The organism is Bacillus sp. OV166, from assembly GCF_900177675.1.
Lineage (GTDB): Bacteria > Bacillota > Bacilli > Bacillales > Cytobacillaceae > Neobacillus.
In genome coordinates this window covers 362,016-419,686 of sequence record NZ_FXWM01000001.1, presented here as the reverse complement: position 1 = coordinate 419,686, position 57,671 = coordinate 362,016, and the positions used below count along the sequence as shown (strand labels likewise).

Sequence of the window (57,671 nt, the reverse complement as noted above, 5' to 3'; positions counted from 1 at the left end):
ACGTTTGATATAAGATTTTAGTTCTTCGTTGTTTAAGTCAGTGCCTTTAATTGGAAGACCGTTCCGATCTTTATATCTTTCCGGGTTTACTTTGATTTTTGCTTTGCTTAGATCATAGTCTCCTTTTACTTCACCAGCATAATCACAGTCAATTTCATCTCCAAAGATGACTCCAACGTAGTTTAAATCAGCACCTTGAATTGTATGGATACACCCTATTTCCTCTACACTATTTTCTTGATTAATCCAACCTTTTGTTTTTGAGTTCCATTTAAATTCATCACCTGTAATAGGATCTGTGATATCGTGTAGATTTTCATCATTTTTCGTTGCCCATTCCCAAGAGTATCCTGCAACAACGCGGCATAGATCATGTTTTTCGTTTAATGCATTTATAGTATTGTACAAGTCCGAAATGGAATCCATCACTTTAAAATCATAGCCTTTTAGTAATCCTTTTTCATAGACAGCCACATCGTTTGCAATCTGTAAATATTTTCGTAACCATGCTAAATATTGGTCCCCAGACTTCAAACGAAACTGTTTGCGTAAAATGTGCTTTTTATAATCTGCTGTCAGTTGTTTAAAGTGATCGGTATCTATATCCGCTGGACGAATAGTTTGATACTGATCATACACAACTGTTAAATGATAGGCATAATCTGAAATCAATTCTAACTCAGTTGTATGACCATCTGCTGTAATCAAATGTTTCAAATCCCGAGCTTGCTTACCGAAATATTGCTTTAGACGGTGCGCTTCATCAACAAAGACATATTTATATTTATCACCTTTCCCTTTTGCCTTTTTAACGAATTGTGAAGGTGATAGCACTGTAATGCCATGTAAACCAACTTTTCTAATTAAGTCTTTATATGAACTTAATGAATGGTTTTGAGGAATAACAAGTGCCACATCTTCACGATCCAGACCATCACGATCCTTTCCAGTTTCTTGGTCATAAACGAGCGCATATAGGATATTCGTCAATACTATTGTTTTACCTGTACCTGGATCTCCAGTAATTAAGTGTCGGCTTTCTGATGTAGTAATCATCGCATCTAAGATGTCTTGACAAACTTCAATTTGATTAGCAGAGAGCACCTTAAATGGTGAATATTTATAGATAAATTTGTTATGAATCTCCTCTAACCGCTCGCTAGCAACTCCTTCGGCAATGAGCTTATCCCAAATTTTCACGAACATGTTATTCACATCTTCAATTCCGTTATAAGAATGAATATTCTGTCCTTTAATTTTATTGAGCAGATTGAACTTACTATCAGCCAATAAATAATCAATTAAAAGGGTTTCAATGTGTTTAATAGAGCTTGCATTAAATAATTGACTTTTAATAATAATGATTTCATTAAATGTTTTACTTGTATCTCTTAAGTGTGAAGAAAACCGACCATGAAAGTCTGTAGTTTCACCCACATATAGATTCTTGTTATCACGCTGAATGTAAACAACTGGTATGGAATCAATATCAAAGTCTATAAAGTCATTTTTTTCAATCTCTTTACGTGTTTTCTTAACTAATTCAAATGAATATAATGCTGATGGAAATAGAGACATTTTTGCCCCCCTAAAATTCATTATATTTTTTGTTATTACCGAAGGATTTTTCCACTGGATATTTTTCCGCGTTCATTTGTAATTTAGAATAAACCACCTCTTCTAAATTGATATCCAACCTATCACACAGAAGAAGTAAATAAATCATTACATCAGCTATTTCTTCCTTTATTCCCTGGAATTTAGCTTCAGTGGCTTCCTCGCTGGACTTCCATTGGAAATTTTCAAGCAACTCCCCCGCTTCAAGATTCAACGAAATCGCTAAATCCTTTGCATTATGAAACTTTCCCCAATCTCTTTCGTCGCGAAATTTTATAACAGCCTCTTTCAAACTATCCACACTTTATTGCTCCTTTCTTTTTAGACTCAGCCCTCAATACCATACATTTTTCGTAGTTCTTTGAAACCTATTTCAACACCAATGGCTTCTAATTTTTCACGTCGGTCATAAAATAACTTTCTTAACATGTTCTCTTTTTCTTCATCTGTACCATGATGGATTTGACGATGACATGTAGGGCATAACGCAAGTAGCTGCGCAGTTCTATCTAAACTTACCTTAAACTCACCCTGATACTTCATCGGCACCAGGTGATGCACCTCTAAGTATCTTTTTCCGGTAACTTTCGAAGTAAATGAAGTATGTGATTCATCGTATGCACACTTATATTCGGATAAACGAAGAGCCTTTGCTGCAACCTGAGCATCTCTTGGCCAACGTTCCTTTCCTGACTTATCAAAAACAGGATCTGGCTTTGGCATCGGATTATCCTCTGTATCTTCTTCTTCAGTCGAAGTCCTTTCTTCTGCCTTTACCTCTAATCCAAGGGCCGATTGTATTTTATCCTGAAAATACTCTTCTTGTTCCTGATCTTCTTCTAAATACTGACCATCATCGCTTAGCAATAAGTAGTCATTAAATTGATCTACAGATCTATTGCCCATCATATATTCAATTTCTTTGTATGAAGTCAGTAATTCTTTTAGGTCACTAATAAACTCCTTTGAACTAGGTAAGTTGTTCGCATCATATAGTCGCCCATAAATATGACCATTCTCATACCCTTGCGCTAAATCCCCTCGTCCTCCTAAGGTGATTTCTGTTGCAGTCATATTAAACGGTGCAGTATTTAACTTTCTCCTGATAATGTCTGCAGTCGACTGTATTTTTTCACGCCCCAATTTAGTGCCATACTTATTCTTAAAATAAGTCCAGCCCTGGTTAAGGGATATATACACACCGCTCATATCCGCTTTAAACAAGTAAACGATGTAATAACCCCTTGTAGCTGTTGTAGTGATGTCTTTAATAAATATTGAAATCCATGGAATCTCAGCCCATTGCCCTTGCCCAACTGAACCAACTATAAAGAAACGATTCTCATCTAACCCTGCCTCTTCTACAATCATGTTCTTAATAACATTTCGTACATGGTTGCCCATTTTGTGGTTCTTAAACAACTCAGATCTTGCTACTTGATAATTATCGAGTATATATTTTAGAGCATCTCGAAAACCTAGCTCACTTTCTCTTTGGTGGGTATTCCTTTCTATCTCTTCGAATGATCGATTGAGCATTGTATCAATTGATACCCCAAAATAGTCCGCTACCTTAACTAGAAATTCACTATCTATCCTCTGGTCCCCACTCTCCATTTTCGAAAGAGATGTAAAAGGAACGTCTAGATCTTCAGCTAATTCTCTCAACGTTAGCCCCTTCGACTCTCTATACAAGCGTATAACCGATCCCACATATTCTCTAAACTCAGTCATATCAATCACCTCAACCTTATTATGATATTTATCATATCAGCAAGTTCCATAAATTTCAACATGTGTTTTTCGATTTTAGAAACGAAATTTAAACAGATAAAGTAAAAAGAGCCTTCCAGCTCGTGCTGGTTGGCTCCTCATCATGTTTCTTATATTTTTCTTTCTTCACGTATCTTCTGCTTAGAAGATCTGATAAAGCACTTACCCCGTTTTAACCCTTCTTTAAATATTTCAGTTTGCTGTGTAAGAAGCTTATTTGTAATTTCGATATTCTTATTTAAGAGTTTTTCTATTTCTACTGGGGTAAAATATACAGTTGCTTTAGGTATTCTTATTTTGATGTATTTCATTATTAATCACGTCCAAATTTTTTGCCTTAGGTCTTCCATACAGAGTAGTATTTTTTCTACACTGCTTCTATACGGCTCTGTCCATTCCTGCCAATCGTCTACACTTTGATTAACTTTACACTGTAATCGGAATAACTGCCTTATACATTCGCGGTACTCATGACAATTGTTAATTAACCAGTCACTAATAATATCTTCACCAGAATTCTCTTGCAGTTTCCCTCTCTCATCAATAAATCGTTTTTCAATTTTAGCAAGACGCAATTTTAAGCTCAACCTCCATTAGCTCCTAACTGCTCCTCTATAGCCCTAATTCTTTCATCTAACTCTCCTACTTCCATAGCTTTAATAATACTATTGGATAAAGTTGCAATAACCCTAGCACGGTCAATAGTTGGAGGTTCTTCAAGCAACAATTCATTTATTACTCTTGCTAGCATTCTTCGAACATCTTGAGGTTTTATTAGTCTAATTGTTCCTTTACTAACAGCCATATTAATTACCTCCTAACAAAAAAGTGATAATAGCAAGCCCTCCAGACATTTTTCTTATACAAAAAGTGCTCTTTATCGCTATATTCTTATACCATTTTATTTATATACTCGTTGCCAGTAATCTACATAACCTTTCGCCTTTAATAGAACATGTTTAAATGAAGAATCAACACATATTAACCTTATATTTTTAGAACTAAATCTTCCATTTATAAAAGTTTCCCTGTAAACTTCCCACCTTTCACCCATCTGCTCTATATATATAGTTCGTGACTTATTCAGCGAGCAGAAGTACAATTCACCAGGGACACCTATAATGAAACCCGAATCTTTTGCCTGATTATCTCTATATAAGGCATCAAGTATTATTCTTTTATTCTCTTTAATTTTTTCTTTTAATGAGGACGGGAGGGAGTCAATATTCATCACTCTGATATATTCTCCTTCTGCTTCCAAAATGCATCCTGTACCTTCCGCTGCCTGAATATATTTATATGCCCTCATTATATGAGTTCACTTTTCTCATAATTAGATAATGGTGGGATTTTATATTCATTATCTACATTAACGTCAACCTGGTTACGGGTATCGTGGCTTGAAACACTTTTATTCCCATTCCGCTTAACACTATCTACTACCTGATTGCTAATTGAAGTGTTCGGTGTAGATAATGACGATACTCCACCTGTTTTTTCTAACCTCAATGTTGCACCTTTTTGAGTACGTCCTATATCAAAAAACTCAATTCCTTTTGTTCTAAGCCCAGGTGCAATTCTCCTTAGGCGCTCTTTTAGCTTCCTATCGCTTGGCCAAGCCTTGCTGTATTTCGTTCTTTCATCTATATATCTACCTAATTCAGCGACGGTTTCTGCAGCTGTCCCTTCCCAACTAATTCTCGTTTGCATAAATACCTGTACCGCAACAGCGACCGGATCAGAGTCCAAACCTTGATCAATAGCTTCATTCCTATTTTGGGTATAAATAGTTAAAAACTCACCCGCTTCCCACTCTAAACCTTTTTCCGCAGCTGTTACCCACTGGGCAAAATCAGCCATTCTAGGCTTATCTTTTAGCTTTGTGCTTGGAAGTTCTTTAATTGCTTCGCTTAAAACATTTAGGAGTGCACCTAAGATACGGGCATGTGATTTTTCGAAATTTTCCCAGAAAGTTTTTTCGTCAGTGCGTTTTTCTTCTTTAATAGATGGTAAGGATATAACTATCGCGCGGTCTAACAAATCTTGCCTTTTAGCTATATCGTCAATACCGTTTAATATAACGGGTCTTATAATATTAAAAACAGCTTCTTCATCATCACTATATAACTTTCGGGTGGCAAGCCCACCACCAGTAGAAAGTTTACAAAGTGCATCACTCATCATATTCGAGAGACCCGAGAGGTTATCAAACGCAAGTACCCAAGTATTTTTCGCTGCAATTGATAAATCACGTTCTTCCTTAGGCAAATTTCTTAATGGCATTTGAGAAGGATCAACAATTGCTCTGATCACTTTTGTTGTTGTACTTTTGGCGCTACCTTGCTCTCCTTGAATATTCAGAAGTGGATATGGTATCCCTGGCCTTAATGCAGCAAGGATCCAGGCGACTATTAGCTTCCAATCGTCCTCATATTGGAAGTTAATAAATTGCTTTAATTCACCTAGGCTTCCGCCTCTTACTGGCCTAGGAAGTTCTTTTACGAGATTAGAACGTACAAATTTACAAGGTGGGTTACTTATGACTTCCCATCCATTTTCATCTACTTTGACTACTTCCCAGTTTTCGTTACAAAGATCAATGTATATAACATTATCTTTTTCAGCAATACGAGTGAAAACAGAATATTCCTTTCCTTCAAACAACGCTTTAGCATTCAGTACATTTAAAGCATCTGTCATCCCCTGACCTCCTGCAGCTTTACCATATTCCTCAAAATATTTCTTTGTTAACCATAACTTGAATCCACTTCCTTTCAATGGCCAAGTTTCATAATGATCCCTAACTTTAAAGGTGGCATAAGTTTCTTTTTCCTTTGTGTGAAACACCTCAAAACCTGTGGCTAATCTAATTAGTACCTGGGATTGGGTTTCTTTTTCCTCTTTTTTATCCTCGTTATCTTCAGCTAATTTTCGAAGATTATCATCCATGATGCCCCCCCTTTCTACGTCGTTCCAGTTCTATTCCTGCCACACTATTAACAATTGTATAAAGTTCATTCTTGTTAAGAGGGGGCATGTTCTGATCATTCCACATTTGAATGATTTTATATGTGACTAAAGGGTCAATGTATCTCCTTAATAGGTATCCAGTTATTTGGGTAGCTGCTATATTTCTCTCTCCTTCTCCAACCCCCTGAAAGAGATTAATCCAGTATGATGCCGGCCTTTTATCATGGGTTTTTCTCTCTCCTTGAATTAGATCTAGTAACCATTTGGGGATATCTACGATCCCAACATTCAGCGGGTGGTTTGACAAATCCCATTCATAAACTTGTCCTCTTTCATGAAGTGATGGAGCTACTACTATATAACCGCCATCGCCTCTAATATCAATTCCTGGTAAGAGGTTTGACCGATTCCTTATGTAACAAGTAGGTTTAAATAATATATGGCGACCACCACCACCTGTAACTGCTTCTACTGTTTTAGGTAAAGGTCTATATTCGTGTATTAATTTAATCAGTGACTCTTCTCCACCATGTCGGGGGTCAATATCTACTGCGATCAAACTACTTTGTTTACCGGTTGCGATTCCAATATTAGCTTCCGGCCATTGCACCCACCAATTTGATATTAAATTTAAGTTAATAGTCGCTTCTTTAAAACCTCTGTTAACTCTTGGATGCTTCCCAATGCTAGTACAGTTTGGGTTCTGACAAGAACAATATTTATCCATTGGTTCATAAATTGGAAAAACAGCCCATTTAAGTTTGTTAGCATAAGCTATAGCTGCTCTTCCATTTTGTGATAATGCAGAAAAATTCATTTCCTTTAAATCTCCCTTCTGCTATTACTTTTCTGATCTTCTATCCATTGAAAAAAATCTTTTTTATCAACCCGCTTTGATAAACCAATTTGAAAATTGCGTATTCCACCTACTTCTTCTCTCATTTGTAGTAGTTCATATACACGACGACGAGAAATACCCAAATAATCAGCAATATGTTGCGCCGTTAAAATATCGGGAAGTTTTTGCTCAACCATCTATGATCTCTCCTTAAAGTCAAATATTTTGCGCAGACTTTAGCTGCGCAATAATTTCTAAAATTTCTTTCTTTTTTTCCGAAGAAATTTCATTTCGTAAAAGACGATAGAAAGAATTCTCATGAATACCCAACTTCTCAGCAACCGCCCAATTTGGGATAGATCCTTTAGCTCTTCTGATATCTTCATTTCTTTGATAAAAATTCATTACTTTACCTCCTTAGTTGTTATAGGTTGGAGTTGGTGTTATAATCTTTACATTACATTTTGTTACGATATATAAATAAAAATACTAAAGATATCGTAACAATAAGTAACTATTTTTTGGAGGTGAGTTATATGGATTACTTTTATCCACTAACAGAAGCAAACACAGAGATAGACGTAGTACCTGTTGAGTTAGTTAATGTTGAGAACTTGGAAAAGGAAATAGTTGAGATTGGAGGTTTTTCTGAAGAATTCTTAACTGAAAGTATCAATAGTTGGCAAAAAGGAATGAAAATACTTGTAGATCGTGATATATCATTAGCACTAATGTTAAACACATCCAAAACAGACCCTCACCAAATTATTTTTAATACAGAAGGTCTCATGAATGAATTCGCTACCTTAAAAACTTTTAAAGACATTGAATCATTTTCAAAAAAATATGGCCTATTAGGGATAAAGCATCCTGATTTGAATCATTTATATAGCCCCCATCCAGTATCTCAATACACTAAAAAGGCGTCTTATATCTTTCATACTTACGGTTTTAGCGTTTTCGAGCCAATAGAGCTATGGCTTTGGCACATACATGAGGTTCAAAAAATTTTAAGGTTATATGATGTTATCAGGAATGAAAGTTCCGAAGAGCAGATTAGAGAGATTATTGAGATAAAAGATCCCTTTGAACATGATCCATCAGATATTTACTTTGAAAAGATTCAGATTAATAAACCGTTTAATGTTCATTGGACTACTGGAGAGAGAATTTTTATGTTGCCAGAAACAATGAGAAAACAGTCATTATTAGAAATTGGTCAATATACCTTGTCTAAAATCTTAGAGTCACGTCTAAAAGGAGGAATACAAATAAGTGTTAGCGATATTGTTCGTAACCCTCTGACTAAAAGCTTCAAAGTAGTAGAAAGCAGATACACACAATACTTGTTAGCAGCAATTTATTATGACCTATGGCAAATCATCAATGACGACAGAAATATATACAAATGCGCAAATAAAAACTGTGGGTTACCTTTCGTAAAAACAAGACGCAAGAAATATTGTTCCGCTGCATGTAAACAAGAAGCTTATAGAAATAGAAAAAAAGACGAAGAAGGACGTGACATATAATGACTTATTACTATAAACCCCGTTGCAAATGTAAAGGTAAAAAGTGTAGTTGCGGTGCTAGTTGGGCTTTTATTGAGGATATAGGTAAAGATCCTAAAACAGGAATGAGAAAACAAAAGAAGAAGGGAGGGTTTCGTACCAAAAAAGAAGCAGAAGCTGCTGCTGCTATTCTTAAAAATGAAATTAACCAAGGAATATATGTAGAAGAAACTAACTCAACATTCGAAGATTTTGCTTACGAATGGCTTTCCATATATGAAGCAAAAGGAAACGTAAAAGAAAGTACAATTCGTATCAGGAAACACGAAATAAAACGCCTTCTAGACTATTTTGCTAAATTAAAATTAAAAAGTATAACACGACGTCAATATCAAGAAGCATTAAATGACTTAAAGAAAAGAGGCTATGCTCAAAATACAATAGAAGGTGCTAATAGAACCGGTAGGATGATTTTCAAAAAAGCAGTTGAACTAGGAGTATTGAGGACAGACCCCTCTGAATTCACTCATGTACCTAAGAACCAAAAAACAGTTGAAGAAATAGAGGAAAAAAGGGATTTTCCCAAGTATCTAGAGAAAGAAGAACTTAAACATCTTCTGGACATAGCAAAAAAAATGGGATTAGACCATGACTACACTATCTTCTTATTACTAGCTTACACAGGAATGCGTACAGGGGAGCTTTGTGCTTTAAAATGGAGGGATATTAATTTAAAAGAACAAACTATTAGTATTTCTAAAACATATTACAATCCAACTAATAACAGAAAAGAGTACAAGCTACTAACACCTAAAACTAACACTTCAGTACGTATTATTGATATAGATGAAACTGTGGTCAATGAATTACTAAAGCACAAAACCATGCAAAACAAAGCGATCATGAGATATAGAGATGTTTACCATAATCAAGACTTTGTATTTGCTAGTATCGATGATGAACTACCTGGTTATCCATATTACATTAAAAAAATAGAAAATCGTATGAGAAGATTATTAAAACTTGCTGGTTTAAACACTGAACTTACTCCACACTCATTACGTCATACTCATACATCCCTACTAGCTGAAGCGGGTGTAAGCCTACCTCAGATTATGGAACGTTTAGGACATAAGGACGAAGACACTACGAAGAATGTTTATTTACATGTAACAAAAGAAATGAAAAAAGAGGCCTCCCAAAAGTTCAAAGAACTAATGGAAAACCTCTAATTCAGATCCTTATTAGAGAAAATGTTACCCTTTTGTTACCCTTAGGTAATTTCCAAAGTATATAAGGAGCTATAATCCCTTATCTCAAAGAGATTCTGGGGACATGATTACATCATGCCGCCCATTCCACCCATACCGCCCATGTCAGGCATACCCATGCCTGAGCCAGCTGGTTCTGGTTTGTCAGCAACAACTGCTTCAGTTGTTAAGAACATAGCTGCTACAGATGCAGCGTTTTGTAATGCAGAACGAGTAACTTTAGTTGGGTCAACGATACCAGCTTGAATCATGTTTACCCATTCGCCGTTCGCAGCGTTGAAACCAGTACCGATTTCTTCACGCTTTAATCGGTCAACGATAACAGATCCTTCAAGACCAGCATTGTGAGCAATTGTGCGTACAGGCTCTTCCATCGCACGTAATACGATGTTGATACCAGTTGCTACATCGCCTTCAGCTTGGATTTCAGCAACTTTGCTGTATACGTTAAGAAGGGCTACACCACCACCGGATACGATTCCTTCTTCAACCGCCGCACGAGTTGAGTTCAAAGCGTCTTCGATGCGAAGTTTGCGCTCTTTTAATTCAGTTTCAGTTGCAGCACCAACTTTGATTACTGCTACACCGCCAGCTAATTTAGCTAAGCGCTCTTGTAATTTTTCACGGTCAAATTCAGAAGTAGTTTCTTCTAATTGAACACGGATTTGGTTTACACGAGCTGCGATTTCAGCAGAATCTCCTGCACCTTCAACGATTGTTGTATTTTCTTTTGTAACAACAACTTTAGCAGCACGTCCTAGAGAGCTAATTGTAGTTGTCTTAAGTTCGCGGCCAAGTTCTTCAGTGATTACTTCCCCGCCAGTTAGTGCAGCGATATCTTCAAGCATTGCTTTACGACGATCGCCAAAGCCTGGAGCTTTAACAGCAACTGCATTGAATGTTCCGCGTAGCTTGTTAACTACTAGAGTAGAAAGTGCTTCACCTTCAACATCTTCAGCAACTAATAATAGCGGCTTACCTTGTTGAACTACTTGCTCAAGTACAGGAAGGATTTCTTGAATGCTAGCAATCTTCTTGTCAGTAATTAAGATATATGGATTTTCTAAAACAGCTTCCATTTTATCTGTGTTTGTTACCATGTATGCAGAAGTATAACCACGGTCAAATTGCATACCTTCTACTACATCCAATTCAGTTGTGAAGCCTTTAGACTCTTCAATAGTGATTACGCCGTCGTTCCCAACGCGCTCCATTGCTTCTGCAATTAATTGGCCAACTTCTTCATCAGCAGCAGAGATGGAAGCAACCTGTGCGATCGAAGCTTTGTTTTCGATTGGTTTAGAAATTGCTTTTAATTCTTCAACAGCTGCAATAACTGCTTTTTCGATCCCTTTACGGATACCCATTGGGTTTGCACCAGCAGTTACGTTCTTTAAGCCTTCGCGAATCATCGCTTGTGCTAGAACTGTTGCAGTAGTTGTACCGTCACCGGCAACATCGTTAGTTTTGCTTGCTACTTCAGCAACAAGTTTTGCACCCATGTTTTCGAATGCATCTTCTAATTCGATTTCTTTTGCGATAGTTACACCATCATTTGTGATTAGTGGTGAACCGAATTTTTTCTCAAGAACCACGTTGCGTCCTTTAGGTCCAAGAGTAACTTTTACTGCATTTGCTAGAGCATCAACACCACGAAGCATTGCGCGGCGTGCATCTTCACTAAACATAATCTCTTTAGCCATTGTTTAAAAACCTCCTCATATCTTTTAAGTTCTTTGTATTTTTTTAAGTAAAAATCTTAAGCGCCAACGACAGCAAGAATATCAGATTCGCGTAAGATTAAATATTCTGTTCCTTGGTATTTCACTTCTGTACCGCCGTATTTTGAGAAGATAATACGATCACCTACAGAAACTTCAAGTGCTACACGCTCTCCGCTTTCAAGTACGCGGCCAGTACCAACGGCAACAACTTTTCCTTCTTGAGGCTTTTCTTTCGCTGAATCCGGTAATACGATCCCGCTTGCAGTTTTTTCTTCTGATTCAACAAGCTCAATGATAATACGATCACCTAATGGTCTTAACAAATCAAACAACCTCCTCAAAAATATATGTAATTCTGACTTATTAGCACTCTCTACGAATGAGTGCTAACACAATTATTATAATAATGAATCTCAAATTTTTTTGCAAGTGTGAAGCATAAATTTTTCTAAAAAAAATAATCCGATTGACAACCTTATAAAGTATGTGAAAAACGTCATTTTCTATACCCATTTTTTTTAAAAGTCTTTCTAAATTGAAACATAGCCAGTTTTAAGAGTAGAATGAAGAATAGTATATATAAAGGCACGAGCGATTTGACTCCCTGTAAAATGGATGATTATAAATTGACTATTCGTCAAAAATATAAAATGGAATCTAAAGGAGACTAGATTATTTGAAACGGGAATATTGGATAATCATTATTGTTTACATCGCGATGCAGTTTTCTAGCCTAATCGGGATACCCCTATTTTTGTTTGGCTTTAAAAACTTTGGGATCAATCAAAGTCTTGCTGTACCTTCCTGGCTTCTAGCTAGTTTTACGATTGCCTTATTACTCATTATTTTTATATTACGGAAAGAAATGAACAACCGAGGCTTCAGCAAAAAGGGCGGTTCTTTCGGTCATTCGGTGGTATGGGCCATTTCAGGAATCTTCCTTGCTTTAGCTGCCCAGTACGCCGCCGCAATCATCGAGAACCTATTAGGCATCAATATGGGGTCTGAAAACACAAAGGATATTCTGAAGATAATTGAGGCTTTTCCCTTAGCGATCATTGTCACGAGCATCATTGGACCAATCCTAGAAGAAATCGTTTTTCGAAAAATTATTTTCGGAGCTCTTCATCAACGATTTAACTTTTTTATCTCTGCTCTTATCAGTTCAGTCATTTTTGCCGCGGCACATATGGAGTTTCAGCACATTCTGCTATATTCGGCCATGGGCTTTACGTTCGCCTTTCTTTATGTAAAAACAAAATCCATTTTCGTCCCAATATTTGCCCATGTCACAATGAACACCTTGGTGGTCTTGGTTCAGTCGGTGTACAAAGACGACATTGAGAGGCTCCAGCGAGAAGCCGAGGCGGTTCAAAACTTTATCGGAGGATTTCTATGAGACGTTCACCTTTGTTTTCCGGATTAATTTACTTTTTGCTTGGCGGGTTGTTTACTTACTTTGCCATTGATAATGTTCAAAAAAATGGCTGGGGGTTTTTCAGTTACCTCCTCGTCCTATTAGCAACCTTTGACTTTGGCTCAGGCGTAAAAATGATTATCTTTCACTTTAAATACAAAGATAAAATGAAAAAGAAATAAAACAAGGTGTCAGGCACCATGTGAATTTTTCACATGGTGCCTGACACCTTTTCATTTTGAAACCTCTTTTTTGTGAATCACCATACGCTCTTTCCCTAGGATAAATATAAATAGGAAGGCTAGACCTGCGGGTACGAGTGCCCATGTAAATGTGTGGACGATGGAACTTGAGAGTGCATCTGTAATTTTATCGAGAATTTGTGGTGGGATTAATTTTCTTGCTTCCTCCGATAATAAGGCCCGCGAATCTCCGAAACTTTGACCCTTAGGAATCGGCCCCATTCCAGCAAAAGCATTTTCCAACCCTTCTTTGAGATCACTTCGTTGGATCGTACCAAAAACGGTTATCCCGATCGTCATTCCTAAGGAACGAATAAAGTTACTAGTGGATGTTGCTGAGCCCCTTTGCTCGATTCCAAACGGATGAATCGCTGCCATACTTAACACAGAAAAAGAAAAGCCGACGCCTAAACCAATTATAATCATGTAAAGCGTCAACACCGCTCTGCTTGTTTCTGGTGTAATCGTACTCAATAACAATATGCCGCCAATCAAAATAACTCCGGAGATAAACATAATATTTCGATAGCTCATCTTCGTTGTCAAAAAACCGCCCGCTTGTGCGGTAACCACGGAGCCAAGCATCATTGGCAATAATATTAACCCTGAATTGGTGGCAGTCCCGCCATATACCCCTTGCACAAAAATCGGGATGTAAACCGTAGCTGCCATAAATGCAGCACCGTAAAATAAGCCAACGATTGTACTGCCTGCAAACAAGCGGTTTCTAAACATGGAAAAGGAAATAATCGGATCCTTTGCTTTTGTCTCCACAAATAAAAAGATCAAAAATAGAATCGCAAATCCTGCAAACAGGCTGATGATCACGGTAGAATTCCAATCATACTTTTGCCCTCCAAGTTCAAGCGCAAACATTAGACAAACTACGGCTCCGACCAATGTCACGGCCCCCGACCAATCAATTATCTGCTTTTTGTGAATTGGAGATTCCTTATAGGCGATAGTAATAAAAATGAGTGATAAGATCCCTAGTGGCATATTAATGTAGAAAATCCAATGCCAGCTGATATAGTCTGTTATATACGCACCAAGCAATGGACCAAAAATACTCGACAATCCAAAAACGGCTCCGAACAAGCCCCCCATTTTCCCGCGCTTTTCAGGGGGAAACAGGTCAAACATTATCGTAAAGGCGATTGGGACAAGAGCCCCACCGCCAATCCCCTGAATCGCACGATAAATGCTTAATTGCGTGATCGTTTCAGCAGTACCGCACAAAGCGGAACCCACCATAAATAAAATCAATCCGAAAATAAAGAATCTTTTTCGACCGTACATATCCGATAACTTACCGAAAATCGGCATCCCTGCCATCTCAGCTACCATGTAGGCAGATACGACCCAGACAAAGCTCTCCAGACCACCAAGATCACCGACAATCGTACCCATTGCGGTTACAACAATCGTATTATCCATCGAGGCCATCAAAATCCCCAACAATAACCCCGCAACAACCAATCCTAATTTGCCTTCTTTCGTCACCATCACATTTCTCCTTTATATCTTTGTCGTCGTTTTTATTGCCGCCTTCGGATCGTGTGAGAAATCATTCCGATACTCCACCACTCCTATTTGGCAGCCAGGTCCAATTTTCACCTTGTTGCCCCGAACAATATCAGCCTTGGTATTTTCAAGGTAGATATCATCCCCTTCAATGACTTTTGCACTTAGGGATCCTGCCTCTTTTCCAAAGGGGAGTAATGAGTTACTTCTTTTTTTGACGGTTATTTTTCCGCCGCCGATTTCCTCAGCAGAGCTCTGCCCAAAACGCAGACCAACCTTAATTGTATCCGCCGTCAGTAAGCCTTTGATCTCAAATCCGCCACTAGAGTCGAACGTCTCATACTCTACATCGCCATTTACTGCGATACTTCCTTTAATGTTTGCTTCATCCCCCGTAAGACTTTCGCCGACTTCCAGCAATCCGAAAATTTTTATCCTTTTTAAAAGAGCATTGCCACCGACCATCATCGTTCCCATGATCAGTGTTTCCTCTGCATCCATATTCCCTTTGATCTCTGCTTCACCAAATACTTTTACCGAGCCTGTTTTGACATTCTCGACGGCCTCACTCGTACCATAGACATGGAAAGTCGAACTCTCCACAGCATTGACAATCGTCCCTTCCCCTCGAATACTGATTTTATCGTAACGGCCGCCAGGATAGCTGCCCGAGCCATTGATAATAAGATTTTCACTCATTTTCATTTTTCTTCCCTCCTTTTAAACCTTTCTGTTCTCGGTAACAATTGCCTTTTTATCCATCGAAAGTTCCTCAGTATATTCCACTAGACCAATTTGACAATTTGGACCAATCCACACCTGGTTCCCACGAACGACTTTAGCGATCGTATTTTCAAGTTCAATTTTATCCCCTTCAATTAATTCCGTTTCAAGCTGTGGTTTAAAAAAGGCCTTAAGCAAATTACCGACTAAGGATCCCTTCGCCTTTACCGTAATCGTTTGCCCGCCGATTTCCTTCGCTTTACACTCTCCAAACATCTTTATGTCAACTTGGTCTGCATTTAGAAGTCCGCCAATCGTAAACTGCGATTCAGCTTTAAAAATTTCAGCCTCACAATCCTCACTGACCGTAAATGCCCCCTGAATTTTTATTTCCTCACATTTGACCCTGCCGCCAACCGTTGCTTTACCGGAGACCTTTAATTTTTCAGCTGATAGGTTTTTGTCGATCCTTGCTGATCCATCAATCGATATAATTTGACTCTCGATATTCCCGCTGAACCTCGCATGCCCGTTTACTTTTGTTTTTTCAGAAATGACATTTCCATTGACGATCCCGGAACCATTACAATCAAGTTCCACGCATTCTAAATCATTGTTAACCGTCCCTCGGCCATTTAATGTGACAACGCGGAACTGTCCCCCATTGGATGCACCGAAGCCATTAATAACCAAGTCTCCCCTGCTTTTCGTATCCATCATCATTCTCCTTTATAATAATTTCGCTTTAATTTCTTCCATGCACGTCATTAGCGACAAAGCGGCTACCACTTTCGTTCCGCGTTCAAAATGAAATTCTTCTGTATTAATAAGTAACAGACATGATGACATGCCAAGCTTTCTGGTAATCACCAATTCACAGCTTTTTTGCTTGATTACCCCGGCATGATCCCTTAATACCTGCAAGACCATTTTCCCTTCTTCCAGGTTAATTTCACCCGACTGAAGTAGCTTTTCTAAAATAAATACTTCGAGCATACGTGTAAAATTAAATTGAAGACTGCCCTTTTCTTGTTCTAAGTAAAAATCGACAACTGTTGTCGAAACAATGTTACGTTTCACTAATTCGTCTTTGGTGTAATTTAAATTCGTTACATTAGGTGAAAACATGTCAGCAAGTTCATCCAAGGATAAGTTTTCTTTCATCGTTTGGATTTTTTCAATTCTTTCTAAGACCTTTTCCTTTGGAAAAAAAGTTTCTTGACCCGTAAACGTTGATTTACGCACAAACCATTCTTCCGGAATGAGATCTTTTCGTTTCCATCTATATAGCTGTCCATAGGATATTCCGGCCAATTCTAACAGGTCTTTCTTTGAGATTAACTCCTCGCTCATCATAAAAACCCCTTTCTAAAAACAATGTAACATAACACTGTTACGTATGTAAAGTGCAAATCATCTTCTAAACTTGACTAATTATCTTCCCGCAAAAAAAAGAACCTTTCACTTATTTAGTGAAAAGCCCTTTAATATTAATGATTCTTCTCTTTTTCTACAGTCGGCTAATTTTGCCATTTAACTCCTGTTCTCAAATGATTTCAACTAGTTTTTTGTAGTTGGAGCTTTTTCGTGCTACTCCCGATTCAATCGCTGCAGTTGAAACAGCTGCAGCCACTCGATCCCCCACACGAGAATCCAAGGCGTTAGGAATGATATACTCCGCACGAAGCTCCTTATCCGATACAAGACTTGAAATGGCGTAAGCTGCTGCAAGTTTCATTTCCTCCGTGATGTCGGTTGCCCTTACATCGAGAGCACCACGAAAGATTCCTGGAAAGGCGAGCACATTATTTACCTGATTAGGATAATCAGAACGGCCTGTACCGACTACTGCTGCACCTGCCGCAAGCGCTTCTTCCGGATAAATTTCAGGCACTGGATTTGCCATTGCAAAAACGATTGAATCTTTATTCATGGTCCTGACCATATCTCCCGTTAAAGCCTTTGGACCTGAGACACCAATAAAAATGTCGGTGTTTTTAATCGCGTCTTGAAGGGTTCCATGTATCCTGCCTAGGTTTGTTCTCTCTGCTATTTCTGCTTGCCGGTCGTTCATCCACTCTTCGCCTGGACAAAGAATTCCCTCCAGGCTTACTAACGTAATATTCTTAAAGCCCGCTTTTAATAAAAGCTTGGCAATCGCTATCCCTGCAGAACCAGCACCATTTAGAACAACCTTAACCTTATAGATACTTTTCTTCACAATTCTCAGCGCATTTAAAAGGGCTGCTAATACAACAATCGCTGTCCCATGCTGGTCATCATGAAAGACGGGAATGGTAAGTTCCTTTTTTAAGCGTTCTTCAATTTCAAAGCATCTTGGGGCGGCAATATCCTCCAAATTGATACCACCGAATGTTGGCTCTAATGCTTTAATAATATTGACAATCTCATCGACATCTTTTGTACCCAGGCAAAGCGGATAGGCATCAATCCCTGCAAATTGTTTAAATAAAACGGCCTTCCCCTCCATAACTGGCATAGCAGCCTCAGGACCAATGTCTCCTAACCCTAGGACAGCTGTTCCATCTGTTACAACGGCTACTAAATTACCCCTTCCAGTATGCTCAAAAGAAGCCTCACTATTTTTGGCTATGATCTTGCATGGCTCAGCCACTCCTGGCGTATAGGCTAAACTTAAATCATCGGCATTGTTCATTTCTACTTTACTGATGATGCTAATCTTACCTGCCAGCCTTTTGTGGAGCAGCACTGCCTGCTCTTTTATCTTGCTTTCATTCATTCCAACCTTCTCCTTTTGTTCTAATCTAAGATCTAATAGTTAATTCAGGTGACAAGAATTCAATCCATACAATCAAAAAAGTCGGGCTGTGACAAACCGGCACAGCCCGATTTAGGAATATTAGCTTAATAATTTCAGCAAAAGAATAGCCAAAATAACAGTTGAAGCGCCCCCGATTCTTGTTGAAACTTGGGCAAATGGCATCAATGACATCCGATTGGAAGCGGAAAGAATTGCAACATCACCTGTTCCCCCTAAACCACTATGACAGCCTGTAACAATCGCGGAATCGACTGGGAACATCTTCATCAACTTACCTACAAAGTAGCCAGTAGTAATCATTGCCACTACAACAGCGGCACAAACAACCACATATCCTGGGGTTACAATTTTGACTACATCCTTAAGCGGGATATAAAGCATACCTAACCCCACCATTAATGGCCATGTTAAACTTGATGATACAAATTTATATAAGTGATAAGCCCCTTGTTCCATTTTAGCTGGCATTACTTTTATGCTCTTTACAACAGCTGCTGCAATAATCATTAACACTGGTCCAGGAATGCCTAGGAATTTATTCCCCAGTCCACCTAAGATAAAGAAACTACAGGCAATTAACAATCCTGCGCCCATAAGTGGGAAATCAACCGGCTTATCAATCGTTGATGCTTCTGTGATTCCATCGCCGCCTTTTGTCTTCACTAATACTCCATTACCTGTCAGATGTTTCTTTTTCTCCCCTAAGCGTGATAAAATCCCTGCACAAATGATCGCGACAATATTTCCAATCACCGCTGCAGGAATTAATTGCCCTACAAATGTTTCAGAAGATTTTCCGAGCACTTCTGCGTAGCCTAATGACAGCGGCAAAATTCCTTCTCCAATCCCACCACCGATAATTGGAACAACAATATAGAAAAGTGTGTGTTTCATGTCATATCCAAAAAGCAAACCTACTAGAACGCCTGCAGCAACAGATGCTATAGTTCCGACAATAAGCGGTACAAACATGCGTGTGAAGCCTTGAATCAGGACTCTGCGATTCATCCCTAGAATACTTCCTACTACTAAAGTAGAGATATATAGGTAAAGGAAATTGGATGTTTTCATCAACTGGGTAACCGCATTCATTCCAGTCGTGTTAATGACACTAAAATAGACTAATATAGACGGAATCAAGAGTGCTAAAATAGCAGGGCCGCCGATATCCTTCAAAATCGGAATCCTCATACCAAGTTCCCCTAGTAAAATACCCATGACAATAATAACGGCAAAGCCGCCAATCATATCCGCTGGAAGCAGGTTATAGACGGCAGAAAAATAGACAACAGTTGCGATCACGATATAAAGCGGAAGTGGAACTACCCCTACTTTCATACTTCCAAATTTACCTAAAAGTCCTTTTTTCTCTTCCTTTTCCCCTGGAACAACCGTAAGCGGTTGCAACTTTCTAGCTGGCTCCATATGTTCATCCCCCTAACTCTTTATGTTTCTATCATATTTCCAATTAAACCGCTTTCATAGTTTATGTAAATTTAATAAGGTTTTTGTAAATAAAAAAAGTAAGCAGTTTTAGGCTGCTTACAAAAAGTTTTTGATAAGATGTTGTTTCAATCGATTAAATTCATGCTGGTATACGGGTCTTCCCACTGTACCGTAGATTACCTTAACGTCCAGGATTCCAATTTCCTTTAAAAAATTTAAATACTTACGAACCGACACTCGAGAAATCCCGACGACCTTCACCACGTCTTCTGTTGAAAAGGGGGTATTTTTTAACTCTTGAATCGTATCCCAAATTTGCTTAAGGGTATCTTTTGTCAATCCCTTTGGTAAATCTTCGATCACGGGCTTATCCTCTCGGTGCAGAATTTGATGGTCCAAAACGTCTTGGTTAATCACTTGTTGAGTTTGAATAAACTTGGTTTGATCCTTATATGCAACTAATGCTCTACTAAAGCGTTCAAATTCAAAAGGTTTAATTAAATAATCAACGGCTCCGTACCTTAAAGCCTTTTTAATCCGCTCCATATCTGATGCGGCTGAAATTATAATCACATCGGTCTCTTTCTCATTTTCACGAAGGTAGATTAACAGCTCTAGTCCTAGTTTCCCCGGCATAAATATATCCAATAAGATAAGATCGATTTCTAGCCTTTCAATATTCTTAATCGCCTCTTCCACGGATGCGGCCATTGCCATCAAGGTAAAACCATGAATTTGCTCAAGATAGCGTTTATTAAATTCTGCTACCATTGGATCATCTTCAACAATCATTACCCGAATCATTCTGGTCCCCCTCTCCTTCATATGGTATATACACTGTAAAAACGGTCCCTTTTCCTGGCTTTGATGAAAGAATTAATTCCCCTTCCAGCTTCTTAACCGCTTGAGAAACGAGATACAGTCCTAACCCCCTATTTTCACCGTTTGTGGAGAATCCTTTGTTAAAAATTTGGTTTTGCAGTTCTTCACTTATCCCTGCCCCCGTATCTTTTACTTCGATTGTTAAAATATCATCGCCATATTCGAATTCTATTGCTATTTTTTTAACCATACAACCATTCATAGCCTCGATGGCATTATCAATTAAATTGCCAACAATGGTTATGAGTTCGTGTGTCACATCAGAAACAGCGGGCTGCGGAAGAGGCTGCTCACAGGAAACTGATAACTCTGCCCCTGATTCCCTTGCATAACTCAACTTTCCAATTAAAAAGCCAGCTAATACAGGGTCCTTTATCTTTTTTGTCACAAAGCCAATTTCGCTATTTCGATGGTCAACCGTTTCACTGATATATTCGACCACTTTTTCATAATAACCTGTATGGACCATTCCCAAAATAACATGAAGTTTATTCATAAACTCATGGGCCTGAGCCCGGAGTGCGTCAGCATATATTCTAACTCCGGTCAGTTGTTCAGCGAGCACCTGTATTTCTGTTTTATCCCGAAAAGTAGCAATCGCGCCGACTACCTTATTACCAACGATCACAGGGACTCGGTTGGTTAAAATGGTCATCCCATTTATATTCTGCTCTTCATCCAATTCAGGTTTACCAGTTTTTAATAAATCACCCAAGCGAGTAGATGACATATATTCTTCTATATTTGTCCCCATCGGGTTATCTTGCAGGCCTGCTTTATCGAACAGCTTTAAGGCCGCTCGATTGACGAGTGTGATGTTAGACTGTTGATCAACTGCCACAATTCCCTCACGCACCGATTGAAGCATCGCGCTGCGTTCCTCTAATAATTTAGCAATCGCAAATGGCTCAAGCCCAAGTAGGATTTTTTTTATATATCTGGCTAAAATCACGGCCCCGAGAACACCGATTAAGATACCAATCATCGTCCCAATATATATCCCTATTCTGCTCTTATTGACGGCCGTTTCCACATTATCAAGAGAAATCCCAACGGCTACTGCCCCGATCTGTTTCCCAGTTGCATCCTTAATCGGCGTAAAAGAACGTAAAGAAGGTCCTAGAGCTCCTTTTGAAATAGATTCATGCTCTTTCCCTTTTAGTACCGGCCCTTCATCTCCACCCTTGAATTGTTTGCCAACTTCTTTGCTATCAGGATGGGATTTACGGATCCCCCTCATATCCATCACAACAATAAAGTAAACGTTTGTCACTTTTCTCATTTCATTCGCAAACGTTTGGATTTCCTTTACATCCCGTTCTCCACTCATCGCATCAATCACAAGCGGACTATGAGCAACCATTCGCGCCACATTTCTCGCCTTCTCAGCCTGACCTTTTTCCGTCTCCTTAGCAATTCTCGAACTGATAAGTAAATCTGTTATCAAAAGTGAAAAAGTAACCACCATACACACAAAGACAATAATTACCGTCTGTAAACTCCATCTTCCCTTTCTCATATTTCCCTCCATCTTTGAGAAGGCGACAGGCACCATTCTGATTTTCACCTGATGACATACTAACCAACAGGGTAGTAAACGCAAAAAGGCTGCAAAGCATTCTTATGAAAATACATTGCAGTCTAAAAGCTTTCTTTAACTTAGGCTGGTCTGAGGATTAATTTTCAAAGTTAACCATCCTTGCGAATGATGCCTTAACTTATGAGCAAAATAGCTCCTGCGATAATAGGGGTCAGGACCATCGCACTTTTTAATACAGGCTGCGGAGCAAGGGCTGTAAACTTAGCCCCGACATAGGAGCCAATCATCGTTCCTCCTACCACTTCAACTAACAGGGTTAAATTCAGGTATCCTTCGAAATAGTAGCCGATTCCTCCTGCTAAAGCGATTGGCAAAATAACGAGCATTGTTGTACCCACTGATTGTTTAAGCGAAAGTCCCATGATGACAAGCAATCCGATTTGAATGAACGGCGCAGCACCTATCCCAAATGTACCAGACAACAATCCGGTAACCAACCCGACGACTGCCGCTTTCTTAATGAGAACCAGGTTGCCAGGTTTCACTTTTTTGTTGTTTGCCTTTATTTTTTGAACAATAAATAAGCGTACAACCAGTATTACAGCCGACAAAAATAACATCCCTGCTGTTAACCAATGCAAAGAATGGATCGGAATCAAACTGGCTAGTTTTGAACCTAAATAGGAGGCAACTGCCCCAAATCCGCCTACGATTAAACCGGTTTTAATTGAGATATTTCCTTGACGAAAATGACTGTAGGCACCTGACATGCTCGTAAACACCATCGCTGCTAGTGATGTCCCTAACGCCATATGTATTGGTACTCCAAAAATAACTGTTAAGATGGCAATAATAAAGCCGGAGCCGCCCGCCCCAACAAATCCTAATAATATCCCAAGCACAAACATCGTCAGCACAATCGCCAACTTCATCCCCTCCGATTGCAAAACCCTAGATGTCCTTCTAGGAAATGTTAAAATTAGTTACCTAAAAACGTGGTCATACCCACCGATTTAAAAAAGAAAAAAACTATCATTCATTATTGTACTAAAAATTTAAAAGGTATATCGGAATTATGCCCTAATTCCCAAAATTTGAAAGACTACCTCTAGTTTGAGATAGTCCTCCCTTAAAAGCTAGATTTTACTCGACCTAAACATGCACTGGTTGTTTTGCTTCTGCTAATGATAATAGGCGTTGTTTTATTTCCTCAACATTGACAATTTTTTGAGCTACCCCTGTTTCCATTGCAGCGTAAGCGACTGCAGCCGCTACTTGTGCTGCGACCCTAGGATCAAAAGGGTCTGGAATAACATGATCAGCATGAAGTTCTTCATCTGAAATTAATCCAGCAATTGCATATACCGCAGCAAGCTTCATTTCCTCGTTGATTTCCTTTGCACGGACATCTAAAGCACCGCGGAAAATACCTGGGAAAGCAAGCACATTATTAACCTGGTTTGGAAAATCAGATCGTCCTGTACCCACTACAAGTGCTCCTGCTTCTTTGGCCGCATCGGGCATAATTTCCGGTACAGGGTTGGCCATGGCAAAGATAATCGGGTTACGGTGCATAGAACCAACCATATCCTTTGTAACGGCCCCGGCTGCTGATACCCCCACAAACACATCTGCGTCAACGAGCGCATCGGCTAACGCTCCTTGTTTTTGCTCGCGATTTGTCATTCGCGCCATTTCATCTTTGAATCGATTCATTCCGAACGGGCGGGCTTCATAAATAATTCCTTTTGTATCACATAAAATAACATCCTTCGCGCCCATATGCAGCAGGAGCTTAACAATTGCTACTCCAGCTGAACCTGCTCCGTTTACGGCAACACGAATATCTTTAATTTTTTTATCTGCTAATTTTAATGCGTTGATTAGACCAGCGGCTGTTACAATCGCGGTTCCATGCTGGTCATCATGAAAAACAGGAATCTCGCAGGCTTTGCGGAGGCGGTCTTCAATTTCAAAGCATTGCGGCGCAGCAATATCCTCCAAGTTCACTCCGCCAAATGTTGGTTCTAGCAGCTTGACGGTTTCTACGATCTGGTCTGTGTCAGTGGTGGCCAAGCAAATGGGAAAGGCATCAACATCTGCGAACGATTTGAATAACACGGCCTTTCCTTCCATCACAGGCATCGCAGCTTTTGGTCCAATGTTTCCAAGCCCCAGGACCGCTGTCCCATTGGATACCACTGCGACAAGATTGCCCTTCGAGGTATAATCATAGACTTTATTTTCGTCTGCATAAATGTCCAAACATGGCTCTGCAACACCGGGTGAATAGGCAAGGCTTAAATCTTTTGCATTATGTACTGCCACCTTAGAATAAATCCCAACCTTGCCTTGGTGTTCCTTGTGCATTTTTAACGCTTCATCTCGTAAAATTGACATTGAATTTCCCCCACTTCCCGGTTAGTAACCGCTTGCATTTTATCTACCTACATCTTAGTGCATAAGAAAGTATTTTTATAGATTATGTAATTAAAAAAAGCAGGGATTTAATCATACAAAAGGCCTTCCACAAATTTTGTGGAAAGCCTTTTTAACTAATTATTCTTCATCTATTTCGACCGTTGGATAATGCTTTAAAAAGTAGACTAGCGATTGAAGCTCCACAGCCAAGTCAATATGATGGACCCTTATTAAGGGTGGAACATTTAACCTCGCTGGAGTGAAATTTAAGATCCCTTTTACATTCGCTTGGACCAGTCGATCGGTTATCATTTGTGCGGCAGGAGCCGGAACCGTTAATATCGCCACTGAAATATTAGTTTCTGATAACACCTTCTCTAAATCGTCCATAGGGTGAACAGGTACCTCGCGAATCATGGTTCCCATTTTGTCGGGATCCACATCGAAGGCGCATTCTATTTTTGTGTTATTATTTTTTAAAAAGTTATAGTTTAAAAAGGCAGTCCCAAGATTTCCGACTCCTATTAAGGCAACCTTAGTTAATTCATCCTGATCTAGGGTCTTTCGGAAGAAGGATATTAAGTAATTAACATTATACCCATAGCCCTTTTTTCCTAACGCACCGAAATAGGAAAAGTCGCGGCGAATCGTTGCTGAGTCTACCTTTACTGCTTCACTCAATTCCGCTGAAGAGACCCTTTGCTTGCCTGAACTTTGCAGGTTTTTTAGAAATCGATAATAGAGGGGCAGCCGTTTTGCTGTCGCCTGTGGTATTTTCGTTGTTTCATTACTCATAATCTCCCACACCCCATGAATGGTTTAGTTAAAAATTTATTTAACTCTTTCATCTCTTTTAAAATCACCGTTTTTACCGCCCGTTTTTTCGACAAGATACGTCGGTCCAATTACCATACCTTTATCAACGGCTTTACACATATCATAAACCGTTAAGGCACATGCGGATGCGGCTGTTAACGCTTCCATTTCTACACCTGTGTTCCCTTTCGTTTTAACGGCTGCAGCAATATATAATTGATAGTTCTCATCCTTATCCTGTTCCCAAGAGAAAGAAATATTAACACCTGTTAATGGAATCGGATGGCACATTGGAATCAAATCCCATGTCTTCTTTGCTGCCATGACAGCTGCTATCTGGGCCACAGCTAAGACATCGCCCTTCTTCATCTCATTATTAGTTATTTTATCATAAATTTCTTTACTAACGGTAATGCTGGAATGAGCAAGCGCCGTACGTGCCGTTTCCGGCTTATCACTGACGTCGACCATTTTTGCTCTGCCTTCTTCATTAAAATGCGTAAATTCTGCCATATAAAAAATCCTCCCATCAAATCATACACTATTTTTCCTTATATGTGTGTGAAACTTTGAACTATATATTACATTTTATGTCGGTTTAAGACTTCACTCCGCTAATATGGCGAGCAGTTTATTGCCGACATACCGGGAATAAGGTACACTAATCCTATGTAATAGAGGTGAATGAGAATGATTTTGCTACAGGTTAATCAATTAGAAAAATATTATGGTGCTGACCTTATTTTATCGAATATTAAGCTCGAATTACAAACTCGGGACCGTGTTGCCCTTGTTGGACGCAATGGGGCGGGAAAATCGACATTATTGAAAATTATTGCCGGACACTTGTCGCATGATGGCGGAGAAATCATCAAGCCAAAAGAAGTGACGATTGGCTATTTAGCTCAAAATACTGGGTTAGAATCATCATTATCCATATGGGATGAAATGCTGACGGTTTTTGAACCGCTGCGATTGATGGAAAAACAACTCCGCACACTTGAAGAACAAATGGCTGATCCCCTCGTTTTTGGAGACAGTGGCAGGTACGAAAGAATCCTAAAAGAGTACGATCATCTTCAGGTCAAATTTAAAGAACTGGGAGGGTATCAGTATGAGGCAGAGATGCGCTCCGTCCTTCATGGGCTGAATTTCCATGATAAATCCTTGATGATATCTAGTTTAAGCGGCGGGCAGAAAACTCGTCTAGCCCTTGGTAAACTCTTGTTAACCAGGCCTGATATCCTAATATTGGATGAGCCCACAAACCACCTTGATATTGATACGCTTTCCTGGCTGGAGCAATATTTACAAAGTTATCATGGGGCGATTTTGATCGTTTCCCATGACCGCTATTTTTTAGATAAAGTTGTTACTCAAGTTTATGAAGTATCCCGTAAGCAAATCCAAAGGTTTACAGGCAACTATAGTACTTACCTTAATCAAAAGGCCGCAAATTATGAGCGTGATTTAAAGCTTTTCGAAAAACAACAGCAAGAGGTCGCGGATCTCCAAGACTTTATCAACCGGAATTTAGCGCGGGCATCGACAACCAAACGTGCCCAAAGCCGTCGTAAAAAGCTTGAAAAGATGGAGATGATGGATCGTCCATTAGGCGATGAAAAGTCTGCTTCCTTCACGTTTGAAATTGAAAAACAAAGCGGAAATGATGTTTTAACAGTGGATTCACTCGCTGTTGGGTACAAGGATGGTAAGGTTTCAGAGTCCATATCTTTCCGGGCCTATAAAGGTGAAAGTATCGCCTTGGTTGGACCGAATGGTATCGGCAAATCAACACTGTTAAAAACAATAATCAAAAAGTTGCCTGCACTTGAGGGAACCATATTCTATGGGACAAACCTTCAGATTGGGTATTACGACCAGGAGCAAGCTGAATTGACCTCCAATAAGCGGGTCTTAAATGAACTCTGGGATGACTATCCACTAAAAAATGAAAAAGAAATACGTACGGTGCTCGGTAATTTCTTATTTTCTGGTGATGATGTCTTAAAAATAGTTTCCACCTTAAGCGGCGGTGAGAAAGCCCGTCTAGCTTTAGCTAAACTGATGTTGGAGAAAGCAAATGTCTTAATTTTGGACGAGCCTACCAACCACCTTGATTTAGATAGTAAGGAAGTTCTAGAGAATGCTTTAATCGATTACCCGGGCACGATATTGTTTGTCTCACACGACAGGTATTTTATTAACCGGATTGCCACAAAGGTCTTAGAACTTAGTCGTCATGGAAGTACAGAATACCTCGGGGATTATGATTATTATTTAGAGAAGAAACTAGAACAGGAAGAACTTGCGGCACTGGCCATGGCTGCAACAGCAAAAAGGGCAGCACAAACGGATGCTTTTGAAAAAAACTCTTATCAACAGGATAAGGAAAGTAAAAAACAAGAGCGTCAGCGAAAAAGAAAATTAGAAGAAATGGAACAACGAATTGAAGAGCTAGAAGAGCAAATTCAAGAATTCGAGCAGCAATTATGCGAACCAGACATTTTTCAAAATCATGAAAAAGTGTTGGAAATCAACATAAAAAATGAAAAGGCAAAGTCTGAACTCGAGCACTTAATGGAAGAATGGGCGGAACTTGCTGAATAATTATGCAAAAACCAGGCATTCGCCTGGTTTTTTGTTTATTATGACAATTATCGACAAATTTTGATATGATGGCAATAATTCATTAAGTTATACACTTTTCCACATTCTTATTCACATTACAAACAGGACAGTTTCAATGTTATTTTTACTTTTCCACATTATCCACAATAAATCCCTTACTTATCCACATTATACACAGATAACACCCCACTTATCCACATTCACCAGTTTTTGATCTGCATTTTTATAAAATCTTATCAACAAAAAAACTCTTCTTATCCAGAAGAGTTATTCATTGTATATTTCGATATCCAGTCCCGGGTTGGCATTTAGGGAAAGGTCTGCTCTAATTCCTTTTTCGAACATCACGCTTCCAGCAGCAGCAATCATCGCTGCATTATCAGTACATAGGGATAATGGCGGAATCACTAATTCAATTCCAGGTTTCTCTGAAAAGGTCTTTTCCAAAGCATTTCTAAGGCCTTTATTGGCGGCAACTCCGCCAGCCACTAATACTTGTCCTACCCCATATTCAGCGACGGCCTTTTCTGTTTTCTTCACTAACACTTCAATCACGCTGGCTTGAAAGCTTGCAGCAAGGTCTTCAGGGGCAATTATCTCACCGCGTTGCTCGGCATTATGAACCGTATTAATAACAGCAGATTTTAAGCCGCTAAAGCTAAAATCATAGGAACCTTCTTCTAACCATGCCCGAGGTAAATTAATTGTTGGATTTCCAGCCTGCGCCAAACGGTCAATATGTGGACCACCAGGGTACGGCATGTTTAACGTTCGCGCAACCTTGTCGTAGGCTTCACCAGCAGCGTCATCCCTTGTTTCGCCGATGACTTCAAAATGTCCATGTTCCTTCATATAAACAAGCTCTGTATGCCCGCCTGAAACGACCAGAGCAAGGAGCGGGAATTTTAACTCAGTGACAAGCCTGTTCGCATAAATATGTCCAGCAATATGGTGGACTGGAACTAGTGGTTTGTTTTGAGCAAATGCCAATGCTTTCGCGGCATTTACCCCAATTAAAAGGGCACCGACTAATCCTGGTCCTTCTGTGACAGCAATGGCATCAATCTCAGCAAAAGTAACATTTGCCTGCTTCAATGCTTCCTCAATGACAATAGTCATTTGCTCTACATGGTGGCGGGAGGCTATTTCTGGAACCACACCACCGAAGCGTTTATGACTTTCAATTTGCGATGCGACAACATTTGCCGCAATTTCTCTGCCATTTTTAATAATGGCGACAGCCGTCTCATCACAGCTTGTCTCAATACCCAAAATCCATTGATCTTTTTTCATAAATTTACCCACATCACTAAACCATCTTCCTGATTATCTGAATAATAATTTTTGCGGATCCCGCCATTTTGAAAACCAAGCTTTCGATAAAGAGATTGTGCAACATGATTGGTCACACGCACTTCAAGGGTCATACTCTTTGCTCCCATCTCTTTGGCCACTGTCATCATTTTTTGCATGGTTGCCTCACCAAGTTTCCTGCCCCTATATTCAGGCAGAATGGCCACATTCGTTACATGTGCCTCATCGATCACGATCCAAGCCCCACAGTACCCGAGAATTTTGTTACTTTCCTCTAGGACGATATAAACAGCAAATCGATTATTATGCAATTCATTATAAAATGCTTCACGACTCCAGGGGGTTGTAAATGATGCATGTTCTACTTCTAAAATTTGGTCAATGTCCTCTTCCCTCATCTTGCGAAAAACAAAAGAATCTACCATAACTCTCTATTCCTATCCATTTAAAATTTTTCCTTTCGCTTCTAACCATTTAGCTTCAGCTTCAGCTAAACGGATATAATTTGGAACAAAAGAATGAATGTCCTCCCCTGGTTTATCCTTACCAAGAAGGGCAAGTTCAGCTGGACGTGGATTTTGTTCCGTACTAGCTGCGAAAATAGCCTGTGATCCTAATGCTGCTTCAATTGCTGCTTGATGGAGTGGTAAATCATTTCCGACAAATAGTATCGCTTTTCCTGAATTTTTTAGATCCTCTGCACGGTCTACTAACATGACCAAACGATCCTCTTCAATCGTTTGTAGTTCGTCATTTTGATATTGATACAAGCCAGTATAGACCTGTCCTCTTCTTGCATCAAATAGAGGTGACACATAACCATCAAAGTAGCGACCGACCCCAGATGCTAAAATTTCCAAGCTGGAAATACCTACGAGCGGGATGTTCAAAGTCCAAGCTAATGTTTTAGCAATGGTTACACCTATTCTAACTCCTGTATACGAGCCCGGTCCTTTGGCGACGACAATCTTAGTTAAATCCCCCGGAACCTTTTCGCAATCCTTCATTAGTGTCTGAATAGCAGGCATAATTCGAACAGAGTGGTTCTTTTTTAAATTGGTTATATATTCACCAAGTACTTGATTATCTTCTAACAGCGCCACTCCTAAGGCATAGTTAGAAGTATCAATCGCTAATATGGTCATGAAAAAGTCTCCTTACATAATTGCTCATATCTTTTCCCCTGAGGTACTAAAACCATTCTTCTAGTATCCCCTTCTTCACGATATAAGAAAATAGTCAGTCTTTCCTGTGGGAGCTGCTCTTCAATTAAATGAGCCCATTCCACTACCGTCACTCCATCACCTTCAAAATACTCATCAAAACCGAGGTCTTCGAAGGCATCCGCAACCCGGTATACATCCATGTGATATAACGGGAGTTTTCCCTTATATTCTTTAATAATCGTAAATGTCGGACTGTTAACTGTTCTTTTAATCTCCAACCCTTTAGCCAAGCCCTTAGTGAATGTAGTCTTTCCAGCACCTAAATCACCTTCAAGAGCAATGACATCTCCAGGTTGTAATAACCCAGCTAACTTTGCTGCAAATTGGGAAGTTTCCTCAGAATCCGTTGTTATTAGTTCGAATTGATTCATTCAATCACCTTTTTATTTTAACTTAGCGTCACATCTTCATTTTACCTTAATTATGTGCAAAAAACCTTAGGATCTCTCCTAAGGATGCATATTACATATGTAGTTTACATGATTTTTAACAATTGAGCAAAAAAGCTTGTCCTTATTAAACGGCATAAAAAAAGACGAAACCTTGTTTCGTACTAATTTTTGCAATATAAATGGCGGTCCGGACGGGACTCGAACCCGCGACCTCCTGCGTGACAGGCAGGCATTCTAACCAACTGAACTACCGGACCAAATTGCGGGGACAGGATTTGAACCTGCGACCTTCGGGTTATGAGCCCGACGAGCTACCAGACTGCTCCACCCCGCGACAATAGAAATAAAAATATGTTTTAAATTACTACACCATAATATTATATCACCAGAAACAGTAATTATGTATGGTTTTTAAAGTAATTATAGCCTGGCAACGTCCTACTCTCACAGGGACGCGTGTCCCAACTACCATCGGCGCTGAGAAGCTTAACTTCCGTGTTCGGTATGGGAACGGGTGTGACCTTCTCGCCATAATTGCCAAACTATTTTGTTGAGGTATCATTCCCTCAAAACTAGATAATGCAGAAGAAGTTTGTAAAAATAAGTATGCCTTAAAAATTGGTTAAGTCCTCGAACGATTAGTATCAGTCAGCTCCACATGTTACCACGCTTCCACCTCTGACCTATCAACCTGATCATCTTTCAGGGTTCTTACTAGCTAGCGCTATGGGAAATCTCATCTTGAGGGGGGCTTCATGCTTAGATGCTTTCAGCACTTATCCCGTCCGCACATAGCTACCCAGCGATGCCCTTGGCAGAACAACTGGTACACCAGCGGTGCGTCCATCCCGGTCCTCTCGTACTAAGGACAGCTCCTCTCAAATTTCCTGCGCCCACGACGGATAGGGACCGAACTGTCTCACGACGTTCTGAACCCAGCTCGCGTACCGCTTTAATGGGCGAACAGCCCAACCCTTGGGACCGACTACAGCCCCAGGATGCGATGAGCCGACATCGAGGTGCCAAACCTCCCCGTCGATGTGGACTCTTGGGGGAGATAAGCCTGTTATCCCCGGGGTAGCTTTTATCCGTTGAGCGATGGCCCTTCCATGCGGAACCACCGGATCACTAAGCCCGACTTTCGTCCCTGCTCGACTTGTAGGTCTCGCAGTCAAGCTCCCTTGTGCCTTTACACTCTGCGAATGATTTCCAACCATTCTGAGGGAACCTTTGGGCGCCTCCGTTACTCTTTAGGAGGCGACCGCCCCAGTCAAACTGCCCACCTGACACTGTCTCCCACCCCGATCAGGGGTGCGGGTTAGAATTTCAATACAGCCAGGGTAGTATCCCACCGACGCCTCCACCGAAGCTAGCGCTCCGGCTTCTCAGGCTCCTACCTATCCTGTACAAGCTGTACCAAAATTCAATATCAGGCTACAGTAAAGCTCCACGGGGTCTTTCCGTCCTGTCGCGGGTAACCTGCATCTTCACAGGTACTATAATTTCACCGAGTCTCTCGTTGAGACAGTGCCCAGATCGTTACGCCTTTCGTGCGGGTCGGAACTTACCCGACAAGGAATTTCGCTACCTTAGGACCGTTATAGTTACGGCCGCCGTTTACTGGGGCTTCGATTCAGAGCTTCGCTTGCGCTAACCCCTCCTCTTAACCTTCCAGCACCGGGCAGGCGTCAGCCCCTATACTTCGCCTTGCGGCTTCGCAGAGACCTGTGTTTTTGCTAAACAGTCGCCTGGGCCTATTCACTGCGGCTCTTCGAGGCTATTCACCTCAAAAAGCACCCCTTCTCCCGAAGTTACGGGGTCATTTTGCCGAGTTCCTTAACGAGAGTTCTCTCGCTCACCTTAGGATTCTCTCCTCGCCTACCTGTGTCGGTTTGCGGTACGGGCACCTTTTATCTCGCTAGAGGCTTTTCTTGGCAGTGTGGAATCAGGAACTTCGGTACTAAATTTCCCTCGCTATCACAGTTCAGCCTTATGCGAGAAGCGGATTTGCCTACTTCTCAGCCTAACTGCTTAGACGCGCATATCCAACAGCGCGCTTACCCTATCCTCCTGCGTCCCCCCATTGCTCAAACGATAAAGAGGTGGTACAGGAATATCAACCTGTTGTCCATCGCCTACGCCTTTCGGCCTCGGCTTAGGTCCCGACTAACCCTGAGCGGACGAGCCTTCCTCAGGAAACCTTAGGCATTCGGTGGATGAGATTCTCACTCATCTTTCGCTACTCATACCGGCATTCTCACTTCTAAGCGCTCCACCAGTCCTTACGGTCTAGCTTCAACGCCCTTAGAACGCTCTCCTACCACTGACATCTACGATGTCAATCCACAGCTTCGGTGATACGTTTAGCCCCGGTACATTTTCGGCGCAGAGTCATTCGACCAGTGAGCTATTACGCACTCTTTAAATGGTGGCTGCTTCTAAGCCAACATCCTGGTTGTCTAAACAACTCCACATCCTTTTCCACTTAACGTATACTTTGGGACCTTAGCTGGTGGTCTGGGCTGTTTCCCTTTTGACTACGGATCTTATCACTCGCAGTCTGACTCCCACGGATAAGTCTTTGGCATTCGGAGTTTGTCTGAATTCGGTAACCCGATGAGGGCCCCTAGTCCAAACAGTGCTCTACCTCCAAGACTCTTACTACGTGAGGCTAGCCCTAAAGCTATTTCGGAGAGAACCAGCTATCTCCAAGTTCGATTGGAATTTCTCCGCTACCCACACCTCATCCCCGCACTTTTCAACGTGCGTGGGTTCGGGCCTCCATCCAGTGTTACCTGGACTTCACCCTGGACATGGGTAGATCACCTGGTTTCGGGTCTACGACCACATACTCATACGCCCTATTCAGACTCGCTTTCGCTGCGGCTCCGTCTCTTCAACTTAACCTTGCATGGGATCGTAACTCGCCGGTTCATTCTACAAAAGGCACGCTATCACCCATTAACGGGCTCTAACTACTTGTAGGCACACGGTTTCAGGAACTATTTCACTCCCCTTCCGGGGTGCTTTTCACCTTTCCCTCACGGTACTGGTTCACTATCGGTCACTAGGGAGTATTTAGCCTTGGGAGATGGTCCTCCCTGCTTCCGACCGGATTTCTCGTGTCCGGCCGTACTCAGGATCCACTCAGGAGGGAACGAAGTTTCGACTACAGGGTTTTTACCTTCTATGACGGACCTTTCCAGATCGCTTCATCTACCCCGTTCCTTTGTAACTCCATGTTGAGTGTCCTACAACCCCAAGAGGCAAGCCTCTTGGTTTGGGCTATGTCCCGTTTCGCTCGCCGCTACTCAGGGAATCGCGTTTGCTTTCTCTTCCTCCGGGTACTTAGATGTTTCAGTTCCCCGGGTATGCCTTCCATACCCTATGTATTCAGGTAAAGATACTGTTCCATTACGAACAGCGGGTTCCCCCATTCGGAAATCTCCGGATCAAAGCTTACTTACAGCTCCCCGAAGCATATCGGTATTAGTCCCGTCCTTCATCGGCTCCTAGTGCCAAGGCATTCACCGTGCGCCCTTTCTAACTTAACCTAAAAGGTTATTCTCTTACTTACATAAGAGAGAAAACTAAAATGGCATTGACTCGGTTCTTACATTGACTTCTTCATTACGATTATCTAGTTTTCAAAGAACGATTAAAAAAAGCTTTGAGAGAATTGTACTCTCAAAACTAAACAAACAAAGATCGTGTCACAAACTGTTTTGTCTGGCTCACAGGTCCAGCTTTATCCTTAGAAAGGAGGTGATCCAGCCGCACCTTCCGATACGGCTACCTTGTTACGACTTCACCCCAATCATCTGTCCCACCTTAGGCGGCTGGCTCCTTACGGTTACCCCACCGACTTCGGGTGTTACAAACTCTCGTGGTGTGACGGGCGGTGTGTACAAGGCCCGGGAACGTATTCACCGCGGCATGCTGATCCGCGATTACTAGCGATTCCGGCTTCATGCAGGCGAGTTGCAGCCTGCAATCCGAACTGAGAATGGTTTTATGGGATTGGCTAAACCTCGCGGTCTTGCAGCCCTTTGTACCATCCATTGTAGCACGTGTGTAGCCCAGGTCATAAGGGGCATGATGATTTGACGTCATCCCCACCTTCCTCCGGTTTGTCACCGGCAGTCACCTTAGAGTGCCCAACTAAATGCTGGCAACTAAGATCAAGGGTTGCGCTCGTTGCGGGACTTAACCCAACATCTCACGACACGAGCTGACGACAACCATGCACCACCTGTCACTCTGTCCCCCGAAGGGGAACGTCCTATCTCTAGGAGTGTCAGAGGATGTCAAGACCTGGTAAGGTTCTTCGCGTTGCTTCGAATTAAACCACATGCTCCACCGCTTGTGCGGGCCCCCGTCAATTCCTTTGAGTTTCAGCCTTGCGGCCGTACTCCCCAGGCGGAGTGCTTAATGCGTTAGCTGCAGCACTAAGGGGCGGAAACCCCCTAACACTTAGCACTCATCGTTTACGGCGTGGACTACCAGGGTATCTAATCCTGTTTGCTCCCCACGCTTTCGCGCCTCAGCGTCAGTTACAGACCAGAAAGCCGCCTTCGCCACTGGTGTTCCTCCACATCTCTACGCATTTCACCGCTACACGTGGAATTCCGCTTTCCTCTTCTGCACTCAAGTCCCCCAGTTTCCAATGACCCTCCACGGTTGAGCCGTGGGCTTTCACATCAGACTTAAAGGACCGCCTGCGCGCGCTTTACGCCCAATAATTCCGGACAACGCTTGCCACCTACGTATTACCGCGGCTGCTGGCACGTAGTTAGCCGTGGCTTTCTGGTTAGGTACCGTCAAGGTACCGGCAGTTACTCCGGTACTTGTTCTTCCCTAACAACAGAGCTTTACGACCCGAAGGCCTTCATCGCTCACGCGGCGTTGCTCCATCAGACTTTCGTCCATTGTGGAAGATTCCCTACTGCTGCCTCCCGTAGGAGTCTGGGCCGTGTCTCAGTCCCAGTGTGGCCGATCACCCTCTCAGGTCGGCTACGCATCGTCGCCTTGGTGAGCCGTTACCTCACCAACTAGCTAATGCGCCGCGGGCCCATCTGTAAGTGTCAGCCGAAACCGACTTTCAGCTTTTCCTCATGAGAGGAAAAGGATTATCCGGTATTAGCACCGGTTTCCCGGTGTTATCCCAGTCTTACAGGCAGGTTGCCCACGTGTTACTCACCCGTCCGCCGCTAATCAACAGGAGCAAGCTCCTATTGATTCGCTCGACTTGCATGTATTAGGCACGCCGCCAGCGTTCGTCCTGAGCCAGGATCAAACTCTCCAAGAAAGTTGATTAGCTCATTTGTTACGTTGGCATAGTTTCTTAATTGAAACTAAAATTTTTTGTTTGTTTGCACGATTTTGTTTGTTTAGTTTTCAAAGAACAATTATTAAAGGTAATTTGGAGCGGGTGAAGAGAATCGAACTCTCATCATCAGCTTGGAAGGCTGAGGTTTTACCACTAAACTACACCCGCGTAAAATATATCCGACTGGTCGGGAAGACAGGATTCGAACCTGCGACCCCTTGGTCCCAAACCAAGTGCTCTACCAAGCTGAGCTACTTCCCGTAAAAAATGCGCCCTGAGAGATTCGAACTCCCGACCTTTTGATTCGTAGTCAAACACTCTATCCAGCTGAGCTAAGGGCGCATGTATTGGAGTCAACTTTTAAAGTATACCAGACTCGATATTGTTTGTCAACAACTTATTTGGTGCGGCCGAGAGGACTTGAACCTCCACGGGGTTGCCCCCACTAGGCCCTCAACCTAGCGCGTCTGCCATTCCGCCACGACCGCACGATAATTAGCGACAAAAACAATCATAACACACTAACCAAATTAATTCAAGTAAAACATTTGGTGCGGGTGAAGGGAGTCGAACCCCCACGCCTTGCGGCGCCAGATCCTAAGTCTGGTGCGTCTGCCAATTCCGCCACACCCGCAATTAATATTGATTTATAAAAAAATGGCTGGGCTAGCTGGATTTGAACCAACGCATGTCGCAGTCAAAGTGCGATGCCTTACCGCTTGGCTATAGCCCAATATTGATATTCATAAAGATTAAGAAACAGGAAATGAATCAATGTCATTCCCCGTCCCAGATGACCCCTACGGGACTCGAACCCGTGTTACCTCCGTGAAAGGGAGGTGTCTTAACCGCTTGACCAAGGGGCCGAAAAAATATATGGCGGAGAAGGAGGGATTTGAACCCTCGCGCCGGTCACCCGACCTACACCCTTAGCAGGGGCGCCTCTTCAGCCTCTTGAGTACTTCCCCATATGGCTCCGCAGGTAGGACTCGAACCTACGACCGATCGGTTAACAGCCGATAGCTCTACCACTGAGCTACTGCGGAATAATAATATTACATTCTCTAATCTAAGCTATATTACAACCATGTCCCCACCTCAGTAAGTAACCCAAGGAGCGTCTCGGTGTGTACAACTCGCAGCAAATTCATGATGCCTCGCTCGTCTCTACCACTGAGCTACTGCGGAATAATAGTATTAAAAACCTTAAATCAATTAGGCAATCACCTTATCGACTCTTTACATTATAATGACGATATAATAGAAAGTCAATATAGTTTTTAGATAAAGATTTTTTCCAAATTCTTACGCTACTCCACAATTATTTCTTTTATTTTCATTAATTTCCCCTTACATTTCCCACATACATATCTACTAGTATCGATGCTCCTCTTTCTTTTGTAAGATAGCTGACATTTCGAGCATTGATATAGAAGGATCTTTTTGGATGTCCGTTTTCCTGGTCTATCAGGTAATTGTGCACAAAATCGCGGTGCTCCTACTTTTTTTAATAATTGCTTAAACTCTTGGTCTCTATGCTGATACCCCTTCCTTTCAAGGTGAAGATGATAATGGCATAGCTCATGTTTAATAATCCCCACTAATTCTTTTACACCTAGCTGCTCGTAATATTTTTTATTTATTTCAATATTATGTGTGCCAAGAAGGTATCTGCCGCCTGTTGACCTTAGTCTTGAATTGAAAGACGCTATGTGTCGAAACTGCTTCCCAAATGATTCAACAGATATCTTTTCAACTAATGATTGAAGTTCTTGTTGTTCCATTTTGGGACCCTCACTTTCTTTGCGAACATGACAACCTATTATAGCATATATTGTATATACCTTTAATAATGATGTACTTTTCGGGAGGTTTTATTATGCCAACTTGGTTGCAAAACCAAATGAAAAGAGCTTTCTATGAGAAAGATCGCTATCAGATCAAGATGCTAAACCAGTGCTGGTTCTTTTACAGAAAAAAACACTTCTCTTAAGTTCATGAGGACAATTTATGCTCTTCTCTTCCTAATTATTGTCCTCATGAACACCTCATGAGGACAACTTACACCTTTCCCTTGCTATTTCTGTCCTCATGAACATTTATGGGACTCTTTCCCTTCACATCTAATAATTATTTCTAAGAGTTAATTGATAGGGACAAAAATAAAAAAGAAGACCAACTCGCTTTGCGAAATGGTCTTCTATAATGGTGTTATGTTATTACATGAACCCGTTACTTCCAATTAGTTCGATGGCGCCAGCATTGTTAACGCAACCCGGCCTTTTTTCATATCAACGGAATCCACCCATACAGTGACTACATCCCCTACTGACACAATATCCAATGGATGCTTTACAAATCTATTGCTTAGTTTGGAAATATGCACAAGCCCGTCCTGCTTAACGCCGATATCAACAAATGCACCGAAGTCCACAACATTCCGAACCGTACCCTGCAGCTCCATACCTGCTTGTAGATCTTCTAACTTAAGGACATCTTTTTTCAAAAGAGGGCGTGGCAAATCATCGCGCGGGTCGCGTTCCGGCCTTACCAAAGCATCAATAATATCCTTTAGGGTTAATTCCCCGATAGCAAGTTCTTCTGAAACAGCTTTTAAATCAATCCCATTAAGAGCAGTTATTAACTCATCCGAACCAAGGTCATCAGTTGTAAATCCTAGACTCGCTAATAATTTCTTCACTTCGTCGTAATTTTCCGGATGAATCCCTGTCCGGTCAAGCGGCTGCTTGCCATCTAATACGCGCAAGAACCCAATCGCCTGCTCATAGGTTTTTGCACCAAGACGAGGTACTTTCTTTAATTGAACCCTGCTCGTAAATTTCCCTTCCTCTTCACGCTTTTTGACAATATTATTAGCAGCAGTCTTGTTAAGCCCCGCTACATACTGTAAAAGTGATGGAGAAGCAGTATTCACATTTACACCGACCCTGTTAACGGCTGTTTCGACCACAAAATGCAACGATTCTGACAGACGTTTCTGGGAAACATCATGCTGGTATTGACCGACACCAACCGATTTTGGGTCAATTTTCACCAATTCCGCTAATGGATCCTGCAACCGGCGGGCAATAGAGGCCGCACTTCTTTCTTCTACCTGAAGATTTGGAAACTCTTCTCTGGCAAGCTCGGAAGCAGAATATACACTTGCACCTGCTTCATTTACAATCAAATAGAAAATTTCATTGTCCATTTCTTTTAAGATATCTGCCACAAACTGTTCTGTTTCCCTTGAGGCTGTGCCATTTCCGATTGCCGCCATTTCAACTTTGTACTCGCGGAGGATGTTAATAAACTTTTCGCGCGCTTCTTTGGCTTTGTTAACCGGTGGATGGGGGTAGATCACATCTATCTTCAGCACCTTGCCTGTTTCATCTACGACTGCTAATTTACAGCCTGTCCTGTAGGCAGGGTCGACACCGATGACGACTTTGCCTTTCAACGGTGGCTGTAAAAGTAAGTTACGAAGGTTTTCAGAGAATATATGTATGGCTTGCTCTTCACCTTTTTCCGTTAATTCACTGCGGATTTCCCGCTCGATGGAAGGTTGAATCAATCTTTTGTAGCTATCTTCCATTGCCTCTATCACAATCGGCGCTGCAGGTGAATGCTGAACACGGATCCACTTTCTCGATAAATATGACAAGATTAAATCGGCATTCATTTTAATCGAAACTCTTAAAATGTCCTCTTTTTCCCCGCGATTTAAGGCGAGAATTCGATGGGGTACTATTTTATTTACAGGTTCTTCGTATTCATAGTACATTTCGTAGACGTTTTTCTCGTCTTTTTCCGCTTCTTTGACCACCGATACAACTGCACCGGATTTAAACGTTTCTTTACGAATCCATTTACGGCTTTCAGCATCATCAGAAACCCATTCCGCAATAATATCTTTCGCGCCAGCAATCGCATCCTCAACGGTAAGGACTTCTTTTTCTTCTGATAAAAATTGTTTTGCTTTTTCTTCCACACTTTCTTTTGTAAAAGTCAGAAGCCACTCTGCAAAAGGTTCCAAGCCTTTTTCTTTTGCAATCGTCGCTTTTGTCCGTCTTTTTTGTTTATATGGCCTGTATAAGTCTTCAACCTCTTGAAGCTTTTCGGCTTTGGTAATCGCCTGGTTAAGTTCGTCTGTTAATTTTCCTTGTTCAGCAATGATTCGAATAACCTCTTCTTTTCTATGCTCAAGGTTTTGAATATACTGCCATCGTTCTAAAATATTCCGAATCTGTACTTCATCAAGCGCTCCTGTCATTTCTTTCCGATATCGAGCAATAAAAGGAACTGTATTGCCTTCATCTAATAAAGAAATCACACTCTTTACTTGTTTATAAGAAATTGTCAGTTCAGCAGCAATTTTCTTTAACAATTGATCATCTTTTACGATTGTATCATTCACAAAACAATCCTCCATTCCTTTTCATTCTATTGTATCAGAATCATTAGACCGTTTCATTATTGTGCCTTCTGCAATTTATTCAAAAAAAAATAGGCGAGCATGTGAGCTCGCCTAAGCAGAAGTAGAAAATGAGGTCAGGATATGTATGAAAAAACGCTCTTCCTAAAAAGAGCGTGCTTTAAATTAAAATTCGATGAGACCCAGGCTAACCTGCAAGGCTTCATCCACTTTTTCCATCATTTCGTCATCGAGATGGGTGATTTTATCGGTTAACCGCTGCTTATCAATTGTACGAATTTGCTCTAACAGAATGACCGAGTCTCGTTCAAATCCGTAGCGCTTCGCATCAATTTCTACATGAGTAGGAAGCTTGGCTTTTTGAATTTGAGCTGTAATCGCTGCAACAATCACTGTGGGACTAAACCGATTCCCGATGTCGTTTTGGATGACAAGTACAGGTCGGACGCCGCCTTGTTCAGAACCAACAACTGGGGATAGGTCCGCGAAATAAACGTCACCACGTTTGACTATCAAAGGATTATCCTCCGCTTACAAGACGTTCAACTGTGTGTTCTGCCTCATATTCTGCTAAAAATGCTTCTGATGCAATTCTAAGATTTATCTTTGCCATTTCCATGTATCCACGTCTCATCGACTCGCGAATTTGTCTCTTTTTTCGTTCGCGTAAATACATTTTTGTTGCTTGGTAGATAAACTCGCTGCGGTTTACATTTTCTTGTTTAACAAAACCATCTAATTCCGTTAAAAGATGTTGCGGTAACTTCACTAAGATTTCCGTAGTTGCGCCTGACTCAGCCACAAACATACACCTCCACCATCACTACACACCATTTTTATCTAACCAGAATTCCTTCTGACGCATAAATTCAACACACTACATGAGTCGACCCAGAGTCTGTTTCATACAGTGAGTTTCACTTATATATCTGTACCATATACAATAATAACACTTATCGAACTTATTGCATAGACTATTTATAATACTACTGTATTATAAGCCAATAAAACACTCTTTTATGCACAAATTACCGCAGTATCATAAATATGACTGGAAATCTTCATTTAGCCCATTAATCTTCAAGAAGGTAATTTTTTAAATCGACAATTTTTCCACCCTTTTTATAAAGGCGCGGAACTCGATTTGCAATGATACATGGAACTTCATAATTAATCGTGTCAAGCTTTTGGGCGATTTCATTAACGGAAATAAACTGATCCTCGTCCCCGCCGATTAATGTTACGGTGGTCCCAATTGGAACATGATATGGGAGACGAATCATACATTGATCCATACAGATTCGACCGACAATTGGCGACCTCGTTCCCTTAACAAGCACCTCTTGGCCTTGCAGTTTGCGAATCCAACCGTCTGCATAGCCAATCGGAATCGTCCCAATCCACTCTTCTTCACCGGTTTCATACGTTGCCCCATAGCTCACTTTTTCGCCCTTTTGCAACTTCTTAACATGGACAAGTCGTGACCTGAGTGAAAATGCTTCCCGGAGCGGAAAAGGAATTTCACTTTCCATTTCAAGTGAAGGTGTCAGGCCATACATCGCAATGCCAATCCGAACGGCATTAAAATAAGCGCTAGGATATCTTAGTGTAGCAGCACTATTGCTTGAGTGGATATACTTCGGTTGTTCTTTTAGCCCATTGGCCATACTGTCAAATAACGCTAATTGCTTACGAAAATAGGTTTCATCCAGTTCATCCGCCGTAGCAAAATGTGTATAAATCCCTTCCAATATGAATTGGTCATTTTCGGAGATGATTTGTTCGATTGCAGTTAACTCTGATAAGCTGCGAACACCAATTCTCCCCATCCCTGTATCTACTTTGATATGAAAAGAAATGCGATCCGCTGTCTTTAGATGTTTTATGGCCTCTTGCAGCCATTCCTTCTGGAAAACGGTAAGGGTAATATTAAATTTCGCTGCCACTTGAACATCTTCAGGCCGTGTAGCACCCAAGACAAGAATAGGAGCAGTAATTCCTTTCTTTCTTAAGGCAATCGCTTCATCCATAAAGGCAACTGCTAAATAGGCTGCACCTGCTTCAAGTGCTGTTTCTGCCACTTGAATATCCCCGTGGCCATATGCATTTGCTTTGACAACTGCGATCATATTCACGCCTTGAGGCAAATGCTTTTTGACGGAGGCAACATTGGCAAGAATACAATCTAAATCTATTTCCGCCCAAGTATCTCTATAAAAAAAACCTTGCTCTTCCATGTTTCCACTTCCTAATTGCTTTTATTAAATGTCATTCCATTTTATCACAAAAATTATCAAACTGCTGTTTACTATCATTTACAAATAAAAAACAGGCCCTGTAAAGAGCCTGCTAGTATCAATATTTATTTTACTGCTTCACCTTGGACAGATGCTGCAACTTCAATCATTTCTTCCTTCGTGAGGTTTTTCGATGCAATCATGTAATCCACACCATTATGTGACCAAGAGAGGGAGTGTTCCGAAACTGCTCCGATCGTCATACCTAAGTCGACAATATCACCTTCAATATAGGTTGGATTCGCAGACGCTGTTTTTGCTGTTACCTTTTCCTGGACAAGCGTGAACGATTTTTTGCCATCATAGGTGAGGACAACCCTCTTGCCATCTTCAAGCGCCACTTCTTTTTCCTCAATCAATTTTGTCCCTTTAAGTTCTGTGGTTGGATACAAAACAGTAAAGGCTTTATCGCCGCCATCTGCCATAGCAGGCAAATTAAGCTGCGCACGTGTCATGTTTTTCTTCATATCGAAATCATCCTTGTCAAAGCTGGCATTAAATTTCACTTTGGAAAACTCAACAGTTACAAGGGCATTTCGATCCGGATCCATTACTTTTACCACAGCAGGTGATAAATCACTTTTATTCAACTTGATTTCTTGGAATGGCAGCATTGTATTGTTTTGATAGCGGGTCTTCGTTTCGAATACATAATATTCTTTAGTAGTGGAGAATTTTGCACTTTTATCGGCAACAATATCCTTAATCAGCGATTCATACAAGTAGGCCTGGCTGCTGTTTTGCGGCCAATCGCTTTGGAAACGGAAGCTCTTATTTAGAGCAGGTGTAAGTACAAATACCCCTTCGTTATTCCTTAATATCATCTGACTTTGATCTTTTTGAGCATTTTTCAAATTCACACGATAAAAGGTAGGATCTTTATGCCAAATTTCAACCTTATAAATTTGTGAATCAGATCCCATTTTCAACGTCATTTTTGCATTCACCTTATAGCCACTTAAGTCGTCTAGTTTCCCCGTTAGCTCTTTTACCACATCACCTTGTGATTTAGAACCGCAGGCAGCTAGTACAAAAATGACCATGAGCCCCGTGATTAGCAGCAATAACTTTTTCCTCATTCCTTCAACCCCTTCTTGTCTCATTTCATATGATTATAGAGAAGAGAAAGGCAGGGGTCAGGCAATGGAGTTTGCTTTCCAAAATGACCATGGCTGACCTTGTCTCTCCTGTTTCCCTATGAATATATGAGACAACCTAAAGGAATATGATAAGGAGTTGCCAAGCTATTTAATTTTACAGCTATGTTAAATCCCATTGTTAAATTTGACACTATGTTGATTGGAGCGGAAGGTGCGAGACTCCTGCGGGAGGACGGGGCAGGGGAGACCCCGCAGGCGCTTAGCGCCGAGGAGGCGGTTAGTACCCGCGCGGCGCTGCGCACCTGAAGCGGAAATCAACATACAAGTTTAACAGAACTAATATTATAAAAATTTATATGCACTAAATTACTTCAATAATTACATGCGCTACTGCGTAATCTCTACTATGTGAAATAGATAAATGGGCATGCGCCTCTGGTTTTGCAAAAAATGGTTTTCCAGATCTATCATTTTCAATTTCAATATCTAAAAATGATATCTCTTCTCCAATACCTGTGCCATTCGCTTTAGAATACGCTTCTTTCGCCGCAAAGCGCCCTGCTAAAAATTCTACTTTTCTGACATCCGATAAACCTTCAAATTTTAGCCGCTCATTCGGAGTTAACACGCGGTCCACAAACTTCTTTTGTCGATTGAGGATGCCCTCAATCCTTGAAAGTTCAATAATATCGATCCCAATCCCTTTAATCATCGTTCATCTTCCTTCTATTTGATATACAATGAGCATAAGTAATAAGAAAAGCGCAAGCGCCCGTTTAGCGGCGTATGGACTGGAGCACTTTGACTGAGATAAAGGAAACACGGAGAGCGTTAGCGATCCGATGTTGACTTATCGTAGGGAAAAGAGCGAAGTCCACTAGCCGCTGGGCGCTGGAGCTAGACAGTAGTCAAAGTTCAATTTCTATACTTATATATTTTGAGAAACTCAGGAGGTTTTTATCATGTTTACGAGAACGGAAAGTTTTCGCGATTTTATCCGCCTTTATCCGATTGTTTCTATTATTATTACCATTCATGTAGGATTATATCTTTTAACGAGAATAACCATCTTCCCAAACGCTTGGTTCTTTGAAAATCTTTCTGGAGTTAATCTTTATATTAAGGAAGGGGAATATTGGCGGCTGATTACACCGACCTTTATTCATAGTGGTTTTCCACACATGCTGTTTAATAGCTTTTCACTTGTGTTATTTGGACCGGCACTGGAGCGCATGCTTGGAAGCGGCAGATTTTTATTTGTCTATCTGCTGTCAGGTTTTATTGCAAATGTCGCCACACTGCTGCTCCAGCCGCTCACCTATACCCACGTTGGCTCAAGTGGAGCGATATTTGGTTTGTTTGGTTATTACCTGGCGGTTATTATGTTTCGGAAACATATGCTTTCCAAGCAAAACTCGCAAATAATCCTTACTCTTTGTGTTGTCAGTCTCATTATGACATTTTTACAGCCAAATATTAATATTACCGCCCATCTTTTTGGATTACTTGGTGGTTTTTTAATGGGGGCGATTCCTTATTTTAATAAAAAAGATTTATCCGATTCGATTCGAGGCACCGCGAACTGGGCCAGCAGTAAGAAAAGCAGCATCTCCTATCAATCTCCATTGAAAGTGATCATTTGGGCGTCAATTATTATCATTGTCATTCTCGGATTACTAGCACAATAAGAAAAGCGCAAGCGCCCTGTTCAGCGGCGTATGGCCTGGAGCGCTCCAACCGAGATAAAGGAAACACGAAGAGCCGAAGGCGCATTCGATGTTGACTTATCGTAGGGCGGAGAGCGAAGGACACTAGCCGCTAGGGCGCTGGAGCTGGACAATTTTCAAAGTCGAAATTTATACTTTCTTATCTTGAAATAACAGGGATTTGCAGCCGAAACTACCTTTCACTGCAAATCCTTTTTTCTTTGCCGCTAGAATACCAATCATAAATTTCCTTTAGATCGCCCTTTTCCATATCAACGACAGTGCCGCCTGCATCACCGGCACCCGATTTCACAAAGGCTTCGAATGTCCCTAGTTCTTGTTTCTGCTGAAAATAACTTTCTCTTATTTCCAAGCTTTGAATCTTATTTTTCTTCATTATAACCGTCGTTCGAATCAACATTAACGTCCGGTATCTTAGCGTTAGCTGCTGTTCAGCAAGAGTCCAACCAGCTGCCTTATATTTTAAAACAGCCCCAAGCGTCATCGCACCAAGCAGAATGATGGAAAGAAGGCCCCAAATCTTCAAAAATATTAGAGACACAATCACGATCGGAATAGCAATGTACCAGTGCCTGAATATACAGCGCCACATCGACCGTTTCGGTAGTGGGGTAAAGGTGGTCGGGACAAGGTAATCTGTAATGGCCGGTTCAAGGATGGAAGCGATCTGATCTAGCTTGACGATCGGCAAAAGGGTCACTTTTGAACCCTCTTGATTGGCCGATGACCCGCCAGCACTTTCCGCATATACGGTCGCATAACCGAGGGGTTGTCTGACAATATTTTCACTGATGCGAATCGCTTGGATCCGCTTCAAAGGAATGGTTATTTGTCTTCTCTCCAACAGACCCTGAGTAATAACTAAATCATTGTCTTTTTTGATCACAGTAAAATTAGCATACTTTAGCATCGTACCAATGAGCGCGATTACCCATGCCAGGAAAAATCCAATAACCACAAGGATCGTTAGCAGGATCAGACTAGGAGCCGTCCATTTTCCAATACCGCTGGCTAATCTTCGAAAGGGAATCAGGTCATCCACTTGACTTAATAACGCAAGGACAGCTGAGATGACCACCCCAACACCACCTGAGGTTAGGGAAAGAATCAATAATTTTCCGGTGGAAATTTTATAAACGGATTGACCCTCAGGTAAATCTTTTCCTTCGATTGCCCCGTTCCCTTTAGCTGCTGCCGTAAATTCCTGGATTACCAGAGCCTCCCCTTTCGATATCCCAGAAAGGACGGCTTCCGCCTCTTCTGCTCCCATTCCGCCAGCCGTTTCAATTTGGAGTTTTACCAACCCGAACAATCGTTGTAAAATACCTTCGGAAAGATCGATACTTTGAATTCGTTCATATGGAATGTATCTTTTCTTTCGAATGAAAATCCCATCTTTAATCCGGAGTTCATCCTGTTCCAATTGGTATGTATACCGGACCCATGAGAGGAGACTGGTGATAAAAATAATAATAATCGCTAGTAAGGAAACACCCAAGGCGAATAATAACGGCCGCCCACTATCGCGAGTAACCGAAAATGTAAAAGCAGCAATTGGAAAAATAAAGTTTTTTATTCTTTTACCCATATATCCCAAAATGGCTATGGGATGAAGTCGTTTTGGTTTAGACATCATCTTCAGCAACCCTTGCTAGTTTCGATATATTGAACCTTAATTGTTCTGCTTCTGTTTCTTCTAAAGCAGGAATTTGATGGGCTGTGGCCGCCGTATGAACAATCACTGAGGCTAATTTGTACTTCCTTAGAATAGGCCCTTGGACGGTATCTACATGCTGGACGCGAACCATTGGAATTAAGGTACGACTTCGGATAAAGATACCCTCCTGCAGCTCTATTTCTTCCTCACGAACTTCATATCTCCACCATTTCCATCTGAGTGTAGGAAATAGAAAAATATGTAAAAACGTAAAAATAACTCCTAATATGATGAGGGTAAGCGAAATCCAGAAGGGACCATCGAAAATATCTAATAGTAAAACAATAACAGCTGTGATCGACCATTCTATGACAACCTTGATTACTGCAGAGATTCTCCATACCTTTAAAGCCTTTTCCGAAAGTCGATTTTGCGGTTCAACCATTCATCTCTCCCCCTACTTCACAATCTCAAAATCAGTTTAAGTATACATGGTTGGGGAGTACGGCACTACTACTTATTCGATAATAAAACTGGACTGGTCGATCCACGTAACTCCTTCACACTCTTGCAAATCCTTTACCAGTTGAAAAAGCGCCGCATCTTTTTGCTTCGCTTCAATCATACAGTGGATCTCTGGAACCGTTCCCTTAACTTGATTTAAAAATCGAAGAAACATTTGCGGGTCAATTGTATCCGCATGGGCTCTAAAATCTTTTTCGGAGCGCGGACTGGATATATGTATCTTTATTGGCAGAGGAGACTGTGCCCAGGTCGCAACAATCCGCTCCCAATCAGCAGTCCAGTCTTCCTCTTCATGATTAGCAAGATGATGATGATAATCAAACACCATCGGCAGACCCAACTTTTCACAAAGGTATAGTGTCTCCTTTATTGTAAATGTCGTATCATCATTTTCGAGCATAATCATTTTTTGGATCGCAGGGGAAACATAGGCCCAATTATGAATAAAGTATTCCAGGGCTTTCTCCTTATCGTTATACCCTCCACCGACATGAAGTACACAACGGTGTTCCGTATCAATTTCCATTCCTTTTAGGAGTCTTTCATGCATCGCAAGCGTCTTTAAGGAATTAATCAAAATATCCTTATTCGGTGAATTAAGCACCACAAAATGATCTGGATGGAAGTCAATCCTAGAAGGGTGCTCTTTTATATAATTGGCTAGTTTTTTGAGTGGTTCTTTCAATGGTTTGATGTAGTCCCAGTCCAGTAATTCCTCATGATTAGCCAGGGGAATGACCCGCGAACTTAGCCTAAAAAAATGAATTTGGTTACCCTCATTGTGCTTTAATAACCGCAAGCAATTTTCTAAGTTCGATATAGCGATTCTCTCTAATTTCCGAATCGCTGCGTCCCGGTCTTTTATTTTTTCAAATTGAGCAAATGTCATCGTTTGTGAGGGGGAAGCATTCTGAAGCTCTACACTCATTGCAACATATCCAAGTTTTATAATTGTCATAAAATCACCCCAACTAGAATGCGTTAATATTTACTGTTCCCCTTTTGGTCAAATAAAAAAAGCATGAACGATATCGTCCATGCTTTTGTATTTTAGTGGTTAAAAGTTCTTGGCTTTGATGCTGACTTACCGCCGCCGCCAGTTCTTTTTTCACCACTGCGTGGCTTTGCGGGTGCTTTTTTTCTGTTACGGTCCCCACCGTATGAACCTGAACCTCTAGAATCATCTCTTCTTCTACGGTCACGATCTTGGGGTTTTCTTTCTCGTCTTTGTGGAAGCTGTTCTTCTGTCAGCTTAACCGGTGTTGTATCCGGTTCTTTTGTTAACATTTTCAACACAGCTGCGATAACAGTTGCTGCATCATTTTCTTCCAACAATTCTTGAGCTGCTGCCTTATAATAATGTAAGTTGTTCGATTCAATCGTTGCAACGATCTTTTCTACAACTGCTTTTTGTTGACCTTCTAAAGCTTCATCAAGCGTAGGAGCTTTCATTTTTTCCATCTTGCTTCTAGTAGTTCTTTCCACGACAGCAAGATATGATTTTTCACGTGGTGTAATAAATGTTAAGGCTACACCCTTTTTACCGGCACGACCTGTACGTCCAATACGGTGAACGTAGCTCTCAGGATCTTGAGGGATATCAAAATTGTATACGTGAGTTACTCCCGAGATATCAAGTCCCCTTGCTGCTACGTCTGTAGCTACAAGCACGTCAATTGTTCCTTCTTTAAATTTACGAAGAACTGACATACGCTTTGCCTGAGTTAAATCGCCGTGAATACCTTCTGCCGTATAACCTCTTAAAGTTAATGCCTCCGATAATTCATCGACACGGCGCTTCGTACGACCAAAAACAATCGCTAGTTCAGGGGATTGAATATCAAGAAGTCTTGTTAATACATCAAACTTATTTCTTTCCACTACTTCAAGGTAATACTGTTCAATGGAAGGAACGGTCATTTCTTTCGTTTTGACACGAATAATTTGTGGATCCTTCATGAACTTTTCTGCCATTCTTTGAATCGGCCCTGGCATAGTAGCAGAGAAAAGTAATGTTTGACGTTCTGCTGGTGTTGAAGCAAGAATCGATTCAATATCTTCAATGAATCCCATGTTTAACATTTCATCTGCTTCATCAAGAATCACTGTATTTACCGTTTCGAGGCGCATCGTTTTTCTGTTGATATGGTCTAATACACGACCTGGAGTACCAACAATGATATGTGGTGCTTTCTTTAATGAGCGAATCTGGCGGCTAATATCCTGCCCGCCATATATTGGCAGTACACGAACTCTTTTGCCTGAACCTAGTTTATATAGTTCTTCTGATACTTGAATCGCAAGTTCACGAGTTGGTGCAATAATGATACCCTGGATTGCATCCGCACTAATATCGATTTTTTCAATCAATGGAATACCAAATGCAGCTGTTTTACCTGTTCCTGTTTGAGCTTGCCCGATCAAATCAATACCTTTTAGCCCCAATGGAATAGTTTCTGACTGAATTGGTGTTGCCTCCTCAAAACCCATTTTGAGGACAGATTGTAATGTGGCCTGACTTAGACCTAATTCTTCAAACTTTGTCAATGTTTTCATTCTCCTTCATCTATGTGAAAATATTTTTTAAGTGCTGAATATTTTCGCCTGATACTCAGAAAAGCGGAAGCGCCTGCTCTTAGAGGCGAAAAGCGCTGGAGGGCCCAAGTTGAAGTCCTATTTTGACTTAATTAAAAATGCTATAGGTTATCTTTCATCTTTGATCAAGTAGGTTTAAAGTTCATCAAGGATAAAATAAGTTTTAATTTTATCACAGGATGGCAGTGGATTTTTATACTTCATCTTAGGCAGGACCGAAACGGCTCGGTTCCCTTGGCGCTTGAGCGGACACGCATCAAAATGCCGTAATTAGGTAACATCTTTATTTTACCAAAAAAAAACATGCTCCCTCAAGGAGTATGCCCTTTAATAATCGTTCTTTAGACACGTTGATGAACATCATACCACTATTGCTAGCATTTTGCAATAAAGACAAGTTTGTTACAGTTTCAAACCGATCCTATTACTTCATCAAATTGTCTAATACTCGATAAGAAGGGCAACTTCTCCACACAAGGGGGGTCTCAGTTATTTTTCTTTTATCAAGCTTAAATCATTCATTAATTCGTCAGTTTTAATTTCTTTTATTTTTTTTGCAATGCCGTTACGATTTCCTCTAATTTCATACCTCTGGATGCTTTGACAAGGATTAAGGTGTTTTTATTTACATGTCTCTTTAATTCTTGAATAAGTGATGCTTTTTCTGTAAAAGCAAACACTCTTTCTTCTCCCAAAACAGTTCTGGCTGATTTTGCAATATGCCCCCCTAAGTTTCCATAGGTGAACAGAAGATCGACTTTATCACGGTTTAAAGTAGTTCCAATTTGCTGATGATACTGTTCTTGCTCTGGACCAAGCTCTAACATGTCCCCTAAGACAAGGATTTTTCTATCATACCCCTTAAGATTGGAAACTAATTCGATCGCCGCCATCATGGAAGTGGGACTTGCATTATAAGCATCGTTAATTATTTTTTCGCCCTGATCCCCTTCTACTAACTCCATACGCATATTCGTTAACTTAATACCAGCTAACCCCTCATTCATTTTTTCGAAAGGGATTGAAAAATAGTTAGCAATCAACATCGAGGCAAGTGCATTTAAAATATTATGCGTTCCTAATACTGGAAGTTCGAAAGTAGTCTTTGAAGCGTTGATTTTGAAACGATTCCCATTCTCTAACTGAGTAATATCAGTTGGATATAGATCATTCGTTTCATTTCTGCCGAATGTTTTAACCCGTACGTTAACTTTATGTTGTTGAATTCGTTCCATCAGCAATGGTTCATCACCATGGAGGACAGCAAGTCCACCTTCTTTTAGCCCTTGGAGGATTTCAAGCTTTGCTTCCGCAATACCTTCTCTTGAACCAAGGTCGAGAAGATGTGACTCTCCAATATTGGTAATCACCACAGCATCCGGGCAGGCAAGCTTCGTTAGGAATTCAATCTCCCCCCTGCCGCTCATTCCCATTTCAAGGACGGCAATTTCAGTGTCTTCGTGTAAGCCTAAAACCGTTAATGGAAGACCAATATGATTATTATAATTTCCTTCTGTCTTTTGAACCTTATAATTTGTGGCAAGAATGCCGGCAGTCATATCCTTTGTCGTTGTTTTCCCATTGCTTCCTGTGATACCAACCACTTTTACGTTTAATTGTTTTCGGTAGTTTCTTGCTAATTCCTGTAAGGCCACAAGACAATTATCGACAATCAAAATGGGTAAATGGGTGGGCGGGTTTGGGACATCCTTTTGCCAAAGGGCTGCAGCTGCTCCTTTACTGATGGATTCTTCCACATATTTATGTCCGTCTGAAACCTCTCCTTTAAAAGGAATAAACAGGTTACCATTTTCAATCTTACGGGAATCAATGGAAACACCCGTGATTATCTTTTCAGCAAACGGACTCCCATCATTTTGAGCAGAAACCATTTCAGCAACCTGTTGTAACGATCGTATTATCATTGAAATCCTCCTTTTTTATTTATTTCTTTGGACTTTGTTTACTGTCTAGCTACAGAGCCCAGCGGCTAGTGTGCTTCGCTCTCCGCCCTACGATAAGTCAAGCACGAATGCGCTATCGCTCTCCGTGTTTCCTTTTCAGTTGGAGCGCTCCAGTCCATACGCCGCTAAACGGGCGCTTTCGCTTTTCTCATAGAAATGGACACGGCAGCTACAGCCGTGTCTCCGTTTTTTAGAAAGTAAACTTTATCTGTTGTTTCTCTGCATGTTTTTCATTCGCAAGACTTACAAGTCGCTCAATCAATTGTGGGTACTCTATGCCTGTGTGCTTCCACAAGAGCGGGAACATACTAAATGGGGTGAAGCCAGGCATCGTATTTACCTCATTAATTAGCGCTCTTCCATCTTTTGTTAAGAAGAAATCGGCACGGACTAAACCAGAACAATCTAAAGATTTAAAAGCTTGGATTGCCATTTGTTTTATTTGTTGTGATTCTTCGTCTGTTATGTCTGCAGGGATGATCAGCGCTGTATCCCCGCTTTCATATTTCGCTTTATAATCATAGAAATCCTTTTTCGGAACAATTTCACCGGCAACCGAACATTCAGGCTCATCATTCCCAAGAACCGCCACCTCGATTTCACGAGCAACGACGCCTTCTTCAATGATGACTTTGCGGTCAAATTGAAAAGCTTCAGCAAAAGCGGTTTCTAATTCCGCACGATTTGTACATTTGCTGATTCCGACACTGGAACCAAGGTTTGCGGGCTTTACAAAGCAAGGATAGCCAAGTTCTGTTTCGACCTTGCTATAAGCCTCTGCTTTTGCTTTCTCCCATTCACTTTTAATAAAGGCAACATAGTTTACTTGGGCAAGCCCTGCCTGTGCAAATACATTTTTCATCATAACCTTATCCATTCCTGCCGCTGAAGCTAGAACTCCATTGCCGACGTATGGGAGGTTTAATAGTTCTAATAAACCTTGTACGGTTCCATCTTCTCCGTTTGGTCCGTGCAGCAACGGAAAGATGACATCAAGTGTTTCCTGCTTCTCAGCTTGGAAAAGTGCGGGTGCGAGCGATAAAGGCGATAATTGATTCCCCTCTGCAAATTCGAGCGCCTTCACGTTTTCAACCGGCTCACTTAACTGCGGTCCTTTTATCCATTTTCCTTCTGTATTTATGTAAATAGGATGAATTTCAAATTTTTCAAGGTCTAACGCTCGAATGACAGCCAGTGCTGTCTGCAGGGACACTTGGTGTTCGGCTGATTTTCCTCCATATAATAAACCTAATTTTGTTTTCATACGAAAACCTCCATTTTCTCATTCACGGTTATATTTTAACACTTATTTTAAAAAGAAAGGAAATGTAGTCCACCAATTTTTTATATGTTTTTTCCTACTGAATATTTTATGATGGCCATAGCTTGCTTAAAAACTAGCGCTGGTTAAATTGTCAATTTTCTCATTCCCGTTTATCCTAATATTTCATGTATAATTATTTTAAAACGCTAATCTGGAGGCACATAATGACTGGATCACTTTTATCCATATTATTATTAGGCTTTTTGCTGGGAATTAAGCATGCAATCGAGCCTGATCATGTTATTGCAGTTTCAACCATCGCAAGCGAATCAAAAAATTTAAAGCGCTCAATCTTTGCCGGTGTCTACTGGGGTATCGGGCACACGGCTACTCTTTTCATTGTTGGAATGTTTTTGATTGTAGCCAAAAACACAATCACAGATACGGTCGCCCTGAGTCTTGAGTTTATCGTGGGAATTATGCTAGTTAGTCTCGGCTTAAATAGTATTGTAGCGTTTATGAAACATCGCCATCATCACCCACACACCGAGGGTAGCCAGACCATTGAAAAAAAAGGCCGTACCCATTATAAATCCTTTTTCATCGGGCTCATTCACGGGCTTGCCGGCAGTGCAGCAATGGTTCTGCTTACAATGAGTACCGTTTCGACCGCGTGGCAAGGTGCTTTATACATACTTATTTTCGGTTGTGGCACTGTTGTTGGTATGCTCAGCTTTTCAACTGTTATTGGTATCCCCTTTGTTTTGACATCCGGTAAACAGTTGAATAGATATTTGAATCATCTCGCAGGCATTATCAGCATATTATTCGGAATTTATTATATGTATAACTTAGGCGTGAACGAAGGATTATTCAGCCTTTGGTTTTCATAATAAAAGCGGAAGCACCATAAAAAAACAGTCCCACCCAAATGGAGTGGGACTATTTTATCAAGCCAAATGATTTAGATGACGTTTAATTTCCATTCTTTTGTCTTCTTATCAAAAATAATTTTCGCGTGATATGGTTTAGATGATATTTGATCATATTCCTCCACCATATCATCCATATTCGCGAAATCACCAATTACCCAGATGGGAATTTCAATTTTCCCTCGCTGGTGATCTGCAGCTCGTAATGATATGCAAATTCCTTCTTTAATGAAAGGTGTTAATGAAAGCAGGATTTCTTTATTCACCTGAGGATACGTTCTTTTCTTACGAAATCCTAGGATCGATTTTTCAATCTTAAGATCTCCTAATTTTACGGCCACTACTTCGCTAAGCACATGAAAAAAATCTTTGAAGCTGCGGTAATAAGTTTTGTTATACCAGCCATCATCTTGTGCTAAATAAACAAAACGGTTCCCTAATTTATTATAAAAAGGCAATTTCAAATGATGCTTTTGATGACCTAAGTACAATAATTCAGCGATTTCCTGTCCCGTCAGTTCATTCAACACATCTTCCTCAATAAAATCAATCCAGCAAAAGTTTTCGTAACTATAAACATTGTCCGCTGCTAACTTTTTAATTCCTTCTTCAGGGCAATATTCGAGTTGTGTATGCATATTAAAATCAGCATCATCAAAGCGGTGCTTTAGTAAAAGCAAGTGATTTAATGAACCTGAAAAAGCAGCAGCGAATTCAGCAAATTCGATACCGGAAGACATTACATACTGGTCTGTTTGGTTCAAATGGACATAGATGAGATCCTGTATGTCTTGATGATGCTTCTTCAAAGCAAAACTCCTCCGATCAACACATGAAATGATTTAGTCAATACTTCCTTATTTTATCAAATAATAGTCCAAATAGCTTATTTCAATTCTTTTACAAATAATAAGTTTGATTAACACATACTAGATTTATGCCTATTGATTATTATTTGTTAACTTTCCTTTTTCATCTATATTTCTTTATCAAATTAGAATCTATGCATTAGCAAGATAAGGAGCTGGTCTATCACATATGATTAAAGATATGACTCAAGATGAATTAAGTCTTTATATTATTAAAACCTTAAAAGAAAATAAAAAAACTGAATTCGAAAAAATACTCGAAGAACTCCAACCCTATGATATAGCGAAGATATATGAAGATCTACCTGAAAAACACAAAGGACGATTTCTCCTGTTTTTAAAATTTGATATTCTAGCTGACCTAATGGAAGAGCTTGATAAAGAAGACCAGCTCGGCTTATTAAATATTTTAGGAATTGAAAAATCAAGTAAGGTCCTTGATTTAATGGATAATGATGATTTGGCGTTATTACTGCATGAATTATCACCGGAGAAGAAGGATTCCCTCCTATCTGGGATGAAAACAGAGGAGTCTAATGCCGTCCAAGATATCATGAAATATCCTCCGGAAACAGCCGGAAGAATCATGACCAACCGATTTGTTTGGATCCGAAGCTATTTTACGGTTCGTGAAGCAGTTGATAAGTTTAAAGTATTCGCAGAATTTGCCGAATCTATTAACTATTTATATGTGATTGATGAAGACCGAAAACTTGTCGGCGTAGTTTCTTATCGTGATTTACTATTAGCAGAGCCAGACGAAAAGATACTAACGATTATGTATGAAAGGATTATTTCCGTTACGGTGGCAACAGACCAAGAGGTTGTGGCGCAAATCGTGGAACGGTATGATTTCCTAGCCATTCCGGTTGTGGATGAGAATAATGTCCTCGTTGGGATTGTCACGGTCGATGACATTATCGATATCGTGATTCAGGAAGCAAATGAAGATATTGAAAAATTGTCTGCTACTGGGAAATCAATCGACTTTGAAACCAAAACATTAGTTGCGGCTGCAAGAAGACTCCCTTGGCTCATCCTGCTTTTGTTCATCGGAGTCATCTCTGGGAGAATTATCAGCAGTTTTGAAGATACCCTCAAGCAGGTTGTGGCACTTGCCTTCTTTATGCCGATGATTGCAGGGATGACAGGAAACACTGGAACCCAATCCCTTGCGGTCGTAGTAAGAGGGCTGATTTCCTACGATATTGATAAGGGCGTAATTACCCGCTTAATCGCAAGGGAGCTTGGTGTTGGGATTACGATCGGGATCACCTGCTCTGTTCTTATCGCGGTCATCGCATATATATGGCAGGGAAGTCTCATTTTAGGTGCCGTTGTCGGCTGCTCGCTATTTTTCACGTTAATCATTGGGACACTTGCAGGGACGATTATTCCGCTTATTCTTTTTCGTTTAAAAATTGACCCTGCAGTTGCCTCAGGACCTCTGATCACCACCTTGAATGACATTTTTTCATTGCTTACCTACTTTGGGATTGCAACCATGTTTTTAAAGTATTTATAGAAAAAATGAAACCTTTTTTGAAGTGAATCGTTAAGTAATGTAGACTTTTCAAAATTTCCATGAATTTTGAATGTCTCAATGATAAACACCATATTTATATCATTATGAGACAAACTGTTATAGAATTATTAGGTTAGACTGATTATTTTTTAATAAGTGAAGGTGGATTATGACAGACTTTATTAATAATATTTTGGAGTTCTTATCACAATTAGGATATTTCGGTATTGCCTTAGGGTTAATGATAGAGATTATCCCAAGTGAAATTGTCTTAGGTTATGGCGGGTATATGATTTCGCAGGGGCATCTCAATTTTATCGGGGCAGTGATTGCCGGGACGATCGGCGGAACGCTCGCCCAGTTATTTTTAT

53 protein-coding genes, 11 tRNA genes and 3 rRNA genes (2 of these 67 cut by a window edge) are annotated in these 57,671 nt (G+C 40.8%); 10 read left to right on the top strand and 57 right to left on the bottom strand.

Annotation, left to right across the window (positions count from 1 at the left end; genetic code table 11):
• The 11 genes from CCK98_RS02200 to CCK98_RS02150 all read right to left on the bottom strand — a co-directional run.
• Positions 1-1,578: the 5' portion of a DUF2075 domain-containing protein gene (locus CCK98_RS02200; RefSeq protein WP_088085093.1), read on the bottom strand. Its footprint begins 105 nt before the window's first position; only the first 1,578 of its 1,683 coding nucleotides appear in the window; its start codon is at positions 1,576-1,578; its stop codon lies off the left edge, out of view.
• A gap of 10 nt (positions 1,579-1,588) precedes the next feature.
• Positions 1,589-1,918, bottom strand: a complete 330-nt coding sequence (locus CCK98_RS02195) for a nucleotide pyrophosphohydrolase (RefSeq protein WP_088085092.1) — start codon at positions 1,916-1,918, stop codon at positions 1,589-1,591.
• A gap of 26 nt (positions 1,919-1,944) precedes the next feature.
• Complete coding sequence (locus tag CCK98_RS02190; protein ID WP_088085091.1) at positions 1,945-3,351, bottom strand: MrcB family domain-containing protein; 1,407 nt, start codon at positions 3,349-3,351, stop codon at positions 1,945-1,947.
• 149 nt (positions 3,352-3,500) lie between these two features.
• Positions 3,501-3,701 carry a hypothetical protein gene (locus CCK98_RS02185; protein ID WP_088085090.1) on the bottom strand — a complete coding sequence of 67 codons (201 nt, stop codon included), beginning with the start codon at positions 3,699-3,701 and terminating at the stop codon, positions 3,501-3,503.
• 6 nt (positions 3,702-3,707) lie between these two features.
• Positions 3,708-3,977, bottom strand: coding sequence for a hypothetical protein (locus CCK98_RS02180; protein ID WP_088085089.1), 270 nt, complete (start codon positions 3,975-3,977; stop codon positions 3,708-3,710).
• Complete coding sequence (locus CCK98_RS02175) at positions 3,974-4,195, bottom strand: hypothetical protein (protein ID WP_088085088.1); 222 nt, start codon at positions 4,193-4,195, stop codon at positions 3,974-3,976. The genes CCK98_RS02180 and CCK98_RS02175 overlap by 4 nt, the downstream gene beginning before the upstream one ends.
• Before the next feature lie 96 nt (positions 4,196-4,291).
• Complete coding sequence (locus tag CCK98_RS02170; protein ID WP_088085087.1) at positions 4,292-4,699, bottom strand: hypothetical protein; 408 nt, start codon at positions 4,697-4,699, stop codon at positions 4,292-4,294.
• Positions 4,699-6,339: a hypothetical protein gene (locus CCK98_RS02165; protein ID WP_088085086.1), complete on the bottom strand. Its 1,641-nt coding sequence runs from the start codon at positions 6,337-6,339 to the stop codon at positions 4,699-4,701. The genes CCK98_RS02170 and CCK98_RS02165 overlap by 1 nt, the downstream gene beginning before the upstream one ends.
• Complete coding sequence (locus tag CCK98_RS02160; protein WP_088085085.1) at positions 6,332-7,177, bottom strand: bifunctional DNA primase/polymerase; 846 nt, start codon at positions 7,175-7,177, stop codon at positions 6,332-6,334. Before CCK98_RS02160 ends, CCK98_RS02165 begins: the two co-directional genes overlap by 8 nt.
• A 5-nt stretch (positions 7,178-7,182) precedes the next feature.
• The gene (locus tag CCK98_RS02155; RefSeq protein ID WP_088085084.1) at positions 7,183-7,395 is read right to left on the bottom strand and encodes a helix-turn-helix domain-containing protein; all 213 of its coding nucleotides are present in this window, start codon (positions 7,393-7,395) and stop codon (positions 7,183-7,185) included.
• 19 nt (positions 7,396-7,414) lie between these two features.
• Positions 7,415-7,603, bottom strand: a complete 189-nt coding sequence (locus CCK98_RS02150; RefSeq protein WP_088085083.1) for a hypothetical protein — start codon at positions 7,601-7,603, stop codon at positions 7,415-7,417.
• 131 nt (positions 7,604-7,734) lie between these two features.
• On the opposite strand from CCK98_RS02150, the gene CCK98_RS02145 reads away from it, so the two are divergent.
• Together CCK98_RS02145 and CCK98_RS02140 are read left to right on the top strand one after the other, a co-directional pair.
• Positions 7,735-8,730, top strand: a complete 996-nt coding sequence (locus CCK98_RS02145; protein WP_088085082.1) for a CGNR zinc finger domain-containing protein — start codon at positions 7,735-7,737, stop codon at positions 8,728-8,730.
• Entirely contained in the window at positions 8,730-9,941 is a 1,212-nt protein-coding gene (locus CCK98_RS02140) for a tyrosine-type recombinase/integrase (protein ID WP_088085081.1), read from the top strand. The genes CCK98_RS02145 and CCK98_RS02140 overlap by 1 nt, the downstream gene beginning before the upstream one ends.
• 107 nt (positions 9,942-10,048) lie before the next feature.
• On the opposite strand, the gene groL is transcribed toward CCK98_RS02140, so the two are convergent.
• Positions 10,049-11,683, bottom strand: coding sequence for a chaperonin GroEL (groL, locus tag CCK98_RS02135; protein WP_088085080.1), 1,635 nt, complete (start codon positions 11,681-11,683; stop codon positions 10,049-10,051).
• Positions 11,684-11,739: 56 nt separating this feature from the next.
• Positions 11,740-12,027, bottom strand: a complete 288-nt coding sequence (gene groES, locus CCK98_RS02130) for a co-chaperone GroES (RefSeq protein ID WP_026565252.1) — start codon at positions 12,025-12,027, stop codon at positions 11,740-11,742.
• Between the two features lie 353 nt (positions 12,028-12,380).
• Here groES and CCK98_RS02125 point away from each other — a divergent pair, with 353 nt between their 5' ends.
• Together CCK98_RS02125 and CCK98_RS02120 are read left to right on the top strand one after the other, a co-directional pair.
• Entirely contained in the window at positions 12,381-13,103 is a 723-nt protein-coding gene (locus tag CCK98_RS02125) for a CPBP family intramembrane glutamic endopeptidase (RefSeq protein ID WP_088085079.1), read from the top strand.
• A complete protein-coding gene (locus CCK98_RS02120) occupies positions 13,100-13,303 on the top strand; it encodes a YdiK family protein (protein WP_088085078.1) in 204 nt (67 codons plus the stop codon). The genes CCK98_RS02125 and CCK98_RS02120 overlap by 4 nt, the downstream gene beginning before the upstream one ends.
• A gap of 51 nt (positions 13,304-13,354) precedes the next feature.
• Here the strand turns inward: CCK98_RS02120 and CCK98_RS02115 are convergent, their stop codons facing one another.
• The 12 genes from CCK98_RS02115 to moaC all read right to left on the bottom strand — a co-directional run bounded on the left by CCK98_RS02115 (position 13,355) and on the right by moaC (position 26,031).
• Complete coding sequence (locus tag CCK98_RS02115) at positions 13,355-14,869, bottom strand: MDR family MFS transporter (protein ID WP_088085077.1); 1,515 nt, start codon at positions 14,867-14,869, stop codon at positions 13,355-13,357.
• A gap of 12 nt (positions 14,870-14,881) precedes the next feature.
• Positions 14,882-15,592, bottom strand: a complete 711-nt coding sequence (locus CCK98_RS02110; protein ID WP_088085076.1) for a cytoplasmic protein — start codon at positions 15,590-15,592, stop codon at positions 14,882-14,884.
• Positions 15,593-15,607: 15 nt separating this feature from the next.
• Positions 15,608-16,333 (bottom strand): cytoplasmic protein, encoded by a 726-nt coding sequence (locus CCK98_RS02105; protein WP_256942227.1) that lies wholly within the window; start codon positions 16,331-16,333, stop codon positions 15,608-15,610.
• 6 nt (positions 16,334-16,339) lie between these two features.
• Positions 16,340-16,963 (bottom strand): YhbD family protein, encoded by a 624-nt coding sequence (locus tag CCK98_RS02100; RefSeq protein WP_088085074.1) that lies wholly within the window; start codon positions 16,961-16,963, stop codon positions 16,340-16,342.
• A 193-nt stretch (positions 16,964-17,156) separates the two neighbouring features.
• The gene (locus CCK98_RS02095; protein ID WP_088085073.1) at positions 17,157-18,371 is read right to left on the bottom strand and encodes an NADP-dependent malic enzyme; all 1,215 of its coding nucleotides are present in this window, start codon (positions 18,369-18,371) and stop codon (positions 17,157-17,159) included.
• Positions 18,372-18,491: 120 nt separating this feature from the next.
• Complete coding sequence (locus CCK98_RS02090) at positions 18,492-19,838, bottom strand: 2-hydroxycarboxylate transporter family protein (RefSeq protein WP_088085072.1); 1,347 nt, start codon at positions 19,836-19,838, stop codon at positions 18,492-18,494.
• Between the two features lie 117 nt (positions 19,839-19,955).
• Positions 19,956-20,663, bottom strand: a complete 708-nt coding sequence (locus tag CCK98_RS02085) for a response regulator (RefSeq protein ID WP_088085071.1) — start codon at positions 20,661-20,663, stop codon at positions 19,956-19,958.
• Entirely contained in the window at positions 20,641-22,260 is a 1,620-nt protein-coding gene (dcuS, locus tag CCK98_RS02080) for a DcuS/MalK family sensor histidine kinase (RefSeq protein ID WP_088090253.1), read from the bottom strand. The genes CCK98_RS02085 and dcuS overlap by 23 nt, the downstream gene beginning before the upstream one ends.
• A 194-nt stretch (positions 22,261-22,454) precedes the next feature.
• The gene (locus CCK98_RS02075; protein WP_256942226.1) at positions 22,455-23,207 is read right to left on the bottom strand and encodes a sulfite exporter TauE/SafE family protein; all 753 of its coding nucleotides are present in this window, start codon (positions 23,205-23,207) and stop codon (positions 22,455-22,457) included.
• Between the two features lie 226 nt (positions 23,208-23,433).
• On the bottom strand, positions 23,434-24,681 hold the full coding sequence (locus tag CCK98_RS02070; protein WP_088085070.1) for an NADP-dependent malic enzyme: 1,248 nt from the start codon (positions 24,679-24,681) through the stop codon (positions 23,434-23,436).
• A gap of 159 nt (positions 24,682-24,840) precedes the next feature.
• The gene (locus CCK98_RS02065) at positions 24,841-25,497 is read right to left on the bottom strand and encodes a redox-sensing transcriptional repressor Rex (protein WP_088085069.1); all 657 of its coding nucleotides are present in this window, start codon (positions 25,495-25,497) and stop codon (positions 24,841-24,843) included.
• A 36-nt stretch (positions 25,498-25,533) separates the two neighbouring features.
• On the bottom strand, positions 25,534-26,031 hold the full coding sequence (gene moaC / locus CCK98_RS02060) for a cyclic pyranopterin monophosphate synthase MoaC (protein WP_088085068.1): 498 nt from the start codon (positions 26,029-26,031) through the stop codon (positions 25,534-25,536).
• 177 nt (positions 26,032-26,208) lie between these two features.
• On the opposite strand from moaC, the gene CCK98_RS02055 reads away from it, so the two are divergent.
• Positions 26,209-28,128 (top strand): ABC-F family ATP-binding cassette domain-containing protein, encoded by a 1,920-nt coding sequence (locus CCK98_RS02055; RefSeq protein WP_088085067.1) that lies wholly within the window; start codon positions 26,209-26,211, stop codon positions 28,126-28,128.
• 288 nt (positions 28,129-28,416) lie between these two features.
• Here CCK98_RS02055 and tsaD read toward each other — a convergent pair whose 3' ends face one another.
• The 19 genes from tsaD to CCK98_RS01960 all read right to left on the bottom strand — a co-directional run bounded on the left by tsaD (position 28,417) and on the right by CCK98_RS01960 (position 38,194).
• Entirely contained in the window at positions 28,417-29,442 is a 1,026-nt protein-coding gene (tsaD, locus tag CCK98_RS02050; RefSeq protein ID WP_088085066.1) for a tRNA (adenosine(37)-N6)-threonylcarbamoyltransferase complex transferase subunit TsaD, read from the bottom strand.
• Entirely contained in the window at positions 29,439-29,888 is a 450-nt protein-coding gene (gene rimI / locus CCK98_RS02045) for a ribosomal protein S18-alanine N-acetyltransferase (protein ID WP_088085065.1), read from the bottom strand. The genes tsaD and rimI overlap by 4 nt, the downstream gene beginning before the upstream one ends.
• Before the next feature lie 12 nt (positions 29,889-29,900).
• Positions 29,901-30,608: a tRNA (adenosine(37)-N6)-threonylcarbamoyltransferase complex dimerization subunit type 1 TsaB gene (gene tsaB, locus CCK98_RS02040; RefSeq protein WP_088085064.1), complete on the bottom strand. Its 708-nt coding sequence runs from the start codon at positions 30,606-30,608 to the stop codon at positions 29,901-29,903.
• On the bottom strand, positions 30,605-31,060 hold the full coding sequence (tsaE, locus tag CCK98_RS02035) for a tRNA (adenosine(37)-N6)-threonylcarbamoyltransferase complex ATPase subunit type 1 TsaE (RefSeq protein WP_088085063.1): 456 nt from the start codon (positions 31,058-31,060) through the stop codon (positions 30,605-30,607). Before tsaE ends, tsaB begins: the two co-directional genes overlap by 4 nt.
• A gap of 201 nt (positions 31,061-31,261) precedes the next feature.
• Positions 31,262-31,338 (bottom strand) — tRNA-Asp (locus tag CCK98_RS02030).
• 3 nt (positions 31,339-31,341) lie between these two features.
• Positions 31,342-31,415 (bottom strand) — tRNA-Met (locus CCK98_RS02025).
• A gap of 91 nt (positions 31,416-31,506) precedes the next feature.
• A 5S ribosomal RNA gene (gene rrf, locus CCK98_RS02020) occupies positions 31,507-31,623 on the bottom strand.
• 76 nt (positions 31,624-31,699) lie between these two features.
• Positions 31,700-34,635 (bottom strand): 23S ribosomal RNA (locus CCK98_RS02015).
• Positions 34,636-34,839: 204 nt separating this feature from the next.
• Positions 34,840-36,389 (bottom strand): 16S ribosomal RNA (locus tag CCK98_RS02010).
• Together the 16S, 23S and 5S rRNA genes with 11 tRNA genes alongside form the textbook arrangement of a ribosomal RNA operon.
• 115 nt (positions 36,390-36,504) lie before the next feature.
• A tRNA-Gly gene (locus CCK98_RS02005) sits at positions 36,505-36,578 on the bottom strand.
• 16 nt (positions 36,579-36,594) lie between these two features.
• Positions 36,595-36,671: transfer RNA gene (locus CCK98_RS02000), tRNA-Pro, on the bottom strand.
• A 7-nt stretch (positions 36,672-36,678) separates the two neighbouring features.
• Positions 36,679-36,752, bottom strand: a tRNA-Arg gene (locus CCK98_RS01995).
• Between the two features lie 60 nt (positions 36,753-36,812).
• Positions 36,813-36,898, bottom strand: a tRNA-Leu gene (locus tag CCK98_RS01990).
• A gap of 61 nt (positions 36,899-36,959) precedes the next feature.
• Positions 36,960-37,044, bottom strand: a tRNA-Leu gene (locus CCK98_RS01985).
• Positions 37,045-37,068: 24 nt separating this feature from the next.
• Positions 37,069-37,143, bottom strand: a tRNA-Gln gene (locus CCK98_RS01980).
• 61 nt (positions 37,144-37,204) lie between these two features.
• A tRNA-Glu gene (locus CCK98_RS01975) sits at positions 37,205-37,276 on the bottom strand.
• 11 nt (positions 37,277-37,287) lie between these two features.
• A tRNA-Ser gene (locus CCK98_RS01970) sits at positions 37,288-37,378 on the bottom strand.
• Between the two features lie 3 nt (positions 37,379-37,381).
• Positions 37,382-37,456 (bottom strand) — tRNA-Asn (locus CCK98_RS01965).
• A 264-nt stretch (positions 37,457-37,720) separates the two neighbouring features.
• Positions 37,721-38,194: a SprT family protein gene (locus CCK98_RS01960; protein ID WP_088085062.1), complete on the bottom strand. Its 474-nt coding sequence runs from the start codon at positions 38,192-38,194 to the stop codon at positions 37,721-37,723.
• Between the two features lie 95 nt (positions 38,195-38,289).
• Here CCK98_RS01960 and cmpA point away from each other — a divergent pair, with 95 nt between their 5' ends.
• The gene (cmpA, locus tag CCK98_RS01955) at positions 38,290-38,403 is read left to right on the top strand and encodes a cortex morphogenetic protein CmpA (RefSeq protein WP_088085061.1); all 114 of its coding nucleotides are present in this window, start codon (positions 38,290-38,292) and stop codon (positions 38,401-38,403) included.
• Between the two features lie 249 nt (positions 38,404-38,652).
• Here cmpA and CCK98_RS01950 read toward each other — a convergent pair whose 3' ends face one another.
• The 6 genes from CCK98_RS01950 to acpS form a co-directional block, all read right to left on the bottom strand.
• Positions 38,653-40,827, bottom strand: a complete 2,175-nt coding sequence (locus CCK98_RS01950; RefSeq protein ID WP_088085060.1) for a Tex family protein — start codon at positions 40,825-40,827, stop codon at positions 38,653-38,655.
• Between the two features lie 183 nt (positions 40,828-41,010).
• Positions 41,011-41,361 carry a type II toxin-antitoxin system endoribonuclease NdoA gene (gene ndoA, locus CCK98_RS01945; RefSeq protein ID WP_007083556.1) on the bottom strand — a complete coding sequence of 117 codons (351 nt, stop codon included), beginning with the start codon at positions 41,359-41,361 and terminating at the stop codon, positions 41,011-41,013.
• 4 nt (positions 41,362-41,365) lie between these two features.
• A complete protein-coding gene (locus CCK98_RS01940; RefSeq protein ID WP_066097189.1) occupies positions 41,366-41,647 on the bottom strand; it encodes a CopG family ribbon-helix-helix protein in 282 nt (93 codons plus the stop codon).
• Positions 41,648-41,918: 271 nt separating this feature from the next.
• Entirely contained in the window at positions 41,919-43,082 is a 1,164-nt protein-coding gene (alr, locus tag CCK98_RS01935; protein ID WP_088085059.1) for an alanine racemase, read from the bottom strand.
• 125 nt (positions 43,083-43,207) lie between these two features.
• Complete coding sequence (locus CCK98_RS01930) at positions 43,208-44,221, bottom strand: outer membrane lipoprotein carrier protein LolA (RefSeq protein ID WP_088085058.1); 1,014 nt, start codon at positions 44,219-44,221, stop codon at positions 43,208-43,210.
• A 382-nt stretch (positions 44,222-44,603) separates the two neighbouring features.
• A complete protein-coding gene (gene acpS, locus CCK98_RS01925; RefSeq protein WP_088085057.1) occupies positions 44,604-44,954 on the bottom strand; it encodes a holo-ACP synthase in 351 nt (116 codons plus the stop codon).
• A 250-nt stretch (positions 44,955-45,204) separates the two neighbouring features.
• Between acpS and CCK98_RS01920 the strand changes: the two genes are divergently transcribed.
• Complete coding sequence (locus CCK98_RS01920; protein WP_088085056.1) at positions 45,205-45,930, top strand: rhomboid family intramembrane serine protease; 726 nt, start codon at positions 45,205-45,207, stop codon at positions 45,928-45,930.
• A 211-nt stretch (positions 45,931-46,141) separates the two neighbouring features.
• Here the strand turns inward: CCK98_RS01920 and CCK98_RS01915 are convergent, their stop codons facing one another.
• The 6 genes from CCK98_RS01915 to CCK98_RS01890 all read right to left on the bottom strand — a co-directional run bounded on the left by CCK98_RS01915 (position 46,142) and on the right by CCK98_RS01890 (position 53,974).
• Positions 46,142-47,605, bottom strand: a complete 1,464-nt coding sequence (locus CCK98_RS01915; protein WP_256942225.1) for a PH domain-containing protein — start codon at positions 47,603-47,605, stop codon at positions 46,142-46,144.
• Positions 47,595-48,071, bottom strand: coding sequence for a PH domain-containing protein (locus CCK98_RS01910; protein WP_088085055.1), 477 nt, complete (start codon positions 48,069-48,071; stop codon positions 47,595-47,597). The genes CCK98_RS01915 and CCK98_RS01910 overlap by 11 nt, the downstream gene beginning before the upstream one ends.
• A 72-nt stretch (positions 48,072-48,143) precedes the next feature.
• The gene (uvsE, locus tag CCK98_RS01905; RefSeq protein WP_088085054.1) at positions 48,144-49,109 is read right to left on the bottom strand and encodes a UV DNA damage repair endonuclease UvsE; all 966 of its coding nucleotides are present in this window, start codon (positions 49,107-49,109) and stop codon (positions 48,144-48,146) included.
• 92 nt (positions 49,110-49,201) lie between these two features.
• Positions 49,202-50,698 carry a DEAD/DEAH box helicase gene (locus CCK98_RS01900; RefSeq protein ID WP_088085053.1) on the bottom strand — a complete coding sequence of 499 codons (1,497 nt, stop codon included), beginning with the start codon at positions 50,696-50,698 and terminating at the stop codon, positions 49,202-49,204.
• Positions 50,699-51,291: 593 nt separating this feature from the next.
• On the bottom strand, positions 51,292-52,671 hold the full coding sequence (murF, locus tag CCK98_RS01895) for a UDP-N-acetylmuramoyl-tripeptide--D-alanyl-D-alanine ligase (RefSeq protein ID WP_088085052.1): 1,380 nt from the start codon (positions 52,669-52,671) through the stop codon (positions 51,292-51,294).
• 229 nt (positions 52,672-52,900) lie between these two features.
• On the bottom strand, positions 52,901-53,974 hold the full coding sequence (locus CCK98_RS01890; RefSeq protein WP_088085051.1) for a D-alanine--D-alanine ligase: 1,074 nt from the start codon (positions 53,972-53,974) through the stop codon (positions 52,901-52,903).
• A gap of 224 nt (positions 53,975-54,198) precedes the next feature.
• Between CCK98_RS01890 and CCK98_RS01885 the strand changes: the two genes are divergently transcribed.
• A complete protein-coding gene (locus tag CCK98_RS01885) occupies positions 54,199-54,867 on the top strand; it encodes a sulfite exporter TauE/SafE family protein (RefSeq protein WP_088085050.1) in 669 nt (222 codons plus the stop codon).
• A gap of 71 nt (positions 54,868-54,938) precedes the next feature.
• Here the strand turns inward: CCK98_RS01885 and CCK98_RS01880 are convergent, their stop codons facing one another.
• Positions 54,939-55,715, bottom strand: a complete 777-nt coding sequence (locus tag CCK98_RS01880; RefSeq protein ID WP_088085049.1) for a hypothetical protein — start codon at positions 55,713-55,715, stop codon at positions 54,939-54,941.
• Between the two features lie 229 nt (positions 55,716-55,944).
• Here CCK98_RS01880 and mgtE point away from each other — a divergent pair, with 229 nt between their 5' ends.
• On the top strand, positions 55,945-57,300 hold the full coding sequence (gene mgtE, locus CCK98_RS01875; RefSeq protein ID WP_088085048.1) for a magnesium transporter: 1,356 nt from the start codon (positions 55,945-55,947) through the stop codon (positions 57,298-57,300).
• Positions 57,301-57,469: 169 nt separating this feature from the next.
• On the top strand, positions 57,470-57,671 hold the start of the coding sequence (locus CCK98_RS01870; protein ID WP_088085047.1) for a DedA family protein. The gene runs 392 nt beyond the window's last position; the window shows 202 of its 594 coding nt (coding positions 1-202); the start codon lies at positions 57,470-57,472; the stop codon falls past the right edge of the window.

Coding starts and splice junctions, on each gene's coding strand:
- CCK98_RS02190 (WP_088085091.1), bottom strand. CDS start 3,351: ATGACTGAGTTTAGAGAATATGTGGGATCGGTTATACGCTTGTATAGA.
- CCK98_RS02185 (WP_088085090.1), bottom strand. CDS start 3,701: ATGAAATACATCAAAATAAGAATACCTAAAGCAACTGTATATTTTACC.
- CCK98_RS02175 (WP_088085088.1), bottom strand. CDS start 4,195: ATGGCTGTTAGTAAAGGAACAATTAGACTAATAAAACCTCAAGATGTT.
- CCK98_RS02170 (WP_088085087.1), bottom strand. CDS start 4,699: ATGAGGGCATATAAATATATTCAGGCAGCGGAAGGTACAGGATGCATT.
- CCK98_RS02165 (WP_088085086.1), bottom strand. CDS start 6,339: ATGGATGATAATCTTCGAAAATTAGCTGAAGATAACGAGGATAAAAAA.
- CCK98_RS02160 (WP_088085085.1), bottom strand. CDS start 7,177: ATGAATTTTTCTGCATTATCACAAAATGGAAGAGCAGCTATAGCTTAT.
- CCK98_RS02155 (WP_088085084.1), bottom strand. CDS start 7,395: ATGGTTGAGCAAAAACTTCCCGATATTTTAACGGCGCAACATATTGCT.
- CCK98_RS02150 (WP_088085083.1), bottom strand. CDS start 7,603: ATGAATTTTTATCAAAGAAATGAAGATATCAGAAGAGCTAAAGGATCT.
- CCK98_RS02145 (WP_088085082.1), top strand. CDS start 7,735: ATGGATTACTTTTATCCACTAACAGAAGCAAACACAGAGATAGACGTA.
- CCK98_RS02140 (WP_088085081.1), top strand. CDS start 8,730: ATGACTTATTACTATAAACCCCGTTGCAAATGTAAAGGTAAAAAGTGT.
- groL (WP_088085080.1), bottom strand. CDS start 11,683: ATGGCTAAAGAGATTATGTTTAGTGAAGATGCACGCCGCGCAATGCTT.
- CCK98_RS02120 (WP_088085078.1), top strand. CDS start 13,100: ATGAGACGTTCACCTTTGTTTTCCGGATTAATTTACTTTTTGCTTGGC.
- CCK98_RS02115 (WP_088085077.1), bottom strand. CDS start 14,869: ATGGTGACGAAAGAAGGCAAATTAGGATTGGTTGTTGCGGGGTTATTG.
- CCK98_RS02110 (WP_088085076.1), bottom strand. CDS start 15,592: ATGAAAATGAGTGAAAATCTTATTATCAATGGCTCGGGCAGCTATCCT.
- CCK98_RS02105 (WP_256942227.1), bottom strand. CDS start 16,333: ATGATGATGGATACGAAAAGCAGGGGAGACTTGGTTATTAATGGCTTC.
- CCK98_RS02100 (WP_088085074.1), bottom strand. CDS start 16,963: ATGAGCGAGGAGTTAATCTCAAAGAAAGACCTGTTAGAATTGGCCGGA.
- CCK98_RS02095 (WP_088085073.1), bottom strand. CDS start 18,371: ATGAATGAAAGCAAGATAAAAGAGCAGGCAGTGCTGCTCCACAAAAGG.
- CCK98_RS02090 (WP_088085072.1), bottom strand. CDS start 19,838: ATGGAGCCAGCTAGAAAGTTGCAACCGCTTACGGTTGTTCCAGGGGAA.
- CCK98_RS02085 (WP_088085071.1), bottom strand. CDS start 20,663: ATGATTCGGGTAATGATTGTTGAAGATGATCCAATGGTAGCAGAATTT.
- dcuS (WP_088090253.1), bottom strand. CDS start 22,260: ATGAGAAAGGGAAGATGGAGTTTACAGACGGTAATTATTGTCTTTGTG.
- CCK98_RS02070 (WP_088085070.1), bottom strand. CDS start 24,681: ATGTCAATTTTACGAGATGAAGCGTTAAAAATGCACAAGGAACACCAA.
- CCK98_RS02065 (WP_088085069.1), bottom strand. CDS start 25,497: ATGAGTAATGAAACAACGAAAATACCACAGGCGACAGCAAAACGGCTG.
- moaC (WP_088085068.1), bottom strand. CDS start 26,031: ATGGCAGAATTTACGCATTTTAATGAAGAAGGCAGAGCAAAAATGGTC.
- CCK98_RS02055 (WP_088085067.1), top strand. CDS start 26,209: ATGATTTTGCTACAGGTTAATCAATTAGAAAAATATTATGGTGCTGAC.
- tsaD (WP_088085066.1), bottom strand. CDS start 29,442: ATGAAAAAAGATCAATGGATTTTGGGTATTGAGACAAGCTGTGATGAG.
- rimI (WP_088085065.1), bottom strand. CDS start 29,888: ATGGTAGATTCTTTTGTTTTTCGCAAGATGAGGGAAGAGGACATTGAC.
- tsaB (WP_088085064.1), bottom strand. CDS start 30,608: ATGACCATATTAGCGATTGATACTTCTAACTATGCCTTAGGAGTGGCG.
- tsaE (WP_088085063.1), bottom strand. CDS start 31,060: ATGAATCAATTCGAACTAATAACAACGGATTCTGAGGAAACTTCCCAA.
- CCK98_RS01960 (WP_088085062.1), bottom strand. CDS start 38,194: ATGGAACAACAAGAACTTCAATCATTAGTTGAAAAGATATCTGTTGAA.
- cmpA (WP_088085061.1), top strand. CDS start 38,290: ATGCCAACTTGGTTGCAAAACCAAATGAAAAGAGCTTTCTATGAGAAA.
- alr (WP_088085059.1), bottom strand. CDS start 43,082: ATGGAAGAGCAAGGTTTTTTTTATAGAGATACTTGGGCGGAAATAGAT.
- CCK98_RS01930 (WP_088085058.1), bottom strand. CDS start 44,221: ATGAGGAAAAAGTTATTGCTGCTAATCACGGGGCTCATGGTCATTTTT.
- acpS (WP_088085057.1), bottom strand. CDS start 44,954: ATGATTAAAGGGATTGGGATCGATATTATTGAACTTTCAAGGATTGAG.
- CCK98_RS01920 (WP_088085056.1), top strand. CDS start 45,205: ATGTTTACGAGAACGGAAAGTTTTCGCGATTTTATCCGCCTTTATCCG.
- CCK98_RS01915 (WP_256942225.1), bottom strand. CDS start 47,605: ATGATGTCTAAACCAAAACGACTTCATCCCATAGCCATTTTGGGATAT.
- CCK98_RS01910 (WP_088085055.1), bottom strand. CDS start 48,071: ATGGTTGAACCGCAAAATCGACTTTCGGAAAAGGCTTTAAAGGTATGG.
- uvsE (WP_088085054.1), bottom strand. CDS start 49,109: ATGACAATTATAAAACTTGGATATGTTGCAATGAGTGTAGAGCTTCAG.
- murF (WP_088085052.1), bottom strand. CDS start 52,671: ATGATAATACGATCGTTACAACAGGTTGCTGAAATGGTTTCTGCTCAA.
- CCK98_RS01890 (WP_088085051.1), bottom strand. CDS start 53,974: ATGAAAACAAAATTAGGTTTATTATATGGAGGAAAATCAGCCGAACAC.
- CCK98_RS01885 (WP_088085050.1), top strand. CDS start 54,199: ATGACTGGATCACTTTTATCCATATTATTATTAGGCTTTTTGCTGGGA.
- mgtE (WP_088085048.1), top strand. CDS start 55,945: ATGATTAAAGATATGACTCAAGATGAATTAAGTCTTTATATTATTAAA.